This window comes from Paenarthrobacter sp. 4246 (genome assembly GCF_040546855.1).
Classification (GTDB): Bacteria; Actinomycetota; Actinomycetes; order Actinomycetales; family Micrococcaceae; genus Arthrobacter.
Map to the genome: position 1 here is coordinate 1 of NZ_JBEPOP010000005.1, position 57671 is coordinate 57671.

Here is a 57671-nt window from a genome sequence, read left to right on the forward strand (position 1 = left end):
CTCGGAGCAGACGGCTTCGGCTTCTCCGACACCCGCCAAGCCGCACGCCGCTACTTCAAAAACGACACCCACTCCATCGTCGCCAAAACCCTGCAACTCCTTGCCGCCAAGGGAGAAGTTGAAGAAGGTGCCTTGGAGAAGGCCATCGAGAAGTACCGGCTCCTGGATGTGAACGCCGGCACCACCGGCGGCGCAGGCGGCGACGCCTAACCACAGCGGGAAAAACCCTCGTACGCAGTTCGGTACCAAGGGTCACTCCAGCACCCAACGAAACGGCGGCTTCCACCGAAAGGTGGCGGCCGCCGTCGTGGTTTAACCGTGTGGGAAGAAGACTCCCGTGCATGTGAGCAGCAACAACGCAAGTTGTAGCCTTCTCACAAATGGAGCTTGCCCGGGATGGGCCGTATGCTCGTTCCATGGCAGAGCCGAGCAAAACCACCACCAAGCGCAAGGCAGCACCCCAGGCATTGTCGCCTGAAAAGGCCGAAACTCTGCGTCAACTCCGTGCCAACGTGGGCCAACTGTCCACCAGCACCATGCGCCAACTTGAGAAGTCGCTGCCCTGGTACAGCCGTTTGAGCTCCGATGAGCGCTCAGCACTGGGGCTCGTGGCACAGAACGGCATTGCGGCGTTCGTGACCTGGTACGAACGGCCCAGCTCGCCGTCATGGATCCTCACGGACGTGTTCGGCAACGCCCCCACAGAACTGACCCGATCCATCAGCCTGCAAAAGGCCCTCCAGCTGATCCGCATCGTCGTGGAGGTGGTGGAAGACCAGGTTCCGGTGATCGCGCCGGAATCGGACCAGCCCTCACTCCGCGAAGCCGTCCTCCGGTATTCGCGGGAAGTGGCTTTTGCGGCTGCAGACGTCTACGCCCGGGCCGCCGAGTCCCGCGGCTCCTGGGATACCCGCCTGGAAGCGCTGATTGTGGATGCCATCCTTCGCGGTGAAAACACCGATGCTTTGCGCTCAAGGATCGCAGCCCTCGGCTGGAAAGCCCAGGAGCGCTTCACGGTGATGGTGGGCAATTCGCCGTCGGAACCAAGCGCCAGCTACGTCAGCGAACTTCGCCGGACTGCCGGGCGTTTCGCCGAGGACGCCCTGGTGGGAATCCAGGGTGACCGGCTCATCCTGATCCTTGGTGGTGTCCAGGACCGTGACACCGCCTACCTCAAACTCAGCGAACTCTTTGCGCCGGGCGCTGTGGTTTATGGTCCCGAGGCCGGGTCTTTGTTGGAGGCCAGCAGCTCGGCGCAGGCAGCATTCGCTGGACTTACCGCCGCCCGCGCATGGCCCTCCGCCCCACGACCGGTTGCCGCCGACGACCTCCTTCCAGAGCGTGTTGTCTCCGGTGATGATGCCGCCCGCAGGTCCTTGATCAAGAACATTTACCGGCCGCTGCTGGCCGCCTCCAACGGCTTGGTGGAAACCCTGGGGACCTATCTCGAGCTAGGGCATTCCCTGGAGGCCACGGCACGCGAACTGTTCGTCCATGCCAACACAGTGCGCTACCGTTTGAAGCGTGTCTGCGACGTCACGGGCTGGGATCCGCTCCTCCCAAGGGAAGCTTTTGTCCTCCAAACCGCCCTGGTGGTAGGCCGGCTTTCAGCCCAACCGAAAGCCGCTCCTGAACGTCATACGTCGCGTTCACAGAACTGAACCGTTGTAGACTTCCTACAAACTGACCCAGTGAGCTTGGTGTACCAAAACACCAGTGGATCACGTGGCAATTTGGAAAGCTGGATACGTGCTTGCAATCGTCTGCCCTGGACAGGGCTCCCAGACCCCCGGATTTTTGGCCCCTTGGCTGGAACTCCCCTCCGTCGAAGGCCAGCTGGCCAACCTGAGCGAGATCGCAGGCATTGACCTCAAGGCCCACGGCACCACCTCGGATGAAGAAACCATCAAGGACACTGCGGTTGCCCAACCGCTGATTGTTGCGGCAGGGCTGGTAGCTGCTTCGTCGTTGTTCGACGTCGAACTCAGTACCCTCCCCGTGATCCTCGCCGGCCACTCCGTAGGCGAAATCACCGCCTCCGCCCTGGCCGGTGTCCTCACGGAAGCTGAAGCCATGACCTTCGTGCGGGAACGCGCCAACAGCATGGCCGCCGCAGCTGCTGTCACCCCTACCGGCATGAGTGCTGTGGTGGGCGGCGATCCCGCTGAGGTACTGGCAGCCATCGAAGCCTCCGGAGCAACGCCCGCGAACGTCAATGGCGCCGGACAGACGGTCGCAGCAGGCACCTTCGACCAGCTCAAGGCATTGGCAGAGAATCCCCCGGCGAAAGCTCGCGTGATCCCCCTCAAGGTTGCAGGAGCATTCCACACCTCCCATATGGCTCCGGCCGTCAGCGCGCTTGAGTCCCTCAAACCGTCGCTTTCACCGCAGAACCCGGCCGTTCCCTTGCTGTCCAACTACGACGGCAAGGAAGTTACTGCCGGACCTGCCGCCGTCGACAGCCTGATCGCGCAGGTTTCCCGTCCCGTCCGCTGGGACAAATGCATGGAAACGCTCGTCGGCCGCGGTGTCACCGGCGTGATCGAGCTGGCCCCTGCCGGCACCCTCGCGGGACTCGCCAAACGCGGCATGCCCGGCGTCAAGACTGTTGCTGTCAAAACCCCGGATGACCTGTCCGCGGCTCTCGCGCTCTTCGCAGAACTGGAGGGACAGGCATGAGCACTCCTGTGCTGAACAAGGCGGTTGTCAACGAGAATGCCCGTATCCTCGGCATCGGCGCCTACCGCCCCGATGTCATTGTCACCAACGACGACGTCTGCCAGTGGATCGATTCCTCTGACGAATGGATCCGCCAGCGCACCGGCATCATCACCCGCCACCGCGCTGCTGCTGACATCAGCGTCATCGACATGGCCGAAGGCGCCGCACGCGAAGCGTTGCAGCAAGCAGGCATCGAAGCGTCCCAACTGGGCGCCGTGATCGTGTCCACCGTGACGCACCCTTACGCTACGCCGTCGGCTGCCGCTGCGCTCACCGAACGTTTAGGCGCGACGCCGGCACCCGCCTTCGATATCTCGGCCGCCTGTGCCGGGTATTGCTACGGCGTAGCCCAGGCCGATGCCCTGGTTCGTTCCGGCGCCGCCCAATACGTCCTGGTCGTTGGCGCGGAGAAGCTTTCCGATGTCATCGACAACCACGAGCGGACCATCTCATTCCTCCTCGGCGACGGCGCAGGTGCTGTGGTGGTTGGCCCGTCCGACACTCCTGGCATCGGCCCCTCTGTCTGGGGCTCAGACGGCAGCAAGTGGGACGCCATCGGCATGACCCACTCCCTCGAGGACGTCAAGAAGCTGGGCGAGTCGGCCCGGCACTCCGATGAAATCGACGATCCCGCCATTCTTTCGGCAACCCAGGATGTTTGGCCGACCCTGCGGCAGGACGGTCAGACGGTGTTCCGCTGGGCTGTCTGGGAGATGGCCAAGGTTGCCCAGCAGGCTTTGGACGCCGCCGGCATTGAAGCAAGCGACCTCGCTGCCTTCGTTCCGCACCAGGCAAACATGCGGATCATCGACGAGATGGTCAAGAAGCTCAAGCTTCCCGAATCCGTTGTCATCGGCCGCGACATCGCCCAAGCGGGCAATACCTCCGCAGCGTCGATCCCGCTGGCAACGCACCGCCTGCTTCAGGAAAACCCTGAGCTGAGCGGCGGCCTGGCCCTGCAGATCGGGTTCGGCGCCGGCCTGGTCTTCGGCGCCCAGGTAGTGGTACTGCCGTAGATCGGGACTCGTCCCGGCTACCACCAGCCAACTGAATACGACTTACAAACCCAAACCGTAAACCGCGGTTTGCCCCCTTTCCGGCAGTAGCCGGTACAACAAGAAAAGGAGCCAACAATGGCTAGCAACGAAGAAATCCTGGCCGGCCTGGCTGAAATCGTCAACGAAGAGACGGGCCTCGCCACCGAAGCCGTAGAGCTCGACAAGTCCTTCACCGAGGACCTGGACATCGACTCCATCTCCATGATGACCATCGTTGTCAACGCTGAAGAGAAGTTCGGCGTTCGCATCCCGGACGAAGAGGTCAAGAACCTCAAGACCGTCGGCGACGCCGTCAGCTTCATCGCCAACGCACAGGCCTAGTCCTGACACCAGCTGTGCCGGGCCGGGACTAGCGTCCTTGCGCCCGGCACAGCCGCAATACCACCCAAAGATTTTCTTGCCTCCCCTTGCGAACGCTGCAGGAGGGATGGCTGATCCGACAGAGAGTGATCGCATGGCACGCAAAGTAGTCATAACCGGTCTGGGGGCCACCACTCCCATCGGCGGCGACGTACCCACAATGTGGCAGAACGCGCTGAAAGGGGTCTCCGGCGCCCGCACGCTCGAAGACGAGTGGGTGGCCAAATACGACCTCCCCGTTCACTTTGCTGCCCGGTGCTCGACGCCGGCACTTGAGGTTCTGAGCCGCGTCGAGGCCAAGCGCATGGACCCATCCACGCAGTTTGGTGTCATCGCCGCACGTGAAGCCTGGTCCGACTCCGGTATCGAGGAGATCGACCACGACCGTCTTGCAGTAGCCTTCGCCACCGGAATCGGCGGCGTCTGGACCCTCCTGGATGCTTGGGACACGCTCAGGGACAAGGGCCCCCGCCGGGTCCTGCCCATGACCGTTCCCATGCTCATGCCCAACGGCGTGGCCGCTGCGGTCAGCCTTGACCTCGGCGCCCGCGCCGGAGCGCACACTCCGGTTTCGGCGTGCGCGTCCGGCACCGAAGCCCTCCACCTGGGCCTGGACCTGATCCGCTCCGGCAAAGCAGACGTCGTAGTGTGCGGTGGAGCTGAAGCTGCCATCCACCCGATGCCGTTGGCCGCATTCTCCTCCATGCAGGCATTGTCCCGCCGCAACGACGAGCCGGAGCGCGCCTCCCGTCCATACGACACCGACCGCGACGGTTTCGTCATGGGTGAAGGCGCCGGCGCACTGGTCCTTGAGGCCGAGGAACACGCCATTGCCCGTGGCGCCCGCATCTATGCCGAACTGGCCGGAACGTCCGTCACGGCGGACGCTTACCACATCACCGCACCGGACCCCGAAGGCCTTGGTGCTACCCGCGCCCTGAAGGCGGCAATGTTCGATGGCCGCATCCAGGCCGAGGACGTAGTCCACGTCAACGCACATGCCACCTCGACCCCCGTCGGCGACAAGCCCGAGTACACGGCGCTGCGTGCTGCTCTGGGGACCCACGTAGACAACGTGGCGGTCTCCGCTACCAAGTCGCAGATGGGCCACCTCCTGGGCGCTTCAGGGGCCGTTGAGGCTGTATTGACCGTGCTGGCGGTCTACGAGCGTAAGGCCCCAGTGACCATCAACCTCGAAAACCAGGATCCCGAGATCCCCCTCGACGTTGTGACGTCCGTCCGCGATCTTCCCAGCGGCGACATCGTGGCACTGAGCAACTCCTTCGGCTTCGGCGGACACAACGCCGTCATCGCGGTCAGGAACGTCTGACCGGACTCGGAGCACGCTCCTTTATCGAAGTTTGGTTGAAACGTGAGAAGGGCCCCACCACCAGGTGGGGCCCTTCTCATTGCTATGGATGACGCTTCTTGTTGGACGCGGCCGGCGGACTTTGTGCGGTCAGCTTTCCTGGTGCTGCCCTGCTATCCGACTTGGTGCAGCCAGCGAACCGGAGCGCCCTCTGCTGCATGCCGGAAGGGTTCGAGTTCCTCGTCCCACGCCTCACCCAACGCCAGGGAGAGCTCGTGGTAGACAGCTGAAGGGTCGCCTGCGCCCGATTCATAGGCATAGCGGATGCGGTCCTCGGTGACCATGATGTTGCCATGGACGTCGGTGACGGCATGGAAAATGCCGAGCTCCGGGGTGTGGGACCAACGGGCGCCGTCCACTCCTTGGCTCGGTTCTTCGGTGACCTCATAACGCAGATGGGCCCACCCCCGAAGGGCCGACGCCAACTGCGCCCCCGTGCCGGGCGTACCCGTCCACGACAACTCCGCCCGGAACATTCCAGGCGCAGCAGGTTGAGGGGTCCACTCAAGATCGGTCCGCTTGTCCACGACCGATCCAATGGCCCACTCTACGTGCGGGCAAAGTGCCGTAGGGGCCGAGTGCACAAACAGGACACCGCGGGTTGTTGCAACAGACATTCCATCCTCCATAGCTGTAGGTACGTCTTCCCCAACGACCTCTGCCTGGATGTTTGCTGTTGCTGCCGGATGCCGTGAAATCTCTGTGGGCCCTGACAGGCTATTCAGTTATGTGAAGTGCTACTGACGATCTTGGCACAAAGAGAACCCTCAACTGTGAATTGAAGGTTTCCCCGTGGTGCTCTTATTTTGCCGTACGGCGCCGGTTTCCGCCAGTGCGGCTCATGAGCGGTCCTGCTCAGGCCCTGGGGTGCGCCTGCTGATAGCTTTTCCTCAGCCTGTCCACGGACACATGGGTATAAATCTGCGTGGTCGCCAGGCTGCTGTGTCCAAGAATTTCCTGGACAGCGCGCAGGTCCGCTCCCCCGTCCAAAAGGTGGGTTGCCGCGCTGTGCCTGAGCGCATGTGGTCCCGTGGCCGACGTATCGCCCAAGGCTTGCAGCAACTCGCTGACCACGGCCCGGATCTGGCGTGGATCAACCCGGTTGCCCCGCACGCCCAAAAAGAGGGCCGGCCCGCTGCTGGAGGTGACCACTGCAGGACGTCCCCGACGAAGCCAGTCATCGACAGCCACAGCTGCGGGGACCCCGTACGGCACAGTTCGCTCCTTGTTTCCCTTGCCCAGGACCCGGAGAGTCCGGCGGTCCGGGTCGAGGTCATCAATATCCAGGCCGGCAAGCTCTCCGACGCGAACTCCGGTGGCGTAGAGGAGCTCCACCATGGCCCGGTTGCGAACAGCCATGGGGCCTCCTTCTGCGGCCGCCGTATTCAGGTCGTCCACTATCCGGGTTACCTGCTGCTGCTGAAGGACTCCTGGCAGAGATTTGTCCCGTTTGGGTGCCTGAAGACGGATCGCCGGGTCTGCGGCAATGAGTTCCTCCCTCAGGGCCCAGGCAGTGAATGACCTGGCGGTCGCGGCCCGGCGGGCCAGGGTAGCCCTGGCCATGCCCGCTTCACTCTGCGCGCCAAGCCAGCGACGCAGGGAACCCAGCTCGAGCTGTCCGAGCTCTTCGATACCCTCCTGCACGGCAAAACCGAGGAGGCTCTCCACATCTGCAAGATATGCACGCACAGTGTGTGCCGACCTCGCCCGTTCACCCTCCAAGTAGCGGCGAAAACCAGCAAGAGCGCTGAGCATCGATGATGGCAGTGATTGTCCGTTCACACGTCCCACTGTGCCAGCATCCGGCACCAACAGGACGGATCAACATGTTTCCAATCCCGGTCAGGTGTTTTTTGCCCGTTTCCAAGCCCCTCGTTCCGAGCTGGCCAATCCCATGAGTCCCAGTCGTCCGAGGCCTGCGCGCACAGCATCCGGGCTCAGCCCTGCCACCACGGTCAGTTTCTCCACTGAACTGGTTGATCGGAGGGGCAGAGCATCCAGAAGAATGAGATCCTCCAGCGACAAGCCATCGTGTACTGACACGTCGGCGCTTTTTTCCTCACTGGTGGATTCTCCGATTGCTCCGGCCAGTTCGGCGATCTCGCCCACGTCAGTGACGCACACCGCTCCTCCGTCCCGCAGCAGGCGGTGGCAACCTGCCGAGTTGGCGCTGTGAATGGATCCAGGAACGGTCGCGACAACCCTGCCGGTCGATTCAGCATGATGAGCAGTATTGAGGGCACCGGAGCGCCAACGAGCCTCCACCACGACGGTGACGGACGCCAAGGCGGCGATGATTCTGTTGCGCTGCAGGAACCGGTAGCGGGTAGGAGCGGACCCAGGTGGCACCTCCGAGATGACAGCCCCTTGGGTGGCAACAGCCCGGAGCAGGTCCTCGTTGCCGGAGGGGTAGAAGCGATCCACCCCGCCAGCCATCACGGCAATGGTAGGCAACCCGGCTCCCCCACCGCTGAGCGCCCCACGGTGTGCATGGGCATCAATGCCATAGGCGCCTCCGGAGATCACAGTGTAGCCACGCTGCACCAAGCCGTACGCGAAGTCTCCCGTAACGGATGCCCCGTAGCTGGTGCTGTCTCTTGACCCCACCAGGGCAATGGTTCGATCCATGGGCGGCAGCGGCTGCTCCTGGCCCCGCCACCACAGACAGAGCGGTTCCTGGAGTCCAAGGTCCTCCAGTTGCTCCGGCCAAAACTCATCCCCGGGAATGATCAAGCGCCCTCCCAGCCGACGCATGGTGTCCAGGTCACGCTCCGGTGCAAGGTCGCTGACACGCGGCGCCCATCTCCGGAGAGTGGCCGGGAGTCCTACCCACGTGGACGGTCCCCCTGATTCCACCATCAAGGCGGAAATCTCCCGTTCCACAGTGGGGCCTGTGGCCAGTTCTCCAGTGGCCACGCCCAAGGCATCAACCGCGCCCAGGGCTCTTACCAGGGCGAGGCCAACGGAGTCCTGCGGCTCCATGAGCCGGGCAAGTGCTGCCCGCGCAATCCGTTCCTTGTCCTGTATCCCCGCTGCTGCCACTGGGTTGGTTCCCTTCGTCTTGATTTCTGTCATGTCACACCTGCCGCTTGTCTCAATCCGAGCGCTTGGCCGATGTGGTCAACGTCCGGTGTCCCGCTGTGTCCCAGATCTGCGAGCGTCCATGCCAGCCGAAGGACGCGATCGTAACCGCGGGCAGTCAACGTGCCACGTTCCAATGCCGTGTCCAGGATCCGGGTAGTCCCCGACGGCAGCCGCAACTCTCCTCGCAAGGTGCGTCCTGGCACCTGGGAGTTGGTTTCAAGCCCCAGTTTCCGCAACCGCTCCAACTGGATTTCCCTTGCCGCCAGTACCCGGGCCGCTACAGCCCCTGTGTCTTCTTCTCTTCCTGCCTGACCGAAATCCGCCAAGGACACCCGTTCAACCTGGAGCTGGATGTCCACCCGGTCCAGTAGTGGACCCGACATCCTCCCGAAGTAACGCCGACGCATCGTGGCAGTGCAGGTGCAATCCATGCCTTTGCCTGACGCCTTTCCGCATGGGCAAGGGTTGGCAGCAAGGATGAGTTGGAAACGAGCTGGGTACGCAGCGGTCCCTGCCGAGCGGTGAATCACCAATTCCCCGCTCTCCAGCGGCTGCCGCAGCGCATCGAGCACCCGGCGTTCATACTCCGGGGCTTCGTCCAGGAACAAGACGCCGCGATGGGCCCGGGAGGCAGCACCCGGGCGTGGAAGTCCGGATCCACCGCCAATGATGGCCGCAGCTGTGGCACTGTGATGCGGGTTCTCGAAAGGCGGCCTACGGATCAGCCGAACGGCCGACGATTGCACGGCGGCCAACGAATGGATGGCCGTCACCTCCATCGCAGCGTTATCTGCCAAATCCGGGAGCAGTCCCGGCAGACGCTCAGCCAACATTGTTTTTCCAGCGCCCGGCGGTCCGGTCAGCAGCATGTGGTGGCCGCCGGCGGCCGCGACTTCAAGGGCCTGACGCGCCTCGCCTTGCCCAGACACGTCACAGAGGTCTGGCGCCATGGCATGATCGCCGCCGTCGTCATCAGGGACGCACCCGTCCCCGGGGTCGTAGTCGAGGGCCAACTCCTTGGGGTCGGCACCGAAGTCGAACGCGAGCCTGGCGAGCGTCCTGTATCCGCGGACGTTCGCCCCCGGTACCAAGGAAGCCTCCACGGCGTTTGAGTCAGCCACCACGACGTCGGGATAGCCAGCCTGAACGGCCGCCATCACCGCCGGCAGGATGCCTCGGACCGGCCGCAACCGGCCGTCCAAACCCAGCTCCGCGATGAAGACCGTCCCACCGATGGAACGGACGTCGTTGGCGGCGCAAAGAACCGCCATGGTGATCGCCAGGTCAAAGCCGGAGCCCCGTTTTGGGAGCGACGCCGGTATCAGGTTGGCTGTGATCTTTCGCCGGCTGAGGGGGATCCCGGAGTTTTGGGCAGCCGACCGGATTCGTTCCTTGGCTTCATTCAGTGCAGCGTCCGGCAGGCCCAGAATGACAAAGTTCGGAAGCGTCTGGCCTATATCGGCTTCAACCTCCACGATGTAGCCGTTGAGGCCCACCAAGGCAACGCAATAGCTGCGCCCCACTCCCATTCAGCCCACACCCCGCAGGTGGTCAAGTTCAGGCTCGCCCACGCCGTCGTCGATGACCGACACGACGTCGACGCGCCTGCGGGGCGCCTTCAGTTCGTGTTCCCGGCACCACGATGAAGCCAAGCGGTGGAGCCGGGCCAACTTGGCAGCTCCCACCGCCTCAAAAGGATGCCCGTAGTCAAGGCTCCGGCGGGTTTTGACTTCAGCCACCACCAGGGTGTCTCCGTCGATCGCGACGATGTCGATTTCACCGTCTGCGCATCGCCAATTCCGATCGACGATCCGCATCCCCTGGTTTTCCAGAAAACCGGCCGCCAGTGTCTCGCCGGTCCGGCCCAGCAGGTCTTTTGCTCTCATGACCATCACCTCCGCTGACCAGCTTTCCGGCTGGGGGCGGTGGGTGGCAGGGGCTCACGAGGCTATGTGGGTAAACTCTCCTGGATCACTGCTGTGGAGGAAGAGTCAGAAGCTAGTTTCCGAGATCGCCTATGTCTCCAAGCCCGCCATCCTTGGGCAAGGACAGGTCTTCACTGCGGGGCAGTTCCTCGACATTGACGTCCTTGAACGTAATCACGCGGACGTTCTTCACGAAACGGGCTGAACGGTAAACATCCCATACCCAGGCATCCTGCAGGGTCAGGTCGAAGTAGACTTCACCGTCCGCGCTGCGTGCCTGTAGATCCACATGATTGGCCAGGTAGAACCGTCGTTCAGTTTCCACGACGTAGCTGAACAGACCGACAACATCCCTGTACTCGCGGTAGAGCTGCAGCTCCATGTCGGTTTCATAGTTCTCAAGGTCCTCGGCACTCATAGTTCCATCTTGCACTATCTGCCAGCCGGCATGCGCCACACGTAGCATGCCCCCGAGGCCACAGCAGAGCCGCAGGAGTGCGCGGTGTGCCGTCAGCCGGCTTCAGGCCCCGTGAGGTTCCAACTGGTCCGGTGGTAGGCGCTGGGCCCTTGGAGCCGGATCACGTCCCTGTGGGCGGACGTGGCATATCCCTTGTTTTCGTTCCACCCGTAGGCAGGGACCTCCGAATGGAGATCCACCATGATGCGGTCACGGGCCACTTTGGCCAGGACGCTGGCGGCGGCAACACTGAGGCAGCTCATGTCTGCTTTGACACGGGTATGCACGGGAGCATCGCACCAAGGTCCCGGAGCGGGCTCGTCAAAAAGGGAAGCCTGAACATCCGGAGAGAGCCAATTGTGGCTGCCATCCAGGAGGACGACGTCGGGCGTGACCCCGCCGGCCAAGATCTCCAGCCACGCACGCGTCCCTGCCAGCCGCAAGGCGGCAATGATGCCAATGTCATCAATTTCCTTGGACGAGGCGTGCCCAACGGCGGAGGCAACAGCCCACTCGCGGACCAAGGGCTCCAGTCTGTCACGGTCCTCGGGCTTGAGGAGTTTGCTGTCCCGTACGTCGGCCAACAAGCCATGATCCTCGAGGTTGACCACAGCAATCCCTACACTGACGGGTCCGGCCAGGGCGCCACGGCCGACCTCATCCACGCCGGCCAACAACCGTACGCCGGGCGACAGGAAGGACCGCTCAACATCAAGAGTGGGAAACCCCACAGGGATCTTGGCCTTGGTGGTGGGCTTGACCTTCTTCTTGGTCTTGGCCGGGACTTTGACCTGCGCCTTGCCCTTGTGGCCGGCAGCCGTTGTTTCCATTACTTTGCCGGGGTGCTTTCGGGGACATCGCGGAAGACGTCCGGAAAGTTGTCGAGGTAGGTCCAGCGATTGACGGGCCAGGCTATGACAGTAGCCCTACCCTCAATGTCTTCAATGTTGATGAAGCCCCCATTGCTCTCCTGGTGGGCCCGCGAGTCAGCGGAATGATTGCGGTTATCGCCCATCACCCACACCTTGCCCTCCGGAACAACGATGTCGAAGGCATTGGGCTGCGGTATCTCCGCCGGGTTGATGTACGTCTCATCCAACGGCACACCATTAATACTGACACGACCCTGGGCGTCGCAACAGGAAACCCGGTCCCCGGGAAGCCCGATGACACGCTTGACGAGGTGCTGCTCATTGTCGTCGGCAGCCAACCCCACAAACTCCAGCGCGTCCCCAACCCAGTCCATGGGCCCGGCCGGCTCCTTGGCCACCGGCGTCAGCCAGTTCTGGGAGTCCTTGAACACCACAACATCGCCACGTTGCAGGGCGAAAGGTTCAGGAACCAGGAGGTTGATGAAGATGCGGTCGTTGACGTCAAGGGTGCTTTCCATGGATTCCGACGGAATGTAGAACGCCCGGAAAAGGAAAGTCTTGAGCAGGAAGGACAGCACCAGCGCGATGGCCACCACGGTCACAATCTCTTTGACCCAGACCAGGACAGGATTCTTGCGGGGCTTCTCCACTGCGTGCGCGCCGCCCGTGGATCCACGAGCGGCTGGATTGCCGCTGTCGCCAGCAGAGGCAGCGTTGCCGGGAGCACTTGGCTCGTCGTCGGGTTGGCGGGAATCAGCCACCCCGGCGGCAGGTGCCGTTCCGTCCGAGACCCGGGCGTCGTCGTCGTACCGCTCGGGATTCTCTGGAGCTTTGTCCGGCATCTACTGTCCGTTCTTCGATGTTTCGGCCTGCGTAGAGCGAGGCATCTCTGCAAATCTATCAAGTGGCCAGATGATCTGGACCGGTCGTCCGATCACGCGTTCCACAGGAACCATGCCGCCGCCCGGTGCACCCAGCAGTCCCCGGGAGTCGGCAGAGCGTGAGCGGTGGTCGCCCATCAGCCACAGGCGGCCTTCGGGCACCACGACGTCGAATTTTTGCTTGCTGGGTTCATCCCCTGGATACACGTAGGGTTCCTCAACCGGCTGGCCGTTGACTGTGAGGTGGCCACTGGGATCGCAGCACTGGACGCGGTCCCCTGCGACGCCGATGACCCGCTTGACATAGGTGGTGTCGCTTCCGGTCAGTCCAAACCACTGGCTTGCAGCCGAGACGGCGTCAACAAAAGGGCCTTGTCCGCTGCTCAGCGGAGCGAACGAGCCACGGCCGTCGAAGACCACGATGTCACCGCGCCGGATCGGCTCGGAGGTAAAGGCTGTCCGTGACACCAGGATCCTGTCCCCTGCCCCGAGAAGGGGTTCCATGGATTCGGACGGGATGTAGTAAACGTCCAGCCACAAGGACCGGACCAGTCCGCTGATGGCTACGGCGAGGACCAGCGCCAGGAAAACAAAACGCCAGCCCTGTTTCCGGGGCTGGCGTTCTGATGTGTCCATGACTCGTATCCCTGTTGCGTTGCGGATTGCTCCGGAACAACCGGGCACGAATCCTGGACCCGTTACATAAGTCGCAGGACTTACTTGGCGAAGTCGCGCTTTTCCTTGATCTTCGCAGCCTTACCGCGCAGTGCGCGCATGTAGTAAAGCTTGGCGCGGCGGACGTCACCCTTGGTGACGACCTCGATCTTGTCGATGATCGGGGAGTGTACCGGGAAGGTACGCTCTACGCCGACACCGAAGGAAACCTTGCGCACGGTGAAGGTTTCGCGAACGCCGTCGCCCTGGCGGCCCAGGACGAAGCCCTGGAAGACCTGGACACGGGAGTTCTTGCCTTCGATGATGTTGACGTGAACCTTGAGGGTGTCACCCGCGCGGAACTCAGGAACATCGTTACGCAGCGAGGCTGCATCTACGCTATCGAGGATATGCATTAATCCACTCCTGGTGAACGCCACAGGTCATTCACTTTGGGTTACGGCGGACAAGCCCGGGGCACGAAAGGCCGCCGGAAATTTCCGCCGAAGTTTCTTAGTGTCCGGCTCCGCCACTGATTGGCGCGGCCGGGTTGTCCGACTGTTGGCTGAACTCCCCCTGTGGCAGGTGTCAGCCCAGTAGACACAAGGGTTAATTCTGCCATATGCGCTGCCATCGGGCCAACTGTCAGGACTGTTGAACGTTCGACGGCGGCAGCGGACCTCAGATTGCGGCGTCGCCACCGGGCCGGGAGCGAAGGCGCCCGTCGACGACGTCGTACCCAAGGTCAGCGAGGGCGTTGCGGTCCGCGCGGCTCAACGCACCGGCGTCGAACGTCTCCAAAAGGTCCGGACGGCGCTCTGCGGTCCGCCGGAACTGCTCGTGGCGTCGCCATTGGGCGATCTTTCCGTGGTTGCCGCTCAGTAGGACAGCAGGGACGTCATGGTCGCGCCACGCGGACGGCTTGGTGTAGACGGGGTACTCCAGGAGGCCGTCCGAATGGGACTCTTCCACCAGGGATTCAGGGTTTCCCACCACGCCGGGAAGGAGCCGGCCGATGGCCTCGACCATGGCCAGCACGGCAACTTCGCCGCCGTTGAGAACGTAATCACCGAGGCTGACGGGCCGGACAGTGAAGTGGTCCTGCGCCCAGTCGATGACGCGTTCGTCAATGCCTTCATACCGCCCACAGGCGAAGACAAGCTGCTCTTCCTCGGCGAGCTCATAGGCGAGGGCCTGGTTGAACCGCTCCCCTGCCGGCGACGGAACAATAAGTACCGGCTTGGAGCCTTCGCGGTCACCGGCCACCGACTCGAGGGCCTGCGCCCACGGTTCCGGCTTCATCACCATCCCGGCGCCACCACCATAGGGTGTATCGTCCACAGTTCTGTGCTTGTCCGTGGTGAACGCGCGCAAATCGTGGACGTTGAGTTCCAGCAGGCCGTCCTGGCGGGCTTTACCTATGAGTGAGAGCTCCAACGGTGCAAGGTACTCCGGGAAGATGCTGACAACGTCAATCCTCATTCAGGCTTCATCCCCCGCGCCGTCCTTGGGCTCCTCGGATGAGTCGTCGTTGACTTCAAAGAGGCCGGCGGGTGGTGTGATCAGGATGTACCCGTCCTCAACATTGACCTCGGGAACGATCTCCTCGACGAAGGGAACCAGGATTTCCTTGCCGTCGTCCATCTTGACCATCAGCAGGTCCTGGACGGGCATGGTGTTGAGGGCGGCCACCTTGCCAACTACCTGCGAACCAACACGGGCCTCGAGGCCAACCAGCTCGTGCTCGTACCAGCCTTCGTCGTCGTCTTCGTCGCCAAGCTCTTCGGTCTCGATGAAGAGCTTCGCACCGCGGATGACTTCCGCTTCGTTGCGGTCGGCGATCTCGTCGAAGCCCAGCAGCAGGATGTCCTTGTTCCACCGGGCACTGCGGATGGTCAACGGGCCAGCCGATGCCGGTTCCACAATGAACTCGGTTCCTGCGACGAATCGCTCGGAAGGAGCGTCGGTGAGCACCTGGACGGTCACCTCGCCGCGGATGCCATGGGGTTTGCCGATCCGGGCCACCTGGAGCTGCATGGGTTCCTCTGAATTCTTGTGTACCGCGCCGCCGGGCAGCCACGGTGATGAAATGGTGGATAAAGCAATCCGGCCCCTCCACCATATTCGGTGAAGGGGCCGGACCTAAGACAAGCAGTGCTGAGCGCGTTACCGGCGGCGGTCGGTATCGACGACGTCGACCCTGACCTGCTCGCCACCTGCCAAAGCTGCAACCACTGTGCGCAATGCGCGTGCGGTGCGTCCTTGACGGCCGATCACCCGTCCGAGGTCCTCCTGGTGAACGCGCACCTCAAGGGATTCCCCGCGGCGGTTGTTCTTGGCACTGACCTTGACATCCTCAGGGCTGTCAACGATCCCACGGACCAAGTGCTCGAGCGCTTCTGCCAGCAACTTACTCAGCCTCGGTGGTCTCTGCTTCAGCCTCGGCCGGAGCTTCAGCTTCGTCCTTCTTGGCCTTCTTGGTGATGGCTTCCGGAATGATGACGGAACCCTTCTCCGGTGCTACGAAGGCTTCCTTCGGAGCTTTGGTCTTCAGGGTGCCTTCCTGGCCCGGGAGGCCCTTGAACTTCTGCCAGTCACCGGTGATCTTGAGGATCGCAGCAACCTGCTCGGTCGGCTGGGCGCCAACGGAAAGCCAGTACTGGGCGCGCTCGGAAGCGACCTCGATGTACGACGGCTCTTCGGTGGGGTGGTACTTGCCGATTTCTTCAATGGCACGGCCATCGCGCTTGGCGCGGGCATCCATGACGACAATGCGGTAGTACGGTGCGCGCATCTTACCGAAGCGCTTAAGGCGAATCTTTACGGCCACTTTTGTGGTCACTCCTGTTTCTGAAACGAGGTGAACCCGACGTTCTGCACCCGTGGGGCGGGCCATACTGGACGGTTCGAAGGACAAGATACGAGCACGGAGAGAGGGGCCGCACCGATCGAGTACCTGTCTATTGTGCCAGATGCCCGAAGTAAATACGACTTACGCCACGTAGGCCCGTGTGTTGTTGGTCACCCGCGCGGCTGCAAGGTGCGCCCACAACCGGGCGGGGGTGCTATTCGGACCAGACGTAGAGTCCGGAGCGCTCCACCTTTTCAACGTCGGTTGCCAAGGCAGCCAACTGCTGGACGTACTGGCGGGATTGGGCGGCATCGAAGGGCATGTCGTCCTGCGCAGCCCAGGCGGCGGCAACGTCATCGAGGACGTTTGCCTCGCCTTCGCTCTCGTACGTCAACAGCTCGGCCAGTGCCCTCACCATGGCTTCGGGGACACCCAGGAGTGCATCACTGGTGACATCAACCAGGGCAAGTTCGTAGTCAGCACCGGCTGCGTGGACCGCCTGGCCGGCAAGGTCACCCAACTGCTCCACTTCGAAATCGGTGATGCCGTCAATCCTGACGGCGGGGCCGGTGACATCCGCGCCCTTGTCCAGGGCAGCCGCCCTCTTGAGTGCTTCATCGTGGGTGGCTACAAAAATTTCGGCAAAGCCCATGGAAAGTACTCTCATTCCTTCGTGCTGACGGGGCGGCGGCACAAAACCCGATTGGATCCGTGCCGTCACTGCCCAGCCTAGTGCAGGAGTGGGCGGCGCAGCAGGAGTGTGCCACCGCAGCAGGACTAGCGCTGCTTAGCGGACGGCGACCCGCAGTTTGTTCCGCCATGGATCCTCGAACTGTAGTTCGGCGCCAGTGTGGTGGTTCTGCACCCCTGCGATCGTCAAGCGATCCGCCAGCGCTGCCACGTCGTCGGCGTCGGGGACCTCAATGAGCACTTCTCCCAGCCCCAGCGTGTCCTTGCGGGGCCCGGCGCCACGGCTGTTCCACACGTTCATGGCCATGTGATGGTGGTAGCCGCCGGCGGAAACGAACAACGCCTGGCCATGCCAGCCCGCGGTCCGCTCGAAGCCCAGGGTTTCGACGTAGAAGTGGTGGGCAGTTGCGACGTCACCCACTTGCAGGTGGACGTGTCCGATTCCGGCCGCCGCCTCGCGCTGCCCGGTCACCGCAGCTTCGCTCAGGTGCTGCTGGAGGAATCGCTGCGGAGGCAAGGCAACATTGTCCATCACCACATTCTTGCCGTCCCATTGCCAGAGTTCACGCGGCTTGTCGTAGTAGAGCTCAATGCCATTGCCTTCGGGATCGGTAAAATAAAATGCTTCGCTGACCAGATGGTCAGCACTGCCCGCAAACGCGCGGGGCTCGTACTCGGCGGCGGTAGCAATGGTGGCAGCCAATGAAGGCTGGTCGTGGAACAGAATGGCCGTATGGAACAGGCCGGCCTCCCCGCGTCCTGGAATCTGGAGCCCGGAGGCCGGGGCAAGATGCACCACGGGCTTCCCGACCCGCCCCAGGTAAAGCCCGCCATCCTGCTCCGCCACGACGTCAAGGCCAAGGGCTCGCTGGTAGTAGTCGCTCATGACCGTCATGTCGCCAACCTTGAGCATGACGGTGCCCATGGTCAGTTCGGCAGGCAGAAGATCCTGGCTAAGTGGTGTGGTCATGTGAAGCTCCCGAGTTCGAGGTACCGCTCATCAGCACCTTTCTACTTTTCTAAATTACTTGAAGCTTCAATTTATTCCTAACGGACCACTGAACCGCGCAGAACGATGTGCTTGAGGTTGGAAACAGTCTCCAGTTGGATCCGGGGGTCCTCGGAACACAGCACGACGTCGGCACTCGCCCCTTCGCTGATGCCTTCGGCTCCCAGCCACTCCCGGGCACGCCACGCCGCGGCGTCCAGGACCGCGGCCGGCGGCAGGCCGGCGTCGTGCAGTTCCTTCATTTCATCGGCGATCCTGCCGTGCTTGATCACGCTGCCGGCGTCCGTGCCGGCATAAATGGCCACACCGGCCTCAAAGGCCTCCAGCACTCGCTCGCGCCGGCGCAGCCAAAGCCGCACCATGTGCTCCGCATAGTCAGGAAACTTTGGGGCAGCCTGGGCAGCAATGTCCGGGAAAGTAGCGATGTTGACCAAGGTGGGAACGATCGGCACGGACTGCTCCACCAAACGCGGAATGTGTCGTGGCAGCAGGCCCGTGGCATGTTCGATGCAGTCGATATTGGCATCCAGCATGTCGTCCACTGTGTCTTCGGCAAAGCAGTGGGCCGTCACCCGGGCACCTTCATCGTGGGCGGCAGAGATGGCGTCCTTGACGATTCTCGCGGGGAAAGAGGCAGCGAGGTCACCCACGCCACGGTCGATCCAATCTCCCACCAACTTGACCCACCCGTCTCCATCCCGGGCTTCCTTCCGGACGGTCTCAACAAGTTGCCCAGGTTCGATTCCATGCCCCAAACCGCGGAGGTACCGCCGGCTCCTGGCAATATGCCTTCCGGCCCGGATCAGCCGGGGCACGTCTGCGCGTTGCTGGACCCAACGTGTGTCGCTGGGTGATCCGGCGTCCCGGATCAGCAGAGTCCCGGCGTCGAGGTCAGCGTGCGCCTGCGCGAGAGTGGTCCGCGAGTCAACAGCGCCGCCCACACCCAAACCGATGTGGCAGTGGGCATCAACGAAACCCGGGAGGACCCAGCCATCAAGTACACGGTCCGGCGCCGTCGTGGGGCGCACAAAGGTCAAGGTGCCATCCACGGACCACATCCCATGGCGCTGGTCGTTCCGTGACGCGAGCACGGGTCCGGTGAATTCGATGATCTTGGCCATGGAAAAAGCCTAGTCTGCAGGTCCTGGGAAGTTCAGGGCGCGGCAACCCCGGACTCCATGTGACTGGGAGCCCCTGGGGAGCTGTGGTAGCTTCGTCTACGACCACACGGGGGCCCCTGCAGGGGCTGAGATCGGACTGATGCAGTCTGCGACCGTTGAACCTGTCCGGGTAATGCCGGCGAAGGAAGTGAGTAATCCTTTGAGCACCACCAAAACACAGCACAGCCCTGCCCAAAACGGGTCCGACTCCGGTGCAAAGACGCCGGAAACCGTGACCCAATCGCTGAAATCCCATTCACTGGCCTACCTCGAGGACCCTGACCACGGGATCCGGGTGCCCGTCACGGAGATCGCCTTGGAGCCGTCTCCCAACGGCAAGGCCAACCCGCCGTTCCAGGTGTACCGCACGGCGGGTCCCGGCAGCGATCCCGTTGTGGGGCTCGAGCCATTCCGCGCTCCATGGATCGACGCCCGCGGTGACACGGAGGCTTACCGCGGGCGGGAACGAAACCTGCTGGACGACGGCAAGTCAGCGGTTCGGCGCGGAGAAGCATCAGCGGAGTGGAAGGGCACTCAACCAGTGCCACGCCGCGCCGTCGAAGGTAAAACCGTCACACAGATGCACTATGCCAAGCGGGGCATGGTGACTCCCGAGATGCAGTTCGTCGCGTTGCGGGAGAACTGCGACGTTGAGCTGGTCCGCAGCGAAGTTGCGGCAGGACGGGCGATCATTCCGAACAACATCAACCACCCCGAGTCAGAGCCGATGATCATCGGCAAGGCCTTCCTGGTGAAGATCAACGCCAACATCGGCAACTCAGCCGTGACGAGCTCCATCGCGGAGGAGGTGGACAAACTGCAGTGGGCAACTCAATGGGGCGCCGATACCGTCATGGATCTCTCCACTGGGGACGACATCCACACCACCCGGGAGTGGATCATCCGCAACTCCCCGGTCCCCATCGGGACGGTCCCCATCTACCAGGCTCTGGAGAAAGTCAATGGCGAGGCCAACAAGCTGACGTGGGAAATCTTCCGGGACACCGTGATCGAGCAATGCGAGCAGGGCGTGGACTACATGACCATCCACGCCGGCGTGCTCCTGCGCTATGTGCCGTTGACTGCCAACCGGGTCACGGGAATCGTCTCCCGTGGCGGGTCGATCATGGCGGGCTGGTGCCTGGCGCACCACCAGGAGAACTTCCTCTACACGCACTTTGATGAGCTCTGCGAAATCTTCGCCCAGTATGACGTCGCGTTCTCCCTGGGCGACGGCCTGCGCCCGGGTGCAACCGCCGATGCCAACGACCCCGCCCAGTTCGCCGAATTGGATACCCTCGCCGAGCTGACACAGCGGGCATGGGAGTTCGATGTGCAGGTAATGGTGGAAGGACCTGGCCACGTGCCGTTCCATCTGGTCCGCGAAAATGTGGAGCGCCAGCAGGAACTGTGCAAGGGGGCCCCTTTCTATACCCTGGGACCTTTGGTCACCGATGTCGCTCCCGGCTATGACCACATCACCTCAGCCATCGGCGCAACCGAGATCGCCAGGTACGGCACCGCCATGCTCTGCTACGTGACCCCCAAGGAACATTTGGGCCTTCCCAATAAGGACGACGTCAAAACAGGTGTCATCACGTACAAGATCGCAGCACACGCCGCCGACCTCGCCAAGGGTCACCCCGGGGCCCACGAGCGGGACGACGCCTTGTCCAAGGCCAGGTTCGAGTTCCGTTGGCGGGACCAGTTTGCCCTCTCCTTGGACCCCGTCACGGCAGAAGCCTTCCACGACGAAACGCTGCCGGCAGAACCGGCCAAGACCGCCCATTTCTGTTCCATGTGCGGCCCCAAGTTCTGTTCGATGCGCATCAGCCAGGACATCCGTGACGAATACGGATCGGAAGAGGCGCAGACCGCCATCGCAGAAATGTACAGCGGCATGCGCGGAAAAAGCCAGGAATTCCTGGCATCGGGCGGAAAGGTCTATTTACCGGAACTTCAGGTACCCGGCAGCCCAAGCCCGCTTGAGGCCGGCTCAGGAAGCCTGAACTGACATGGCCCGTCCAACGTCGCCAACAAATGAGCGGATGATGTGATCGCCGTCCACTGAATCCTGGGGCCGGTGTCCTCCCGCAGCAACACGGCGGAGGGCTCCGGTTTCCTGGAGGTATCCGGCGATTTCCTCGTACAGGGGTTCCCACCCACCGGTGAGGACCAATGTGGGGACGCCGGGCACGATGTGTAGCGGAGCCTCCCATGGCGGGGCCTGGAGCCTGAGCCTGCGGGCGGAACGCCGCGCTTCGGGAGTATCCAATCCCCCCGTTTCGGCAGAAAACGCCCGGCGGTAGTACTCACGTTGATAGTCGGCGTCGTTGAGCTGGCTCCGTACATCGAACAGGGGTTCCATCAGGGCACGGTGGGAGGCTGTGGCTGGAAGCTCGGCTGTCAGGGATAAACAAGCCGGCTCAACCAGGCTCAGCGAGTGCACCAGGTCCGGACGTTCGATGGCAGCAAGCATGGCGGAGATGGCACCTTGCTCGTGCGCAACGACGTGGCCACCACCCGTATCCGCCAAGGCATTGAGGACGATGGCAACGTCCGCGGAAACGCTCGATCCCACGGGCTCGGCTGCGGCGTCAAAGCCATGCCGGCGCAGGAAGAGCGCGTCATAAGCGAGGGCCATGCCGTGCTGTTTCGGCCATGCAGCAGCACCGAAGCTGCCCAGGCCGTGAACGAAGACTACGCGCTGCTTATGCATTGGTTCAGCCTATTCCACGGCCCTGACATCCCAACTGCAACGCGGTTGGGATGTCAGCCACGGGCTACTTGCCGAGGAATTTGTCGAAGCCCTTGGGAAGGTTGAGCGATGAGGGATCGAAGTCTGCCGCTCCTTGGCCGAAAGCCGCACCCGACGGTGCAGCCGAGGCTGCGTTCGCCCGCTTGGCTTCGGCATCGCGCAGCTCCTGAGCCGCTTTGGCAGGGTTGCCTGAACGGGCCTTCTTCTTGGGCGCGTTCTTGCCGCCCTTGCGGCCTCCGCCGGGGCCACCAAGGCCAGGCATCCCGGGCATCCCCGGCATGCCGCCACCCTGGGCAAGTTTCTTCATCATCTTCTGGGCCTGGGCAAAGCGCTCCAGCAGGCCATTGACCTCGGACACGTGGACACCCGAACCCTTGGCGATACGGGCGCGCCGTGAGCCGTTGATGATCTTGGGAGCGACGCGTTCGTGCGGCGTCATGGACCGGACGATTGCTTCGACGCGGTCGATCTCCTTCTCATCGAAGTTCTCCAGCTGCTGACGGATGTTCTGAGCACCCGGCATCATCATGAGCATCTTCTTCATGGAGCCCATGTTGCGGATCTGCTGCATCTGGGCAAGGAAGTCGTCCAGGGTGAAGTCTTCCTGGTCGGCGAACTTCTTCGCCATCCGGGCAGCTTCGTCCTTGTCCCAGGCCTTCTCAGCCTGTTCGATCAGGGTAAGGACGTCACCCATGTCCAGGATGCGGGAAGCCATACGGTCCGGGTGGAAGAGTTCAAAGTCGTCCAGGCCTTCACCGGTGGAGGCGAACATCACCGGCTTGCCGGTCACTGACGCAACCGACAGGGCGGCACCACCGCGGGCGTCGCCGTCGAGCTTGGACAGCACGATGCCCGTGAAGTTGACGCCTTCATCAAAGGCCATTGCCGTGTTGACGGCGTCCTGGCCGATCATGGAATCGATCACGAAGAGGACTTCGTTGGGGATGATGGCCTGACGGATCCGGCGGGCCTGGTCCATCATCTCGGCGTCGACACCAAGACGGCCCGCGGTATCGACAATCACGACGTCGTGGAGCTTCTGGCGCGCTTCCTCGACGCCTGCCTTCGCTACGGCTACGGGGTCGCCTGCAGGGTGCTCGAGCTCGGAGGTGGCACCAGGGTGCGGAGCGAACACCGGGACGCCGGCGCGCTGGCCCACCACCTGGAGCTGCGTGACGGCGTTGGGGCGCTGAAGATCGCAAGCAACCAGCATGGGGCTGTGACCCTGAGCCTTAAGCCACTTGGACAACTTGCCGGCGAGGGTCGTCTTACCTGCACCCTGGAGACCGGCGAGCATGATGATGGTGGGGCCGGTCTTGGCCAGGCGGATCCGGCGTGTCTCGCCACCGAGGATCTCGACGAGTTCCTCGTTGACGATCTTGACGATCTGCTGGCTCGGGTTCAACGCACCCGAAACCTCGGCACCCAAGGCACGTTCGCGCACGCGGCCGGTGAACTCACGGACCACTGATACTGCAACATCCGCGTCCAGCAGGGCGCGGCGGATCTCCCGGACTGTGGCATCAACATCAGCCTCGGTGAGGCGGCCCTTGCCACGAAGGTTCTTGAAGGTTGCTGTCAACCGGTCAGAGAGTGAATTGAACACGCGCCGTGCACTTCTTTCGATGGTCTGCGAATGGCGGCCAATGCGGCACACCAGAGTCTTGACGATTGCCCCCAGCAAACATGTCTCAACCCAACAAATCTGAATCGACTAGGGGACTCGACTATCTAGGGTACCAAGTCGCACCTGCAAGATGGCATGCTGGCACAGTGACCAGTAAAACAACTGTAAAAACGTTGCTCATCCTCGGCGCGTCCGGGGACCTGACAGGAAGGCTCCTGCTGCCAGGACTTGCCGGACTGCTGGCCTCCGGCAGGGTTCCCGGATTACGGCTGGTAGGTGCGGGCTCGGACCCCTGGTCTCCGGAACAGTGGCGGGAGCGGGTTGCGGGCGCGTTCAGCACGGCCTCGGGCACGGCTGATGATGCCGGCCGCGCGGCACTGGCAACAGTCGCTGGCACCACCGAGTACCATCAGCTGGATGTCACAGCGGACGGTCCCCTGGCAGACCTCCTGGCCACATTGCAGGGACCCGTCGCCATCTATTTCGCTCTGCCTCCCCACGTCAGCCAGAAGGCCTGCGAGGTACTCCACAGCGATCAAGTCCCTGCGGGGACCCGCCTGGTGATGGAGAAGCCCTTCGGCTCAGGCACCGAATCCGCCCACGAGCTGAACAAGACGCTCGCAGCCCTGGTCCCCGAAGACCACATCCACCGCGTTGACCACTTCCTGGGCAAAGCCACGGTGTTGAACATCCTCGGTCTTCGATTCGCCAACCGGTTCCTGGAGCCCGTGTGGAACCGCGAACATATTGAAAAAGTGGAGATTGTCTTTGACGAGGATTTGGCCCTCGAAGGACGCGCCCGCTACTACGACACTGCCGGGGCGCTCCGGGACATGATCCAGAGCCACCTCCTGCACATCATGGCTTTCCTGGCGATCGATGCGCCGGCAACCATCGAGGAACGGGACCTGCGCGACGCCGTGGCAACCGTTCTGCGTGCCAGCAGCATCAAGGCGCCGTTCAAGGAATCCACACGGAGAGCACGGTACACCGCAGGAACCCTCGGGGAACGGACGGTACCGGACTACGCAGCGGAAGACGGGGTTGATCCTGCCCGCAATACCGAGACCCTTGCCGAGGTCCGGGTGGACATCGACAACTGGCGCTGGAAAGGGGTTCCGTTCATCCTGCGCTCCGGCAAGGCCATGGGACACCGGCGCAAGGAAGCCGTCATCACCTTCCGCCCGGTCCCCCACCTCCCCAAAGGTTTCTCCGGCGTGGACTCCCCCAACCAGTTGCGTATCGGCTTCGGTCCGGACGTGCTCCAGCTTGACGTCGATGTGAACGGCCCCGGCGACATCTTCACCCTGGACCGCGCCAGCCTGGTGACCCAGCTCAGCGCTGCCGGCATGCTGCCCTATGGAGAGGTGCTGGAAGGCATCATCAGCGGCGATCCCCTCCTGTCCGTCCGCGGCGATACGGCCGAGGACTGCTGGCGGATCATCGAGCCGGTGCTGCGCGCCTGGGAGAGCGGCGACGTCCCCTTGGAAGAGTACGACGCCGGCAGCGCGGGGCCGGCGGACTGGCCCACCGGCGTCGTGTACTCAAGACAGGCAGCGGACTAAAGACCACCCGCCTCGCGTCCTCAACGCGAAAGCGGGCCGGGTACCTTGACTGGTACCCGGCCCGCTTTTGGGTGAAGGACTCAGATTGCGGCCGAGCCGCGCTCTCCGGTCCTGACCCGGACTGCTTCGTAGACATCCACGGTCCACACCTTGCCGTCACCGGCGCGTCCGGTGTTGGAGCTGGCGATGAGGACATCCAAGATGTCGTCGGCCTGCTCATCCGTGGCGAGGACCTCAATGCGGATCTTCGGCAGCAAATCCACGTTGTACTCGGCTCCGCGATACACCTCGGTGTAGCCGCGCTGGCGGCCGTAGCCGCTGGCCGCGCTGACCGTCAGGCCCTGGACCCCGTATGATTCGAGGCCTTCCCGGACTGCTTCAAGCTTTTCGGGACGGACGATCGCTGTAATGAGCTTCATGCCTGGACACTCTCCTTGCCTTCTGCGGGGGTCTTGGCCGCGGCGGTTTCCGACTTTCCAGTCATGGCGTTGTGCAGTGGCTGGAAGCTGCCGCCGTGGCCGTTGACTCCGAATTCGTAGGCCGTCTCAGCGTGGAGGCTGAGGTCGACGCCAACGTTCTCCTGTTCCGTGGAAACCCTGAAGCCCATGGTCTTGTGGATGGCGAAGGCGATGATGGCCGTCATGATGGCCGAGAACGCGATGGCGATGCCGGCCGCTGCGAGCTGGGCCCACATCTGGGTCATGCCGCCGCCGTAGAAGAGGCCGCCACCCACGCCGTCGGTGGGAAGGGCGATGAAGCCCAGCGCCACGGTGCCGATGATGCCGGAGACAAGGTGGACGCCCACAACATCCAGGGAGTCATCGAAGCCCCAGCGGAACTTGAGGCCAACGGCCAGGGCGGAAGCCACACCGGCAACCACGCCAAGCCCAAGGGCCCCGACCGGGCTGACGTTGGCACAGGCCGGGGTGATGGCTACGAGGCCGGCGACCACACCGGATGCTGCGCCCAGCGACGTCGGGTGACCGTCACGGATTCGCTCGGTGATGAGCCAGCCGATCATGGCCGCTGCAGGAGCTGCCAGAGTATTGATCCAGATCAAGCCGCCCTGCTCTGCTGTTGTTGCTGCACCGCCGTTGAAGCCGAACCAGCCGAACCAGAGGATCGCTGCGCCGAGCATGACGAACGGGATGTTGTGCGGGCGGTGGTTCGGGTCCTTGCCGAAGCCACGGCGGTTGCCGATGATGAGGACCAGGACGAGTGCCGCCACACCGGCGTTGATGTGCACCACGGTGCCGCCGGCGAAGTCGATGGCCGGGCCGAGGGCCTTGCCGATGGCGCCTTCGGGACCGAACAGGCCGCCACCCCAGACCATGTAGGCCAGCGGGCAGTAGACCAGGGTCACCCATACCGGAACGAAGATGCTCCAGGCGCCGAACTTGGCGCGGTCAGCGATCGCGCCGCTGATCAGTGCAACGGTGATGATGGCGAAGGTGGCTGCGTAGCCTACCTTGATGAGCCCATCAGGGGTATCGATGCCTTCGAGGCCGAAGGTGGCAAACGGGTTGCCCACGATCTCCATGAAGCCATCGCCGGAGCTCATTGATGCGCCCCACAGCACCCAGACGACGCCCACGATGCCGATGGAGATGAAGCTCATCATCATCATGTTCAAGGCTGCCTTGGCACGTGTCATGCCGCCGTAGAAAAATGCCAGACCAGGTGTCATGAACAGCACAAGCGCCGCCGCCACCATGACCCATACGTGACCTGCGGTAAGTTCCATGGTGCACGTTCCTCTCTTGCTAGATCTGCGGTTCAACCGCTGTCCTGACGCCGTTTGCGTCCTGCTTAAGAGTTTTGTGCCGCCGTGTTTCACCTGCTCGGGTTTTATATTGCGCGCTGGTTACAACAACCTCCCCAACGTAAATGGTGCATATCTCCGGTGTTACGGATATGTTTCAGGCGTCGGACTTCTCTGGAAATCCCCAGTTTTTAACCATCCGGCCCCACATCACCTTGAAGGACCACCCCGTATGACCGAGTCGCCCAGATCCGTGAAAGCTCCAAGGATCCGGCAGGAGAAAGCCCCGTTGCCCCGCGATATTAAGGTGATGTTGGCTGCAGCCTTCCTGATCGCTTTGGGCTTTGGGCTGGTGGCGCCCGTATTGCCGCAATTTGCCACCACATTCGACGTTGGCGCCACGGCTGCCGCTGTGATCGTCAGCATCTTCGCCTTCATGCGGCTGGTGTTTGCTCCGGCAGGCGGTGCCCTGATTGGTCGCTTTGGAGAACGGAACGTCTACGTCTCGGGTCTGCTGATCGTGGCCGTGTCCACGGCGGCGTGCGCGTTTGCCCAGGATTACTGGCAACTGCTGATCTTCCGTGGCCTCGGAGGAGCCGGCTCCGTCATGTTTACCGTGGCCGCGATGGGACTGCTCATCCGCCTCGCACCCCCTGAACGGCGAGGGCGGGTCTCCGGTGCGTATGCCTCAGCCTTCCTGATCGGCAGCGTCCTGGGGCCCGTTGTAGGTGGTCTGCTGGCAGGTTTCGGACTCCGGGTACCATTCCTGGCGTACGCAGGAGCGCTCCTGGTGGCGGCGCTGGTGGTCCGGACCATGCTGAGCGGCGAGGGCAACGCCGCAGAAGATGCTGAGCCAGCCCCGGCCATGACCCTGAAGGAAGCCCTCTCCGACTCCGCTTACCGTGCCGCGGTGTTCTCGAGTTTCGGTAACGGCTGGGTCACGTTCGGCGTGCGCATGGCCACCATTCCACTGTTCGCGGTGGCTGTCCTGCAGTCCAAACCTGAGACGGCAGCCTGGGCTTTGGCCATCTTTGCCGTGGGCAATGCCTTGGCATTGACCTTTTCCGGGCGTTTGGCCGATGCCTGGGGACGGAAGCCCCTGCTGATCCCCGGACTGCTCATCACGGGCGCGGCCACCGGCGTTATCGGTCTCACCACGGACCTGACCGGATTCCTTATCGCTTCTGCGGTGGCTGGGTTCGGATCCGGCCTGTTGGGCCCGGCCCAACAAGCCGCCGTTGCTGATGTCATTGGCAGGGGCCGCTCCGGGGGCAAGGTGCTCGCGGTCTTCCAAATGGCTGCGGACACGGGTGCCATCATCGGACCGGTTGTGGCGGGCCTGCTGGCCGACCAGCTGGGCTATGGCTGGGCGTTTGGCATCACAGGTGGCGTTCTGATCCTCACGGCAGCAGGTTGGTTGCTGGCCCGCGAACCCCTTAAACCCAAAAACTGACTGGCAGCCACGGCGTGCCCTGAGTCCTCAGGGCGTTCCATGCTGCCAGCCAGTTGAGTGCGGAGGCTTTGGACCCGCGCTAGTTGAGCAGTGCGTCCACGAAGCTCTCGGCGTCGAACGGTGCGAGGTCGTCGGGGCCTTCGCCCAAGCCAATGAGCTTGACCGGCACGCCCAGCGATTTCTGGATGGCCACAACGATCCCGCCCTTTGCGGTTCCGTCCAGCTTGGTCAGCACGATGCCGGTGATATTGACCACCTCGGCGAAAACGCGGGCCTGGTTGAGGCCATTCTGCCCGGTGGTGGCGTCCAGTACCAGCAGGACCTCGTCCACTTCAGCCAGCTTCTCGATGACGCGCTTGACCTTGCCGAGTTCGTCCATCAGGCCGGTCTTGTTCTGCAGTCGTCCTGCGGTATCCACCATGACGACATCGACCTCTTGGTCGATGCCGGCTTTCACGGCCTCGTAAGCCACCGAGGCGGGGTCGGCGCCGTCGATGTCCGACCTGACCGTAGGGACGCCTACACGCTGTCCCCACGTGGCCAACTGCTCGGCGGCAGCTGCGCGGAAGGTATCAGCGGCACCCAGCAGGACGTCCTTGTCTTCGGCAACCAGGACGCGCGCCAGCTTGCCCACCGTGGTGGTCTTGCCGACGCCGTTAACACCAACAACAAGCACGACGGCGGGTCGGTCACCCTTGCGCTCGACGTTCAGGGTCCGGTCCATGGAGGGATCCACCAGCTTGATGAGTTCCTCGCGGAGCATCGCCTTGACGTCCTCGGGGCTGCGGGTGCCCAGTACCTTGACGCGCTCACGCAACGCATCAACCAACTGCAGGGTGGGTTCGGTGCCGAGGTCGGCCAGGAGGAGGGTTTCCTCCACCTCATCCCACACGTTTTCGTCGATCTTGTCGCCAGACAACAGAGCCAAGAGGCCCTTGCCCAGGATGCTGTTGGACTTGACCAAGCGGGCGCGCAGGCGGGTCAGGCGGCCTTCAACCGGCGCCGGGGTGTCGATGGCAATGGTTTCGAGCCCGGCGGCATCATCGGGCACATCCGCACCCTCAACAGTTCCGTCAAAGGTGGGAGCCGGGGCTTTCACCGCATCCGGGCGCCCTTCCACCAAGGTTCCGCCGCCCGCTGCCGGCGACTGCAGGGGGTCGTTCGCATCCCGGGTTCCGGGGTACTTCGCTCCGGACTTCCGGGCCTTCAGGAGTACCGGCACGAGTCCGCCGACCACCACGAGGGCAGCGAGAATGGACAGAATTATGGGTAGGAAATCGTTCACTCCCCTACCTTCTCATAAAGCTACGCCCCGGCACCGAGCCTCTGGCTGATGACGGTGGAGACGCCATCTCCCCTCATCGTCACCCCATACAGTGCGTCTGCCACTTCCATGGTCCGCTTCTGGTGGGTGATCACAATCAACTGGCTGGACTCCCGCAGTTCCTCAAAAATCGTGATGAGCCGGCCCAGGTTGGTGTCGTCCAATGCAGCTTCCACTTCGTCCATGACGTAGAACGGCGACGGGCGGGCTTTGAAAATCGCCACCAACAGTGCCACTGCCGTGAGGGACCGTTCACCGCCGGAGAGCAGGGACAGCCGCTTGATCTTCTTGCCCGCGGGCCGCGCCTCCACTTCGATTCCCGTGTTCAGCATGTCGTCGGGATCCGTGAGTACCAGCTTTCCCTCACCGCCGGGGAAAAGCCTGGCAAAGACGTGGTCGAACTGGGCGGAGGTGTCGGCAAAGGCCTCAGTGAAGACCTGCTGGACCCGGGCGTCCACCTCTTTGATGATGTCCAACAGGTCTTTGCGGCTGGATTTGAGGTCTTCGAGCTGCGAGCTGAGGAACTGATGGCGTTCTTCCAGTGCGGCAAACTCCTCCAGTGCCAGGGGGTTCACTTTGCCCAAGGCAGCCAGCTCCCGCTCAGCCTTTCTGAGTCTTTTCTCCTGCTCAGCCCTGACGAAAGGAATGCCTTCCACGACTGCTTCACCATGCTCATCAACTGGTGTCCGGAGCTCTGCCCACTTGTCGGTAGTGGTTCCGGCGGGCACTGGAACAGGCAGCCCGGGTCCGTAGTCTGCCACGAGTTGTTCGGCGGAGAGGCCGAGTTCCTCTATGGAACGTGTCTCCAAGGCCTCGATACGCAGGCGCTGCTGGGTTCGCGCCATCTCGTCCCGATGCACGGAGTCCGTCAGTTCGGCCAGCTCCTTAGCCAAGGCCTCGTTGCCGGTCCGGACGAGCGTCAGTTCCGTCTCCAGCCGTTCCCGCGTCTGCTCTGCGAGGTCGCGCTCCCAGCCGGCGGCCTCCACCGAGACATCGATGAACCTCAGGGCCTGTTCCACAGCTGAGGCCACTGCTGCCGCACGCTGCGCCTGGGCTCGGCGACGCTGGGCCCTACGGGCCGCCTCTTCACGGGCGCGCCGTTCCGTTGCGGCCGCCCGCTCAAGGGACGCGGCACGGTTGCTGATGGCCCCCAGTTGCTCTTCTGCCGTCCTGAGGGCCAGGCGGGCTTCTGTTTCGAAGGAACGGGCCATCCTGGCTTGCGCGGCGAGTTCGTCGCGCTGATCCGTGGACGGCTCCTCGTCCGGGGCCTCCTGTGCGGCGGCGAGCCGTTCCGCGGCGACTTCAAGATCCAGTTGGGCTTCAGCGATATTGGCTTCGGCCTTGGCCATGGAGGCGGCCAGCCTGTCGCTTTCGCCCACGGCACTGCGGAGAACGGAATTGAGGTGGCCCAGGCGCTCCGCCACTGCCGCCAGACGGGCATCGGACTCGTGCAGGCGTTCAAGGGCGGCGTCGGCCCTGTCTTGCGCTTCAGAGCGGCGGGACTGGGCGCCGGCCAGGGCAAAACGACCCCGCTCCAAACGGGATGTGACCTCCTGGAGGCGTGCATCGGCGTCGTCCACTGCTGCCTGGACTTCAAGCAGCGACGGCGCTGTGGCCGAACCGCCGGTGACGGTCAACGCCGTAAAAACATCGCCCTCGCGCGTGACCGCTCTAAGTTCCGGGTGTTCGTTGACGAACGCTGCCGCGGTCCGAAGGTCATCAACGACGGCGGTCCCCACCAGCAAGGCCAACGCCCCTTGGGCTGTGGGATCGGAAATCTTCACGACGTCCGCAGCCCAACGGCTGCCGGAGGGAAGCAGCACACCGGCGCCATCGTCAGCACCGCCGGCAGATCCGCCGGACAAGAGCAATGCTGCGCGGCCGGCGTCGTTGTCTTTCAAAGAGGCAATGGCTGCCAGTGCGGCATCAGCACCTGCCACCACCAAGGCGTCCGAGGCACTCCCCAGAGCCGCAGCAATGGCAGCCTCAAATCCCGGCTCGATGGCCACCAGCGCAGCCAGGGGCCCAAGAACGCCCCCGGCCGAAAGCAGGCTGCCGGAGCCGTCCTTGCGGTTGAGTCCCAGTTGAAGGGCATCCCGGCGCGCCGTCAAGGCATCCCTCTCGCGGACAGCCTCCCGTTCCGCAGCTTTGAGTTCCTCAATTTCGGCCAGGACGGCGTCCAGGACATCGTTCGCATTTTCGTAGTCGGCGTCCAAGCTCTCCTCGCCGTCCTCAACGCCTGCCACCTGGGATTCAAGGGCCGTGAACTCGCTCTGGGCCTTGCGGCGACGTTCATCGCCGGACGCGAGGGATTCCCTGAGCCGGCCACGTTCAGCTTCGGCGGCTTCGGCCCTGGACCTGGCGGCTGCCACTTGGCCTGCAAGCCTGGCGAGCCCTTCCCTGCGATCGGCAGCGGCGCGCAGCATGGCCGTGAGTCTCTTGTCTTCAGCGGCCGCCAGCGATTCAGCAGCGTCCTTGGCCACCGTGGCTTCAAGAAGTGCGGCTTGCTTCGCCAGGATGTCGTGCTCCAGGGCAGACTCTTCCTCGCGGACCCGGGCGGCTTGGCGTTCCAGCTGCTCCGGGTCCCGGCCCGTATCTGCCGCGGCCTCGGAGGACCCCAGAAGCCGGCGACGTTCAGAAGCAAGGGATCCAAGGGAACGCAACCTCTCCCGGCCGGCAGAGAGCTGGTACCAATGATCGCGCGCGGCGTTGAGCTTCGGGGTTGCTTCGGCAGCCTGCTGTTCCAAGGCAGCCTGGCGCCGACGTCCGGTCCCCAGTTCCGCCTCCACCACCTGGCGTCGTTCCTTCAACGCGGCTTCGTCAGCAACATCCTGTTCAAGACTTGAAGTGAGCTGCACCAGGTCATCGGCCAGGAGGCGGGCCCTGGCATCCCTGACATCGAACTGGACCGTCTGGGCACGGCGGGCGATTTCCGCCTGCTTGCCCAGGGGAGTCAATTGGCGCCGGATTTCCGCAGTGAGGTCGCCGAGCCGTGCCAGGTTGGCCTGCATGGCTTCGAGTTTGCGGACGGTCTTTTCCTTGCGGCGGCGATGCTTGAGGATTCCTGCGGCCTCTTCAATGAAACCCCGCCGGTCATCCGGCGTGGCGTGCAGGACCCTGTCCAGCTGGCCCTGTCCCACGATGACGTGCATTTCACGGCCCAGGCCGGAATCGGACAGGAGTTCCTGGATGTCCAGGAGCCTGCAGGGTGCTCCGTTGATGGCGTATTCGGAGCCGCCGGTCCGGAAAAGTGTCCGGGAGATGGTGACTTCGCTGTAGTCGATGGGGAGCGCGTTGTCCGCGTTGTCTATGGTGAGGGAGACATGCGCACGGCCCAGAGGCGGCCGGCCCGACGTGCCGGCGAAGATGACATCCTCCATCTTGCCGCCGCGCAGGGTTTTGGCACCCTGCTCCCCCATCACCCATGCCAAGGCATCAACCACATTGGATTTGCCCGACCCATTCGGACCGACGACAGCAGTGACGCCGGGCTCAAAGTCGAACGTCGTAGCCGACGCGAACGACTTGAATCCTCGGACAGTCAAACTTTTCAGGTGCAAGGCGCTTCGGTTCTCCTGGGTGGCCCGGGTGGTTGTATCCCCTAAATCTACTGCCGTTTGAGCGAAATCTACGGATCTGTTGCCGGAACGCCTTGTGGTGGGCAGGCCACACCCCTACACTCCTGCCAAGGGCAACTTGACCTGTTCGTTCCGGTGATCCGGCGGCAGCATGAACTTCGGTTCAGCCACTTCCGGATCCGGTCCCGATCTTCGGAACGTCGAGACAAGTGCATAATGCCCTCTGTTCCATAACTGAAGATCTTGGTTTGACCCTGGCTGGGGAGCGGCAAGCAGGGACCGTGCGCTGAACGGCGGTCCCGTCTACGCATTTTTGGCGCACCACCCCCCAGGAGTTCTGATGCCCGGTCCCTCTGCTACCCGACCCCAGCGAGTCCTCAAGGGCTTCCTCGTACCCCTGGTCATAGCCATGGTGGCCGCGCTTCTGCCCTTGGCAGCCCCCGCTGCGGTGGCGGCAGGTCCCTGTGATCCCGTGGTGAACGCCGTGGTGTGCGAGAACTCCAAGACCGGAAGTCCACCCTCCGAGTGGGATATTGATGGTGCCGGCGACGACACAATCCAGGGATTTTCCACGGAAATCAGTGTCAACGCCGGCCAACCCATCCGCTTCAAGGTGGATACCAACGCGTCCAACTACACCATCGCGATTTACCGGACAGGCTGGTATGCGGGCAACGGAGCCCGAAAGATCGCCGATGTCACGCCTTCAGTCCTCCGGCAAAACCAGCCAGCTTGCCGGACTGATGTCACCACCGGAATTTACGACTGCGGCACCTGGGCGGTATCTGCAACGTGGCAGGTACCCTCCACAGCCGTGTCAGGGGTCTACATAGCGCTCCTTCGACGTCCCGATACGGGCGGCATGAGCCACATCACGTTCGTCGTCCGCAACGATGGCAACCGTTCTGCCGTGGTCTTCCAGACCGCGGACCAGACCTGGCAGGCCTACAACTCCTACGGCGGGGCTGACTTTTACCAGGGCGTGAACGGCCGCGCCTACAAGGTCAGCTACAACCGTCCCGTGGCAACCAGGGGAGGTCCGGATGGCCGGGACTTCTATTTCGCCAACGAATACCCCATGGTGCGTTTCCTGGAACAGAACGGCTACGACGTCAGCTACATCAGCGGCCTCGATGCTGACCGCAACGGCGGAGAATTGCTGAACCACAAGGTATTCCTGTCAGTAGGACACGACGAATACTGGTCAGGTCCCCAACGTGCCAACGTCACGGCGGCGCGGGATGCAGGTGTGAATCTACAATTCCTTTCGGGCAACGAAATGTACTGGAGGACACGGTTTGAGCCATCGATCGTTGACGGTGCCGCCAACCGGACGTTGACCTGTTACAAGGAAACATGGGCAAATGAAAAGATTGATCCCACTGCCCAGTGGACGGGCACGTGGCGTGATCCCCGCTTCGCGGCCCAGGCCAACGGCGGCGGCCTGCCCGAGAATGGTCTGACAGGCACGCTGTATATGTCCAACTTCTCAGACCTGCCCGTGACGGTGTCCGCCGAAGAAGGTAAGACCCGGTTGTGGCGCAATACACCTTTGGCGGCGCTTCCCGCCGGTTCATCCGCAGCGCTGGCTCCCCATACTGTGGGATACGAATCAAACGAAGACCTGGATAATGGATTCCGTCCAGCAGGTTTGATCCGGTTGTCCACCACCGTGGGAAACGTTCCACAATATCTCCAGGACTTTGGAAACACCGTGGCTCCGGGGACCACCACGCATAATCTCACCCTGTATCGGGCAGCCAGTGGCGCGTTGGTCTTCTCGGCGGGCAGCGTCCAGTGGACCTGGGGCCTGGACCAGATGCACGACGGCAATGGTGCTCCAGCCGACACCCGCATGAGGCAGGCGCAGGTCAACATCCTCGCCGACATGGGCGCGCAGCCCGCTACGCGGGCGGCAGGACTGGTCGCTGCCGTCGCCAGCACCGATACCACCAAGCCCACCGCCGCCATCTCCACGCCTGCCAACGGCGCCACCGTGGCGCACGGCAGCAGCGTCACCGTAACCGGCACGGCCACAGATGTGGGCGGAGTGGTAGCCGGTGTCGAAGTTTCCACCGACGGCGGTGCCACCTGGCACCCCGCCAAGGGCAAGCAGAGTTGGACCTATACATATATCCAGAAGGGCCTCGCTACGGCCACTATCCAGGCGCGGGCCATCGACGACAGCGCCAACATCGGTGCCGCCGTCACCAGGAACCTGACCCTCAGCGGACCGTACAGCGTATTCGGCCAAACAGTTCCTGCGGTCAAAGACTCAGGTGACGGTGGAGCCTACGAAATGGGTCTGCGGTTTACCCCGTCAGTGGACGGCTTTATCACCGGCGTCCGCTTCTACAAGAGCACCGCCAATACCGGCACGCACACCGGCTCATTGTGGAGCGCAACCGGCGAGCGCCTGGCGACAGCCACGTTCACCAATGAAACGGCCTCCGGCTGGCAAACAGCCCTGTTCAGCCAGGCCGTGCCTGTTGCGGCCGGCCAGAAATATACGGCGTCCTATTGGGCACCCAATGGCCACTACGCCACCAAGGACTATCAATGGGCGAGTTTCGGTTCCACCGACGCGCCTTTGAAGGTTGCTGGTGGTTTCGGGGCTGAACCGGCGGGCGTCTACAGCACCTCGCCAGGATTCCCCACCACCAGCTTCAACGGTGGCAACTACTTCGCGGACGCGCTCTTCAGCACGGTAGACAGCTCCCCCATGACCGTCTCGGGCCACACGCCCATTCCGTCGTCGTCGAGCGTGTCCGTGAACACCAAAGTTAGTGCTGTCTTCTCCAAGCCCGTCACGGCAGCAAGCGTCCAGCTGACGTTGCAGTCACCGTCGGGACCTGTGGCCGGCACTACGGCGTACGACGCCGCGACGCGGCGGGCGACTTTCACGCCGTCGAACGCCCTGGCGTTCAGCACCCAATTCACAGCGACGTTGTCAGGCACCGATTCGATCGGCGGCCCGGTCACTGCCGGCGGGACGTGGTCCTTCACCACTGCAGCGACGTTGCCTGTTCCGGGTTCTTGCCCGTGCAGCCTCTTCGATGATTCCGTCACACCCGGGATCGCCGAACTGCGTGAAGGCGTGCCGTTGACGCTCGGTGTGAGATTCTCCAGCGTATCGGCTGGTGAAGTGCTGGGTATGCGCTTTTACAAGTCCGCGGGGAACACGGGTACCCACAACGGAGCCTTGTACACCGCGGCAGGCCAGCAGTTGGCCACGGTGGCATTTACCAACGAAAGTTCCTCCGGATGGCAGACGGCGATGTTCAGCCAGCCAATACAGATGGCTGCCAACACGGAATACATCGTTTCCTATAAATCGTTGACGGGTACCTACTCGGCTACCGCCAACGGCTTCGGGTCCGGGCTCAGTGTTGGACCATTGAGGGCAGCATCTGATGCCGGCGCCTATGCCTACAGCGGTGACTTTGCCGCTTCCCGATCGACCGCCAGCTACTTGGTGGACGTCGTAGTGACAGTGCCGAACCCACCGTTCACGGTCGGCTCTCATTCGCCGCTGCCGAACGCTTCAAGTGTTCCGCTGAACACCGCGGTCAGCGCAGTGCTGTCCGAGGCAGCAGTGGCATCCAGCGTCGGTTTGACGGTGAAAGTGACCGGAGGCACGGCTGTAGCCGGCACGACGGCCTACGACTCTGCTACCCGCAAAGTCACCTTCACCCCTACCGCTCCGCTGGCTGCAGGAACCTCCTACACGGCGACGGTAACGGCAACGTCAGTCTCCGGACAACCGATGTCCGCCGGCGGAACCTGGACGTTCACGACTGTTCCCCCACCGCGTACCCCCGGCGTTTGCCCCTGCACGCTCTACCAAGACACCGTGACGCCCACAACGCCCGACGCCGATGACGGTGTCGCGCTGTCGCTCGGCGTCCGGTTCGCCAGCGATACGGCGGGCCAGATCACCGGGGTGCGCTTCTACAAGGCGGCCGGCAACACGGGAACCCACACCGGTTCGCTCTTCACGGCAACGGGACAACTCCTCGCAACTGTTACTTTCACCAACGAGTCAAGCACTGGCTGGCAAACCGCAACGTTCAGCCAACCTGTCACCATCGAAGCCGACACTGAGTACGTCGCTGCGTACAAGACTCCCACCGGCAAGTACTCCTACACCGCCGGCGGATTTGGTGCAGGTTTGACGAGCGGACCTCTGCGCACTGCCAATGACTCAGGTGCCTTCAGCTACAACGGCGACTTTCCCGGAGCATCGTCCACGGCCAGCTATCTGGTGGACGTAGTGTTCGCTACGCCCGCCCAGCCCCTGACGGTAACCGAGCAGGTCCCTGCCCCTGGCGCCACGGGCATTCCTACGGACGTCAAACCATCCATCACCTTCTCGTCCGCCATCAACCCAGGAACATCGTTCACCCTGACAGCGAACGGCACTCCGGTAGCCGGTGCAGCTGCCCTGTCTGCGGACAGCCGGACCGTCACCTTCACCCCCACCGCGGCTCTGCCCAACAGCACGGTGATTTCGGCCAGCGTGAGTAACGTCGTCTCCCAGCAGGGGCAGTCGTATCCGACTACCATCTGGCAGTTCACTACTGCGGCACCCACCGTCCAGGTGTCCACGATCTTTGGATCGCTGACGCCCCAGGTAGTTTCCGCGTCCGACTTCATGCCTGTTGAACTCGGAACCGCCTTCAGTGTTTCGCAGGCAGGGAACGTCACGGGCATACGCTTCTACAAGGGGGCGGGCAATACCGGCACCCATGTTGGATCGCTGTGGAACTCGGCAGGTACGCGGCTGGCGCAGGTGACCTTCACCAACGAAACGGCCACGGGCTGGCAAACTGCCACCCTCTCCGCACCAGTCGCATTGGTGACAGGCCAAACCTACGTGGTGTCCTACAGGGCACCCAATGGCCGCTACTCCTACACCTCTGCGTTCTTCAACCAGACCTACACAAGCGGGGTGTTCACGGCCAGCGGCCCGAACAACGGCCGTTACCGGTATGGATCCGGGGGCGTCATGCCAACCAACTCCTGGAACGCAACCAACTACTTTGTGGATGTGGTGTATTCCACCACTGCACCGGCCCAGCAGCAGGCTGCACCCTCTCCGTCGCCCACAGCTACTCCGACGGCCACGCCCACACCGTCACCCACGGCAACGGCGACGGCTACCGCTTCCCCAAGCCCCTCGCCTAGTCCGACTCCCAGTCCAACGCAGACAGGTGGGTTGCTCTGCGGGTTGCTGGGTACCTGCTGAGGCCAGCAGTATGCCGCCACCGAATACTCACCTTTCTTGAGAGATCTTTTCGGCAGAACGAAGGAGGACGTGCGCGAGTGTAAGACCAACGACGCACCATACAAGAGCGGCCCAAGGAAATGGTTGCGCTCTACATAATCAAAAACATAGATAGTTGCACAGCTGCGCAAAGCCTCATCAGTCTCAATAGTTCTCCGATTGAATCCACCGATGCCAAGACCGACAAGGTAGAGGTCGGCCTTGGCATCACTTCGGCAACTTCAACATTCTTTTCGAAAGCAGTCATTGCTTTCTCCTTGTTCAGTTTTGCCCGCAGATAGCGTGACGTGACGCACGGTAACACCAAAGGCGATGTTTGACACTTCATTAGATTTGGAGGATCCCAGTTGTCTTAAAATCTGAGAAGTATGCATGTGACTTGCATAACTATTGAGTTTATGAATCACATCGCGCCTGCTGTGGGCTTGTAATTTAATAGCCCATCTAACGCATTTGATTTATGCCAAGCGGCAGGTGCCGGCGCGCAGGAGCAGATGTCCTGCTCGCGGTGAATGACCCGCGCCAAGCTGGCTCAGCGAACAACGCTTGGAGACCACGCGTGGGCGATGAACAGGCTCGGCTGTGAGCCCGGTGCGGTGCCCAACTGCCAAATGTTGCTGTCGCCTTCCACTGCATCATCTGCCAAGCCATAGAGCAGGTTCCGGTCGTCCAGCCATTCGATCTGGTCATCCACGCTGCGCTTCTCTGGAAGAACCGTTTCCTGACCGGACCCGAGGTCAAGGACGGCGACCTTCCAATGGGCGACCAGACCGCCGCCGTCGTTCTTCTTGTAAGCGATCCGGGTGCCGTCAGGCGAGATCGACGGGCACTCCACATGGTCATGGATAGCGGTGAGGGTCTTCGCGGACAAGCTCCCCCGGACCAGCCAGATACGGCCCGACGATGCCGCTGTGGCGTAGAAGACATCGCTCTGTCCAGGAGCAAACGTCACCCCCCAAATGTTCCTGTCCGTGGCTACCAGGCGCTCACCGTTGACCAACAATGCGAAGTCCTCAAGGTTTCCGGATGTGCCCCCGGGCAGGCTGATCTCAGTGGCTGTGGAAAATCCCGAAGTAGCGTAGGAGTGACCCGTGACAAAAACGGTAGTGGCAATCATGGAGCCGTCAGCGCTGACCCTGGTCCTGCTCGGAATGCCCGGGAGTGGCCATGTGCGTTGGATCTTCCAGTCGTGGTTCATGACTGCTGCTTCGAAGGCGGTCACCAGCCCGCGGTTGGTCTTCAGGCACACCACGGTATCGGCCGTTCCATAGACGCGGTCGCACTCTTGTTCACTCACCGCACGGGTACCGCCCGGAGCGGACAGGGGCACAGTTGCAACATTGCCATAGCCCTGGCCTGAGGCCGTGTTCCGGAAGAGGACAAAAGGAGCAGCCGGAAGTGGCTGGCCAGCAGTGACACCCACGGACGAAGCCGCAGTCCTGCTCTCTTCGAACCGCTGGTAAGCGCCCACGGCATAGATCCCGGCTGCTGCCAGTACCAGTGCTGTCACGGCGAGGAGAACGCCCCACCGCGCCTTGCTGTCGGTCAGTGTCCCACTCATGCCCCGCTGCCCACGTCCTGGTGTGCGGCTGGCCTGGCGCTCCGCAGGATCACGGTGACTGCCACCACTGCACAGGCCAGGAGTCCACTGGCCACCACCATGGCTGTCGGCGCACCCACGGCATACCAGAGCACGCCAAAGCCCGCAGAGGCGGTCATCCGGCTCAGCGCCACCACCGTTTGGGCTGAAGCAATTCCCGTAGCAAGCTTTCCCGCCGGTGTGAGTTGGCTGGCCAAGGCGGCCAGGACACCATCGGTTGCGGCGTAAAACGCTCCCAAGAGGATCAGGCAGCCCACAGTGCCCCACAATCCACCGAAAGGCGCCGCAGCGAGAAGGTATGTTGCCAGCAAGGCGATATGTCCGCCCACGAAAACCGGAATTTTGCCCACCCTGTCAGCCAGCCGTCCCAGGGGAATTGCGAGGGCAAGGAACACCACATTGGTCCCGACGAACAGCAACGGGAACCACTGGACGGCGAACGAATCCCTGGCCTGCAAAACCAGGTAAATGAAGCCGTCGCCGATGGTGACCACACCCAAAAGGCCTGCGGCGATCAACAGCTTGCCCAGCCCCGGTTCCTTCAAATGGCTCCACGAAAAGGCGAAGAGCCGTTTGCCCTCCCGGCCCTCAGTACTCTTCAGGCCATGGGCACGGATATCCGGCACGACCAGCGCCAGGACCGCGACCCCGATCACTGCGAAGGCAAGAGAGACCACGAAGACTGTGCTGAACCCATTGGGAATCATCAACAGGACAAAGAAAGCGATCAACGGCCCGGCAGCCGCCCCAATATTGTCCAGCATTCTGTGAACGCCAAAGGACCGCGCCAAATGTTCCTGTTGGGCGGACACCGAGATCAGTGCGTCCCGCGGTGCCGTCCGAATGCCCTTGCCGATCCTGTCGCCGGTCACGATTGCCGCAATCGCCCAGAAACCGCCGGCAAAGAGGAAACCTACTCTCGCGAGCATGGAAAGGCCGTAACCAGCCAGCGCTATCCGTTTGGGATGCCCGCTGCGATCCGCTGCCCACCCGGCCGCAATCCTGACGATGGCACTGGCCCCTTGGTTGATGCCGTCGATGAAGCCAAACGCGATAGTGGACAGCCCCAGAAATCCCGTCACATACAGGGGAAGGATTGCCGTGACCGATTCGGAAGAGACATCCGTAACCATGCTCACGATGCCCAACCACAGGATAACCGGGGACAAACGGAACGGCACCTCCGCTGCCAGTGCCGTTGCGTTGTTCCGTGGCTTGTCCCGTTTACCGCCGCTGCGGTCTGAGAGCGAAATGTACATCGGTTCCCCTACTCCGCCGTTGTGTGCAGGCTGCCCAGTAGCTGGAAGCGCGAGCTGCCGGTTCCTGTGGTGGACACTGAAACCGTGACCGTGTCAGCGCCCCGCACAAAGCGCGCCGCCACCGCGCCGTCCGCGGCCGGCGCCTCCTCGGTCCAAAAGCCGTGTGACACCAACGATTGGCGGAAGAAGTCCAGGACTTCAGCCCGCGGCTTGGCGATAATGCCGTCCGCTGTCAGCTGGAGGATGTCACCGGACGTGGAAACGGAGGTAGACCCAATTGTGGTCCCGGCTGGGAGCGAGAGGACGCCGTCGGGCCAGCCGTCCACCAGCTCACCCGACGCACTGCCGGGCTCAGGGAGTGCACCAGTGATCAGCGGCGCCGGCGCGGAAGGTTCAGGCAAACCTGTTGGCGTGGCCGTGACAGGAGGGAGGACTTCGAGGGGCTTGGCAGTAGACGGCCCGGCATTGTCCTCTGCGCCGCCGGTCCCGCTGCCGCTTCCCTCGGTTGCACTGCCCCCGGTTGCACTGTTCGCAGCGTCCGACGCCGTACTGCCGGACGTCGGCGCGGTCGTGCCGCTGGAACCGGCGCCGGCATCAGGGCGCGAACTGGACGACGGAGGAGCTTGCGCGGACGTGGCTCCGGGCCTGGCCAGCTGGTCGAACACTATGGCCACGGCGGCAATGAGCACAGCAAGGCAGATACCTGCTATGACCAGCCGCCGCGCCATCATGGCTTGCCTGGACCGGCTGGGCCGCGGTAGTGGACGTTGGATCCTGCATCAAGAACGGCCGCGGGTAGAAGTGACGCCACCCGGATTGAGGTGGCGTTGATCCTTGCGATGGCGATTCGAAGCGCCAAGCTGTTCATGGGGACAGTCTGCCATTGCGATCCGGATTCCGGAACAGTTTTGGCCCTACCATCGTCCGTTCCGTGGCCGGGGTTGGCATACCGGACACGTATAGGAGGAACGGTTCATGAACTGTTCCCTTTTCATGACACTGTGAAGGCCGATTGCCTCGCAGCGGCTGCACAATTCGCCGGCACGCCCGTACGCGTTGAGCGAGCGTGCAAAGTAGCCGGAGTCTCCGTTGACATTCACGTAAAGGGAGTCGAAGCTGGTTCCTCCAGCGGCCAATGCGGCGTTCATGACGTCCTTTACCGCTTCAACCAGCCTCTCAGCATCCGCCCGGCGCATGGTGTCCGTAGCCCTGGCGTAGTGGAGACGTGCGCGCCATAGGGCTTCGTCCGCGTAGATATTGCCGATGCCCGAGATGACTGACTGGTCCAGGAGCGCCCTCTTGATGCCCGTCTTCCGGTTCTTGATCTTTCGGTAGAAGGCGTCGAAGGAAAAATGCGGATCCAGCGGATCCCGGGCAATGTGGGCCGCTTCCTCTGCGATCTCCGGCAGGGGTGTTTCTCCCAAACCACCGGGGCCGCCGTCCGGCGTCGGTACCAAGGACGTCACGAACAGGCCGCCGAAAATCCTTTGGTCCACGAACCGCAATTCTTCCGGCATGCCTTCCACCGGGCTGAGCTTAATCCTGACCTTGAGGTGCTTTTCGTCCGAAACCTCCGGGTCCTGCATCAGCAGTTGGCCGCTCATTCCCAGATGGGCCATGAGAGCCACCGCAGGGGGGTCGTCAGCGGGGCCTGTTTCGGTGTCAGACAAACCAGGCATGGCAAGGGGCATCCAGAGGAATTTGCCTCTCCGCACCACATCCAGCACCGTGGCGTGTTCCAGGTTCCCGATGAAATCTTCCGTTCCGAGCGCATGCCGTCGGATGGACCGCGGATCAAGGACATCGACGCCGGTCACCGAACGGCCGCGGACCCAACGCGCCAAGCCGCGGCGTACTACCTCTACTTCGGGAAGTTCAGGCATCGGGGCTCAAGCGGAAGCAGGACCGGCAGCAGTCGGATCCAAGGCAGTCAGAGCACGCCAGGCATCAGCGGCGGCTTCCTGTTCCGCTTCCTTCTTGGAATGACCCGAGCCCCGCCCGTAGGGGGTTCCGCCGATGTTCAGTACGGCTTCAAAAGTACGGGCATGGTCCGGTCCGGAACCTTCCACGGCATAGTGGATGGCTCCCAGTTGCCTGCTGGCAGTCAGTTCCTGGATGCTCGTCTTCCAGTCAGTTCCGGCGCCAAGGGCTCCGGCGTCCTTGAGGAGCGGACCCACCAGCCGCATCACTAATTGGCGGGCGGTCTCCATGTCGTTGGACAGATAGGTGGCGCCAATCAAGGCTTCCATGGTGTCGGCCAGGATGGAGGCCTTGTTCTTACCGTCGGTCAGCTTCTCGCCTTGCCCTAGGTAGATGAACTCGCCAACGCCAATTTCCCGGCCGATCCCGGCCAAGGCGCGCGTACTGACGACGGCGGAGCGCCGCTTTGCGAGTTCGCCTTCAGGCAGCGTGGGGTTCTCACGGTACAGAGAGTCAGTAACGGAGAATCCCAGGATGGAGTCGCCGAGGAACTCGAGGCGCTCGTTGGTGGGAATCCCGCCGTTCTCATACGCATATGAGCGATGTGTTAGAGCAAGACGAAGCGTCTCGGTGTCAATGGAGACACCGAGACGCTTCAGAAGCTCTTCAGTTGAAGACATCCTTGGTCAGCCTGTACGGCAGATTAGGCGTCTGCGACCTTGCGGCCCTTGTATTCAAGGAACAGCGCGGTGCCGGCAGAGTCAGTAACGACCTTTGCCTGGTGCGGCAGGCTGTAGGTAACCTGACCGTTTTCGATGGTCTTGACCAAGTTGGGGGCAGTTGCCTTCCACTGGGCACGGCGGGCGCGTGTATTTGCGCGAGACATTTTCCGCTTGGGAACAGCCACGGCTATCTCATTTCTCTCTTAGACGAACACTTACTAATCGGTTTGCCGGTCAGTCTTAGCCAGATCAGCTAGGGCAGCCCAGCGAGGGTCAATGACCTCGTGGTGGTGCCCCGGCTCGTCTTCCAGGCGCGCTCCGCATTCGGAGCACAGACCCTGGCAGTCTTCCCGGCACACCGGCTGGAACGGCAGCATAGTAACAACTGCGTCCCGCAACACCGGCTCAAGATCGATTAGATCGTACTCGACTCGACGTTGCTCTTCATCGTCTTCTCCGCCCGAAAGCTCTACGCCTTCATAGAAGAAAAGTTCTTGCACATTGACTTCAAGGTCATACGCAAGGGGATCCAGGCATCGGCCACACTCGCCGGTTACATCGACGATTACGGTGCCGGATACCAGAATTCCTTCGTGTACGGCCTCAAGGCGAAGATCCAACTCGATGTCCGAGCCTTCCTTCACGCCAATGAGCGCCACACCAAGGTCACTTGGCGCAGGTACATGCTCGTTGAGTGTCCGCATGGTCCCTGGACTGCGTCCAAGGTCCTTGACTACCAGCGCCAAGGGCGAACTTGCATCTCGCTTAATGAGAACTCCTGTAGAACATATGACCGACGTACCATCTTAGCCTGATCACGCTTGAGGACTCAAACTGACTCCGGGCGCGCACAAATGCGCGATGGTTTCAGCTTGGGGCACTCCGCGTAAGGGCGCGAGGTACCCATCAAGACTACCCCTTGCGCGGGTGTTCCGTTGCAGGCTCGCCAGCGAGGAGACGTTTCAGCACAGACTTGGGAACGAAATCCGAGATGTCCCCTCCCAAAACGTTCACCTCTTTGATGAGCGTAGAAGACAAGTGAACATAGTGCGCTTCAGCAGGAAGGAACACAGTTTCCACACCGGCCAGCTGACGGTTCATGGTGGCCATGGGCAATTCGTAGTCGAAATCGGACGATGAGCGGAGGCCCTTAACGATGGCCGATATGCCCCGATGGCGGCAGTACTCAGCCAACAATCCCTCTCCCATGGGCTCCACGATGATTCCGCGAAGGGATGCCAGCGTTTCGCGGGCCATTTCCATGCGGTCTTCCAGGCTGAACCGGTACTTCTTGGCGTAGTTGGTGGACACAGCCACAATGACTTCGTCAAAGAGGCCGGCCGCCCGGGCAATGACTTCGAGATGTCCGTTGTGGATAGGGTCAAAGGATCCAGGGCATACCGCTCGTCTCATGAGACGAACCTACCCCATAGCTTTGCCGGGATACCATGGCAGACATGGCATCCGCAGGCAGCAGCCCCTTCCTCGACACGAGCGCCGGCACCACCCCGGGTACCAGAACAGCACCGTGGCAGCGGGCCGCAACCGGAGCCAATCTACTCTCACCCGAAGGAGGGCTGGGAGTGACCATCTTCGAGGAGATGACCACACTTGCCCTCTCCACCGGAGCCATCAACCTTGGCCAGGGGTTTCCTGACGAAGACGGGCCTGATGAGATCAAGGCAGCAGCCCAATCCGCCATAGCGTCCGGGGCCAACCAATACGCACCCGGCAAAGGCCTTCCCGTCCTAAGGGAAGCGATCACGGCACACCAGCAGCGCTTTTACGGCCTGGCCCCGGACCCTGACACCGAGGTCCTTGTCACCACCGGAGCAACGGAGGCGATCGCGGCAACACTGCTCGCCTTCACCCAGCCGGGTGACGAAGTCCTGACCTTCGAGCCCTTCTACGACTCCTACGGCGCCATCATTGGCATGGCAGGTGCCACGCACGTCACCGCTCCCCTGCTGGCACCGGACTTCCTCCCTGACCTCTCTGCCCTTGAAAGCGTCTTCAGTCAGCGGACCCGCATTGTCCTCCTCAATAATCCGCACAACCCGACGGGCGCCGTCTTTCCCCACCATGTCCTGGCGAAGATCGTGGAACTCGCTGCCAGACACGATGCCATCATCGTCAGCGACGAAGTCTACGAGCATTTGACCTTTGGCGTGGACCACATCCCCGTCACTTCCCTCCCTGGGGCATCGGACCGGACCATCACCATATCCTCGGCCGGCAAGACCTTTTCCTTCACCGGCTGGAAAATCGGCTGGCTCAGCGGTCCTGAACACTTGGTTTCTGCTGTGCGCACAGTGAAGCAGTTCCTGACCTACAGCTCGGGGACACCCTTCCAGGGAGCCATTGCAGTCGGCCTCGGCCTTCCCGACGGGTTCTATACCGGCATTGCCGGTACGCTCCAACACAAACGCGACATCCTGGCCGAAGGGCTGCGTGCGGCAGGGTTCGGCGTGTACATCCCCAGCGGCACCTACTTCATCAACGTGGACACCGCCCCCTTGGGGATCCGCGATTCCGTGGACCTTGCGCGGCGCCTGCCGGGAGTGGTGGGAGTTGCCGCAATTCCGGTTCCAGTCTTCTGCCATCCGGAGGGAGCCGAGCGCACCCGCAGCCTGCTGCGCTTCGCTTTCTGCAAAAGGACATCCGTCCTGGAAGAAGCCGCGGAACGCCTCGCCTCGCTCAAGGACCGGCTCTGAGTACCGCCGGCTCCGGACACCACGTCGCCTCGCGCTACCTCCGGACAACCGGGCAGCACGCCACCATTGACGCAGATACCCTCATTGAGGGCAGCTTCGTCCTCAGCATCGGCGGGGCCGAGCAATCACACGTCAACCTCGCGGATCCGCGGGAGATCTTTTATGAGTACCTGCGCAGGATCGGTCATGTGGTGGATTTGGCTGCGGCGCCCGGGGCACCCATCCGCGCACTGCATCTGGGCGCAGGGGCGTTGACCCTTGCCCGCTATATCCAGGCCACCCGCCCGGGTTCGGCACAGTATGCCGTTGAACTGGAACGCGAACTCCTGGACTTCGTGCTCCACAAACTGCCCATGCCCGACGGCACCACGTTGACTACCCACATTGGCGACGCGCGCGACGCGTTGGCGGAGCTTGACGCCGAGGTGACATTCGACGTCGTGATTCTTGATATCTTCTCCGGACCAGAGGCCCCGGCACACATCGCGTGCACAGAGTTCTACGAGGAAGCTGCCGCACGGCTGGGCCCTGACGGGGTCTTGATCGTCAACGTGGGAGACGAACCCGCCCTGACCTTGGTTCGGAGCCAGGTGACGGCCCTGCGTGAGGCCATGCAGGATGTTGCCGCCGTCGCGGAGACGGGCATGTTTGAGGGCCGATACCCCGGCAACATCATTCTTGTGGGCACACGCAGACGGTGGACGCCGGAATGGACGGTGGAGTTACTGGCCCGCGGACCGCATCCTGCCGCTGTCCTCACCGGGATGGACCTGGACCGGATCGCCGGCTAAGGTTCCGGTCCCGCCCCCCCTAGGCCAGCTCGACCCGCTAGGCCGGTTCGGCGAACCATAGCTTGGTTTCGCCGTATTTCTTGTCGGCGAAGCACTCCATGGTCTCAGGCCACTCCGGTTCCGGGCTCCGCGAACTCCGCTCGACAACCACCACGGCGCCATCATCCAAGTGCGGCGCGAGTTTTGCCAACACCTCGCTCAGGGCCGGTTCGTCCAGGGGGTACGGCGGATCGAGGAAGACCAAGTCCCACAACCCGCCCTCACGTGCCCGCTCCAGGAACGATTCCACCTTGGAACGGTGGACCGAGACCTTCTTGCTGCCCAGGAGCTGGTTCACCAAGTCCGCGTTGCGCTGGCAGACGTCGCTCGCCTTGGCGTCGAACTCCACCAAGTCCACGCTGCGCGCGCCCCGGCTGGCGCTCTCAATCCCCAGGGCTCCCGAGCCAGCGTAAAGGTCCAGGACACGGGCATCTGCGATGACCGCCAAGGATTCCAGGCGGGAAAAAAGAGCTTCCTTGACCCGGTCGGTCGTAGGCCGCGTGGCCGTTCCGGGGACGCTGGTCAGCGGGTTCCCACCGCCGACTCCTGCAATGATCCGGCTCACAGGATTGCTCCGGGAGCTAACGCACCTTGCTGGCCGCCATTCCCTGGGTTTCTATCCGCGTTCAAGGAACGCCTCCTTTTCAGGGTTCAAGTATTCGTCGATGGCTGCGGCAAGCCCCGGCTGGTGCTGGAGGGTGGGGTCATCTGCGACAAAGCCCTGAGCGTCCGTGCGTGCGCGGGCAATGATGTCCTCATGCTCCAGGACACGGAGCAGCTTCAGCGTGGAGCGCCCACCGGATTGCGAAGCCCCCAGGATGTCGCCTTCGCGGCGCAGCTTCAAGTCTTCCTGCGACAGTTCAAACCCGTCTGTGGTTGATGCCACCGCCTCAAGCCGCCGGCGACTCGGGTGCCCGGGTTCCAAGGTGGTCACCAGCAAGCAAGTGCCGGGCAAGCCGCCCCGCCCTACACGGCCGCGAAGCTGGTGAAGTTGGGAAATTCCGAAGCGGTCGGCGTCCAGGATCACCATCAGGGTGGCGTTGTGGACATCCACACCCACCTCAATGACGGTGGTGGAAACGAGCACTTTGACCTGGTTGTCGGCAAAGGATGCCATGGTCTCGGACTTCAGCTGCGGGTCCTGCCGGCCATGAAGCGGCGCCACTGGGACACCGGCCAGGGCTGGCTCCTGCAGAAGTCTCTCGACGACGGCTGTCACCGATGCGAGCTCCCGCGCCGATCCTTCCTCCGCGAGGTCGGCGTCGCTGGGTTCGGCCTCTCCCGGACTGAAATCGCCGTCGTCGTCCGTTCCAATCTTGGGGCACACCACGTACACCTGGTGGCCCGACTCAACCTCCTCACGCGACCGTTTCCAAATACGATCCACCCAGCCGGGGTTCTCCGCCAGTCCCACCACATGGGTGGAGATGGGGGCCCGACCAGCGGGAAGCTCATCCAGGATGGACGTCTCAAGGTCTCCGAAAACCGTCATAGCCACGGTGCGGGGAATAGGGGTTGCTGTCATGACCAGCAGGTGTGGCGGCCGTTGGGCCTTGGCCCGCAGGGCGTCACGTTGCTCAACGCCGAAACGGTGTTGCTCGTCCACCACAATCAAGCCGAGATCCTGGAAGCTGGTCTTGTCACTCAGCAAGGCGTGGGTGCCAATAACGATTCCGGCATTGCCCGAGGCAGCGTCCAACATGGCCTGCTTGCGCGCCGCGGTGGGCATGGAGCCCGTCAGCAGCGTCACGTGGACGGATTCCTGCGCCGGGTCCCCGCCGAGCATCCCGGCCCCGCCGAAGACATCGTCACGTGCCAACGATCCCAACGTCCGGCGAATCGAGTGGAAGTGCTGTGCCGCCAACACTTCCGTGGGTGCCAACAGCGCAGCTTGGCCGCCGGCATCCACCACCTGCAACATGGCCCTGAGGGCAACAACGGTTTTTCCGGAACCCACTTCACCCTGCAACAGCCGGTTCATCGGCGCATCCCGCGCCAATTCTTCAGCAAGCGTCTTTCCGACAGCGGACTGGCCGGCAGTCAGGGTAAAAGGCAGGTTCCGGTCAAAGCTGCTGAGCAATCCGTCGGTGCGGGGCCGGCGTGCGGTGGCTTCCTCGGCTGCAAGTTGGGCGCGCCGGCGCGCGAGGGCCGTCTGCAGGACCAATGCTTCCTGGTACCGGAACCGCTCCTGCGCCCGTTGCCAGTCCTTGGCGGTCTCCGGCGAATGGATCAGGCGATAGGCTTCAGCCACGCTGAACAACCCGTCCCTGCGAACGATGCTCGCTGGAAGTGGGTCTTCCACGTCGTCAAGGTCCATGGTCTGGAGCAAGGCCGTGATCACCTTGTGGATGGACCAGCTGGTCAGTTTGGCGGTTGCCGGATAGACAGGGATGGGCATCGCGGCAAGCTTTTCGGGATCCATGGAACCTTCAGCTTCCGGGTCCTCGTCCAGCAGCAGAAAGTCCGGGTTGGTAAGGCCAAGTGAGCCACCATAGCGGGTGACCTTGCCGGAGAACATGGCCCGCCGGCCTGTCTGAAGTTCCGCTTTGGCCCTGAAACCGTTGAAGAAGCTGACCTTCAACGTGCCCGGAGCGCCGCTTCCACCGGCTTCGTCCGTCACCACAACATCAGTGATGGAGCCGCGGCGGGCCCTCATCTGGCGAGTGCTGTTGGACAGGACCCGTGCAATCAGGGTGACTTCCTCATCCAACGGAAGATTGCTGATAGGGGTCAGCTCGCCACGGCTCAGATACCGGCGCGGGAAGTAGTTGAGCAAGGAACCCGTGGTTTTGAGGCCCAGGTGCTTTTCGATGACTGCCGCGGACCGCTTGCCGATTCTGCGCTCGAGGGGTAGTTCCAGCTCAGTCATCATGCCGTGGCTGGCCTGTGACGCTGGGTTCCTGTGACGTTGGTGCCGTTCCATCACCGCTGGGCAACGCCAATTGGCTGACAGCGATGTCGGTGGGCTCACCCAGTGACCGGATCAGGGCCACTGCCGGCTCGGGATCTGGAACGTGAACGTGGACCCTCCACCGATAGCTTGCTTCAACCGTGGATTCCTCGTCCTCGTCATTCTGGCTCCGGGCACCGCCAACCTGGCTCATGATGACCGAATCACCCATCTCATCCAAGCGCTGCCTCAGGATGGCTGCATTCAAGGGGGAAAGGTTGATGGTGCACATGACTTCCACGCCGTCGTCGGCCGGCATGCGCTCATGGATGTGGGGGTCCTGCAGCTTATAGCCGTGGAGCCCGTCCAGGAGTTCGTCCTGGAGTTCTTCGCCCAGGACTGCAGAACGCAGGCAGTCAAGGATCAGCAGCATGCCAACGCCCCCGGCGTCCACCACGTGGGCTTCCTGAAGTTGAGCGAGCTCGCCCTCCGTTCGGACAACTGCCTGGTAGGCAGCTTCCACGATGGCGTCAAGGGCGAGGCCCAGGGCGTGGTTGCTGTCGTCCGAGTTTTGGGAAGCATCCACGGCCTGCGCAGCGTCCGATGCAGCTTCCAGGACCGACAGCATGGTTCCGGCTACCGGCTCGCTTAACGCGGACCATGCCCGGATCTGGGCCCTGTTCAGCGCTGTGGCGAGCAACGGTGCACTCAGCCGCGATTTGCCGGCCAAGGGTTCAGCAGTGGCACACAGGAAGACAGCGAACAGCGTGCCCGAATTACCCCGTGCTTGCTCCATGGCAGCTTGGCCGGCACGCCACAAGACTGCGCCGACGTCGTTACCCGTTTCGGTACTGTCCGGGGCTGCGCCGTCAAGGGCGGACACCGCTGCGCGAACCGTGAGGTAAAGGTTGGTGCCGGTATCGCCGTCGGCTACGGGGAAGATGTTGATCGCGTTGAGGCGATCGCTGTGGTTGCCGAGGACCACCTCCGCCTTGCCGAGCCAACGCTTCATGGCGTGCGCATTCGCGGCGATCTTAGTCTGCAAAGTGATCCCATCCAACGGTGTCAGCAGCTTGCCCGGCGATCCGGACGCCGCTGCCTGGCGGCTCGACAACGGCTTGAACTGAGCCTATCGCAGTGAACCCCCGCGGCAGCTGAATTCCTGCTGGGAAGGTGGCAAGCAATCCATGGTCCTCTCCCCCGCCCAAGACCCAGGCCATCGCTTCGCGTCCCAGGAGTACTGCAGCCGGTTCCAGAGGCAGCGCATGGGTCTTCAAGGCCACGGGGTCGAAATCCAGGGCAACATTGCTGGCGGCAGCGAGCCTGCCCCCGTCCCGAAGCAGGCCGTCGGAGATGTCCATCATGGCGGTTGCACCTGCGCGGGCCGCCAAGGGTCCTGCTGCCAAAGGAGGCTGCGGACGGCATTGGCTCTCCACCAAGCCCCGCTGCTCTGTGTCCAGGCTGCCCATGGGAAACCCGCTTTCCAACAGTGCCCAACCAGCAGCGGCCCTGCCCAAGGTCCCTGCTACAGCCACGACGTCCCCGGGTTTGGCTCCCGACCGCAGCACAGGCGCCACACCGCCGAGGGTTCCGACGACGGCCACCGTCACCGCCAGCTCGCGGCCCCTTCCGAGATCTCCGCCGGCAACAGAACAATCAGGGGCGCCCAGGCCGATGATTGCGGCAGTGAGGCCATCGGCGAATGCCTCGACCCATTCGACGGGAGTGTCCGGCGGCATGGTCAGGCTGACGACAAGGGAGGTGGCGCTGCCGCCCATGGCATTGATGTCGCTCAGGTTTTGCGCCGCAGCCTTCCATCCGACGTCATATCCGGTGGTCCGGTATCCGTTGTTCCACTCCAACCTGAAGTCCTGGTCCTGGGTTTGAGTGTCTATGGAAATCAGGGCGCGGCCATCCGGTGCAGCGATCAGGGCAGCATCGTCTCCCGGACCCAGCAGGATGGCGGGGCTGAGGTTCAGGCGCGGAAAGATCCTGGCAAGGAGCTCGGATTCCGACAGGTCTTGGACGGTAATTTGTTCTGCGGGCACGGCTCTACGCTATCGCGATCCACTGACAGAATAGTGCCGTCCACTTGTCGCGAAGCACGCGCGTGAATGTGACCGGGGATACATGAATCTGCCGGGCAGCCAGCGCGGGATAGGCTGGATGGATGCACCAAAAGACCCTCCGCCGGACAGCCCTGGCCGTTTCCATGGCCGCTGTGTCCGTCCTCGCTTTGTCGGCTTGTTCCCCTGCCGTTGATGTCATGGCCGCCACCGACGCCGCCAATCCTGCCTGCGCCCCGATGATGGTTGCCCTCCCCGACCAGATCGGCGACGCCGCACTCCGCAAGACCAACAGCCAGGCCACGGCAGCATGGGGCGAGCCGTCGCAGGTCATCCTCCGGTGCGGAGTGAATGTTCCCGGGCCCACCACAGACCGCTGCGTGAGCGTCAATGACATCGATTGGGTCATCAAAGAAGGCGATCCCGTGTACACCCTGACCACGTTTGGCCGCGAACCGGCCACCGAGATCCTGATTGATCCGGTCAAGTTGGAAGCGGCGAACATCAGCTCCGCGACGGTGCTCACTGAACTCGCGGCCGCGGTGGGCAAGATCAAGGCAACCGGCAAGTGCGTGGGCCAGGAAGACCTGCAGAACCTGCCGGCCGGCAAGTAGTACCGGCCGGACACGGTCAGCAGGCCACTGGTCAGCGCAGGCCGGTCTTGCGGGTCAGCGCCAGATGAATCAGTTCGTCGATCAGCTCGCCGTAGGCCAGACCTGACGCCGCCCACATTTGCGGGTACATGCTCTTGGGTGTGAAACCCGGCATGGTGTTGATCTCATTGATGATCAGCTCACCGGCAGGGGTATAGAAAAAGTCCACGCGGCTGAGGCCTTCGGCTCCCACCGCATCAAAAGCCACAGCAGCCAGTTCACGCACACGGCTGATGGCTTCTTCCGGCATATCGGCCGGGCAGCTCAGTGCGGCCGCACCGTCTTCGACGTACTTGGCAGCGAAGTCATAGAACTGGTGCTCCCCCGCTGCCACCGCAATTTCACCGGGCATGGACGTTCGGGGCGCGTCGGTGCCCCGCCCCTGGAGGACGGCACATTCAATCTCGCGGCCCTCAATCCCGGCCTCGATCACCAGCTTAAGGTCATGGCGGCGGGCTTCTTCAATCGCGGCGTCCAGGCCCTCCAGGGAATCCACTTTCGAGATTCCCATGGACGAACCTGCGCGGGCAGGCTTAACGAACACGGGGAACCCGAGCTTGTCGACCCGCTTCCTGACAGCCTCGGCGTCGGTCAGCCATTGGCGGTCCGTCACTGCAATGTACGGTCCAACGCTCAGGCCGGCGGACTCGAACACCACCTTCATGAAGTGCTTGTCCATCCCCACTGCGGAGGCCAGAACTCCGGCGCCAACATAACGCGTGTCGGAGAGTTCCAGGAGGCCCTGGATGGTTCCGTCCTCACCCCACGGCCCATGAAGCAGCGGGAAGACCACGTCCACGGATCCGAGCTCCTGTGGCACGGCATTGGGCTGGGTCACGATCAACTGGTGCTCGCCGCCCACTTCGGCCAACGTCACGGTCTTTCCCGACGGCGCCACCTCAGGAAGCGCTGCGGAACTCAAGGACCACTGGCTGGTGTCGCCCGAGGCCAGGACCCACTGTCCTGATTTGGCGATGCCGATGGGAATGACCTCGTACTTGCTCTTATCGATGGCCCCCATCACGCCGGCGGCGGTGACGCAGCTGACGGCGTGTTCGCTGGAGCGTCCGCCAAAGAGAACCGCTACGCGGGGGCGGCCGGTTGCAGGGGTGGAGTGATCTGTCACCATCAGTAGTCGCCTTCGGACTTCAGTGCCCGGGCCAGCAAACGTGGCCCCAGGTCATCAACGGACATTCTGCCTTCCAGCACCGCTACCACGGCTGCCGTAATGGGCATTTCAACGTTCAACTTGCCGGCAAGCTCGTGCACGGCAGGGCCGGATTTGATGCCTTCGGCGGTCTGCGTCATCTGTTCTGCGACCTGTTCCAGGCTGAGCCCTTCTCCGAGCAAACGGCCGGCAGTGTGATTGCGCGACAACGCCGATGAACAGGTGGCCACAAGGTCGCCCAAGCCGGCCAGGCCGGCCATGGTGTGGGCTTCACCGCCGAGTGCCAGGGCAAGCCGGGAGGTCTCTGCGAGTCCCCGGGTGATCACCGAAGCTTTGGTGTTGTCGCCCATCTGCCTGCCTTCGCATATGCCCACGGCAAGGGCAATGACGTTCTTGACGATTCCGCCGATCTCAACACCAACAACGTCCGTACTGGTGTACGGCCGGAAGTACGGCGCGGTGCAGGACAACGCGATCGCGGCGGCGGTATCAGCGTCGCTGCAGGCAACCACGGATGCAGTTGGTTGCTCCCTGGCGATTTCCATCGCCAGGTTGGGACCGGAAACCACTGCTACACGGGACGCGGGAAGGCCCAGTTCCTGCGCAATGACCTCGCTCATCCGCGCGTCAGTCCCCAACTCCAGACCCTTCATCAGGGACACCACCACGGCATCGGGGGCCAGCAAGGGCTTCCACTCGCCCAGTTGCGGACGCAAGGATTGGGCCGGAACGGCGAGGATCACCAACGTGGCGTCCTTCAGCACCTCCGCTACGTCCGTGGACGCGGTGATGGTTGCGGGAAGCTCAATGTCTTTCAGGTACTGGGCATTGCGATGCAGCGAATTGATCTGCTCCACCACCTCGGGACGGCGGCCCCAGATCCGGATGCTGCGTTCAGCGCCGGCAGCCTCCGCGGCGTCGGCGAGGATTTTGGCAAACGTGGTGCCCCACGATCCGGCACCCAAAACCGCCACAATGTCCGGTACGTGGACGGGGCTCTGGAGAATGGTCACTTGCCGTCCTCCGGTTCCGGCGCCTCGGAGGGTCCGCGCTCAACGAAACGGCCGTGCTTTGACTGTTTGTGAACAGCCGGATCCCAGCGTTCAGCAGGAGCGGGCTCGTTGCGGAGTGTCGCCAGCAGCGCGGTGATGGCGTCCATGATGACCTCAGTTGCCTCGGTCAGCGTGGCGCGGTCCATCGGCCGGTCCGCGAAGGCACTGAGGTCCACCGGTTTCCCGACAAGCACCCGAACCGTTTTGCGCGGGAAAAGGTGGAACCGCTTGGCATACCGCGGGAAGACATCCTGCGCACCCCAGTGCGCCATAGGCACTACGGGCGCACCGGTCTGCAAGGCGAGCCGGGCAGCCCCTGTATGCCCTTTCATGGGCCAAAGGTCGGGATCGCGGGTCAGGGTGCCTTCGGGGTAGATAATGATGGCACCGCCGGCATCAACCACCTCCTTGGCGACCTGCAGCGAGCGGTTCGCACCCGCCGTCGATCGTTCAACGGGTATCTGTTTGGTGGCGTTCAGCAGGGCCCCAAGTACGGGCACCTTGAAGAGGCCCTTCTTCGCCAGGAAGTGCGGCGGACGCTTCTGGTTGTACACCATGTGCCCGATCACGATGGGGTCGATCTCGGTGCAGTGGTTTGGCGCCGCAATGAAACCGCCGGGCGGAAGGTTCTCAACACCTTCCCACTTTTTGGCCATCAGGAGGTTCATCAACGGGCGTGCGATGCCCGCCAGCAGCACGAACGTGGCACGGCTCTTGGCCGATTCCTTCAAGGGATCCCCCGCTACTTGGTGGTGGTGATATCGAAGTCGGCGCCCAGGCCGGCCAACTTCTCGGTAAAGCGCTCGTAACCGCGGTTGATGATGTCGATGCCTGTCACCCTGGAGGTACCAGTGGCTGCCAGCGCCGCGATGAGGTGGCTGAAGCCACCGCGAAGGTCCGGGATGTCGATGTCGGTACCCCGGAGCGGGGTTGGTCCTGAGATGACAGCGGAGTGAAGGAAGTTCCGCTGGCCGAACCGGCACGGGACACTGCCCAAGCACTCGCGATGCACCTGAATGTTCGCTCCCATCCGGGCCAACGCATCAGTAAACCCGAACCGGTTTTCGTAGACGGTCTCGTGGACGATCGACACGCCTTCTGCCTGTGTCAGGGCCACGACCAGGGGCTGCTGCCAGTCCGTCATGAAACCGGGGTGCACGTCCGTCTCCAGGACCAACGGGGAGAGCTTTCCGCCCTGGTGGTAGAAGCGGATGCCGTCGTCGCCGATGTCCATGCCGCCACCCACTTTGCGGTAGGTGTTCAGGAAGGTCATCATGTCCCGCTGCGACGCGCCTTCAACGAAGATGTCGCCCCTGGTCACCAACGCAGCGGACGCCCAGGACGCGGACTCGTTGCGGTCCGGGAGAGCACGGTGGTTGTACCCGCGGAGATCCTTGACTCCTTCAATCCTGATGGTGCGGTCAGTCTGGACGCTGATGATGGCGCCCATTTTCTGCAGGACAGCAATGAGGTCAATGATTTCGGGCTCAGTTGCGGCGCCGATGAGCTCAGTGATGCCCTCAGCTCGCGTTGCGCTCAGCAGCACCTGCTCCGTGGCACCTACCGATGGATACGGAAGGGAGATTTTGGCTCCATGGAGGCCATGCGGTGCGGAGATGTGGATTCCGCCCGGGCGCTTTTCCACGACTGCACCAAACTGGCGGAGCACGTTCAGGTGGTAATCGATGGGCCTGTCGCCAATTTTGCAGCCACCCAGGTCAGGGATGAAGGCCTCGCCAATGGCATGGATCAAGGGCCCGCACAGCAGGATGGGAATCCGGGAATCCCCGGCGTGGGCGTCAATGGCGGTACTGGACGCAGTCTTGGCATCCTTCGGGTCAAGGGTGAGGTCACCCGTTACCGGATCCTTCACCACTGTCACACCGTGCAACTGCAGCAGGCTGGTAACAACCTCTACATCCTTGATTTCCGGCACGTTCCTCAGCACCGATGGTTCGCTGCCCAGCAACGCCGCCACCATGGCCTTGGGCACCAGGTTCTTGGCACCGCGAACGGTCACTCGTCCTGTTAAGGGGACGCCACCGCGGATTGTCAGAACACTACTCATCTATACCGGTTTCCTCACGACTACTCGCCCCCCAAACTTACAAAGGCTCCAGCTAAGCATAGAAGCTCGCGTTACCGAACCGAAATGGACGCACCCGGCGCCGCGAGCTTCAGGCATCAGTTGAACGTTGACGAAAAAGGACCGGCGGGCACTCCCTCAGGGTGCCCGCCGGTCCATAATCTGCAGCTCTGCGGCCTCAGACGGCGGCGCTATCCAGCTTGAACCTTCGCAGGAAGCGTCTTGGGCTTGAAGGAAGGACGCGTGGCCTCGTAGGCGGTGATGTC

The 57671-nt window shown here is 62.8% G+C and carries 55 protein-coding genes and 1 riboswitch (1 of these 56 running past the window's edge); of the genes, 13 read left to right on the forward strand and 42 right to left on the reverse strand.

Annotated features, from left to right (window positions below; translation table 11 throughout):
* From ABIE35_RS10385 to ABIE35_RS10410, 6 genes are all read left to right on the forward strand, one after another.
* Positions 1–210 (forward strand): hypothetical protein (locus ABIE35_RS10385; RefSeq protein ID WP_210077024.1); only part of this gene is annotated, 210 nt, incomplete at its 5' end.
* A 206-nt stretch (positions 211–416) separates the two neighbouring features.
* On the forward strand, positions 417–1661 hold the full coding sequence (locus ABIE35_RS10390; protein ID WP_354514692.1) for a PucR family transcriptional regulator: 1245 nt from the start codon (positions 417–419) through the stop codon (positions 1659–1661).
* A gap of 88 nt (positions 1662–1749) precedes the next feature.
* On the forward strand, positions 1750–2679 hold the full coding sequence (locus ABIE35_RS10395; protein ID WP_354514694.1) for an ACP S-malonyltransferase: 930 nt from the start codon (positions 1750–1752) through the stop codon (positions 2677–2679).
* Positions 2676–3737: a beta-ketoacyl-ACP synthase III gene (locus ABIE35_RS10400; RefSeq protein WP_089595418.1), complete on the forward strand. Its 1062-nt coding sequence runs from the start codon at positions 2676–2678 to the stop codon at positions 3735–3737. Before ABIE35_RS10395 ends, ABIE35_RS10400 begins: the two co-directional genes overlap by 4 nt.
* Positions 3738–3854: 117 nt before the next feature.
* Positions 3855–4100: an acyl carrier protein gene (locus ABIE35_RS10405; protein ID WP_011692310.1), complete on the forward strand. Its 246-nt coding sequence runs from the start codon at positions 3855–3857 to the stop codon at positions 4098–4100.
* A gap of 133 nt (positions 4101–4233) precedes the next feature.
* Positions 4234–5469 (forward strand): beta-ketoacyl-[acyl-carrier-protein] synthase family protein, encoded by a 1236-nt coding sequence (locus ABIE35_RS10410; RefSeq protein ID WP_354514697.1) that lies wholly within the window; start codon positions 4234–4236, stop codon positions 5467–5469.
* Positions 5470–5621: 152 nt separating this feature from the next.
* Here ABIE35_RS10410 and ABIE35_RS10415 read toward each other — a convergent pair whose 3' ends face one another.
* From ABIE35_RS10415 to ABIE35_RS10495, 17 genes are all read right to left on the reverse strand, one after another.
* A complete protein-coding gene (locus tag ABIE35_RS10415) occupies positions 5622–6125 on the reverse strand; it encodes a DUF3145 domain-containing protein (protein WP_026005636.1) in 504 nt (167 codons plus the stop codon).
* A gap of 238 nt (positions 6126–6363) precedes the next feature.
* On the reverse strand, positions 6364–7263 hold the full coding sequence (locus tag ABIE35_RS10420; protein ID WP_354515206.1) for a tyrosine recombinase XerC: 900 nt from the start codon (positions 7261–7263) through the stop codon (positions 6364–6366).
* Between the two features lie 87 nt (positions 7264–7350).
* Positions 7351–8583, reverse strand: a complete 1233-nt coding sequence (dprA, locus tag ABIE35_RS10425) for a DNA-processing protein DprA (RefSeq protein WP_354514699.1) — start codon at positions 8581–8583, stop codon at positions 7351–7353.
* Positions 8580–10121 (reverse strand): YifB family Mg chelatase-like AAA ATPase, encoded by a 1542-nt coding sequence (locus ABIE35_RS10430; protein WP_354514701.1) that lies wholly within the window; start codon positions 10119–10121, stop codon positions 8580–8582. The genes dprA and ABIE35_RS10430 overlap by 4 nt, the downstream gene beginning before the upstream one ends.
* Positions 10122–10487: a YraN family protein gene (locus ABIE35_RS10435; protein WP_354514703.1), complete on the reverse strand. Its 366-nt coding sequence runs from the start codon at positions 10485–10487 to the stop codon at positions 10122–10124.
* A gap of 103 nt (positions 10488–10590) precedes the next feature.
* A complete protein-coding gene (locus ABIE35_RS10440; protein ID WP_354514705.1) occupies positions 10591–10935 on the reverse strand; it encodes a DUF2469 domain-containing protein in 345 nt (114 codons plus the stop codon).
* A gap of 92 nt (positions 10936–11027) precedes the next feature.
* Positions 11028–11804, reverse strand: coding sequence for a ribonuclease HII (rnhB, locus tag ABIE35_RS10445; protein WP_354514707.1), 777 nt, complete (start codon positions 11802–11804; stop codon positions 11028–11030).
* Entirely contained in the window at positions 11804–12688 is an 885-nt protein-coding gene (gene lepB, locus ABIE35_RS10450) for a signal peptidase I (RefSeq protein WP_354514709.1), read from the reverse strand. The genes rnhB and lepB (ABIE35_RS10450) overlap by 1 nt, the downstream gene beginning before the upstream one ends.
* A complete protein-coding gene (gene lepB / locus ABIE35_RS10455; protein WP_354514711.1) occupies positions 12689–13363 on the reverse strand; it encodes a signal peptidase I in 675 nt (224 codons plus the stop codon).
* Between the two features lie 80 nt (positions 13364–13443).
* On the reverse strand, positions 13444–13797 hold the full coding sequence (gene rplS, locus ABIE35_RS10460) for a 50S ribosomal protein L19 (RefSeq protein ID WP_014922079.1): 354 nt from the start codon (positions 13795–13797) through the stop codon (positions 13444–13446).
* Between the two features lie 265 nt (positions 13798–14062).
* A complete protein-coding gene (gene trmD / locus ABIE35_RS10465; protein ID WP_354514714.1) occupies positions 14063–14863 on the reverse strand; it encodes a tRNA (guanosine(37)-N1)-methyltransferase TrmD in 801 nt (266 codons plus the stop codon).
* Positions 14864–15418, reverse strand: a complete 555-nt coding sequence (gene rimM / locus ABIE35_RS10470; protein WP_354514716.1) for a ribosome maturation factor RimM — start codon at positions 15416–15418, stop codon at positions 14864–14866.
* 129 nt (positions 15419–15547) lie between these two features.
* Positions 15548–15790 (reverse strand): RNA-binding protein, encoded by a 243-nt coding sequence (locus tag ABIE35_RS10475; RefSeq protein ID WP_011775119.1) that lies wholly within the window; start codon positions 15788–15790, stop codon positions 15548–15550.
* A 1-nt stretch (position 15791) separates the two neighbouring features.
* Positions 15792–16211: a 30S ribosomal protein S16 gene (rpsP, locus tag ABIE35_RS10480; protein WP_017199647.1), complete on the reverse strand. Its 420-nt coding sequence runs from the start codon at positions 16209–16211 to the stop codon at positions 15792–15794.
* 235 nt (positions 16212–16446) lie between these two features.
* Positions 16447–16884, reverse strand: a complete 438-nt coding sequence (locus ABIE35_RS10485; protein ID WP_354514718.1) for a hypothetical protein — start codon at positions 16882–16884, stop codon at positions 16447–16449.
* A gap of 135 nt (positions 16885–17019) precedes the next feature.
* On the reverse strand, positions 17020–17892 hold the full coding sequence (locus ABIE35_RS10490; RefSeq protein WP_354514720.1) for a VOC family protein: 873 nt from the start codon (positions 17890–17892) through the stop codon (positions 17020–17022).
* A 77-nt stretch (positions 17893–17969) separates the two neighbouring features.
* The gene (locus ABIE35_RS10495) at positions 17970–19052 is read right to left on the reverse strand and encodes an amidohydrolase family protein (RefSeq protein WP_354514722.1); all 1083 of its coding nucleotides are present in this window, start codon (positions 19050–19052) and stop codon (positions 17970–17972) included.
* A gap of 96 nt (positions 19053–19148) precedes the next feature.
* Positions 19149–19256: riboswitch (TPP riboswitch) on the forward strand.
* On the opposite strand from ABIE35_RS10495, the gene thiC reads away from it, so the two are divergent.
* Positions 19252–21105, forward strand: a complete 1854-nt coding sequence (gene thiC, locus ABIE35_RS10500; RefSeq protein WP_354514724.1) for a phosphomethylpyrimidine synthase ThiC — start codon at positions 19252–19254, stop codon at positions 21103–21105. It overlaps the preceding riboswitch by 5 nt.
* Here thiC and ABIE35_RS10505 read toward each other — a convergent pair.
* Positions 21088–21810 (reverse strand): alpha/beta fold hydrolase, encoded by a 723-nt coding sequence (locus ABIE35_RS10505; protein ID WP_354514726.1) that lies wholly within the window; start codon positions 21808–21810, stop codon positions 21088–21090. The genes thiC and ABIE35_RS10505 overlap by 18 nt on opposite strands.
* 64 nt (positions 21811–21874) lie before the next feature.
* Positions 21875–23455, reverse strand: coding sequence for a signal recognition particle protein (ffh, locus tag ABIE35_RS10510; protein ID WP_354514728.1), 1581 nt, complete (start codon positions 23453–23455; stop codon positions 21875–21877).
* Between the two features lie 167 nt (positions 23456–23622).
* On the opposite strand from ffh, the gene ABIE35_RS10515 reads away from it, so the two are divergent.
* Positions 23623–25041 (forward strand): glucose-6-phosphate dehydrogenase, encoded by a 1419-nt coding sequence (locus ABIE35_RS10515; RefSeq protein WP_354514730.1) that lies wholly within the window; start codon positions 23623–23625, stop codon positions 25039–25041.
* Positions 25042–25121: 80 nt separating this feature from the next.
* Here the strand turns inward: ABIE35_RS10515 and ABIE35_RS10520 are convergent, their stop codons facing one another.
* Positions 25122–25460: a P-II family nitrogen regulator gene (locus tag ABIE35_RS10520; RefSeq protein WP_089595433.1), complete on the reverse strand. Its 339-nt coding sequence runs from the start codon at positions 25458–25460 to the stop codon at positions 25122–25124.
* The gene (locus tag ABIE35_RS10525; RefSeq protein ID WP_354514732.1) at positions 25457–26785 is read right to left on the reverse strand and encodes an ammonium transporter; all 1329 of its coding nucleotides are present in this window, start codon (positions 26783–26785) and stop codon (positions 25457–25459) included. The genes ABIE35_RS10520 and ABIE35_RS10525 overlap by 4 nt, the downstream gene beginning before the upstream one ends.
* A gap of 250 nt (positions 26786–27035) precedes the next feature.
* On the opposite strand from ABIE35_RS10525, the gene ABIE35_RS10530 reads away from it, so the two are divergent.
* On the forward strand, positions 27036–28256 hold the full coding sequence (locus ABIE35_RS10530) for an MFS transporter (protein WP_354514734.1): 1221 nt from the start codon (positions 27036–27038) through the stop codon (positions 28254–28256).
* Between the two features lie 79 nt (positions 28257–28335).
* On the opposite strand, the gene ftsY is transcribed toward ABIE35_RS10530, so the two are convergent.
* Positions 28336–29541 carry a signal recognition particle-docking protein FtsY gene (gene ftsY / locus ABIE35_RS10535; RefSeq protein WP_354514736.1) on the reverse strand — a complete coding sequence of 402 codons (1206 nt, stop codon included), beginning with the start codon at positions 29539–29541 and terminating at the stop codon, positions 28336–28338.
* Between the two features lie 20 nt (positions 29542–29561).
* Entirely contained in the window at positions 29562–33140 is a 3579-nt protein-coding gene (gene smc, locus ABIE35_RS10540; RefSeq protein ID WP_354514738.1) for a chromosome segregation protein SMC, read from the reverse strand.
* 358 nt (positions 33141–33498) lie between these two features.
* On the opposite strand from smc, the gene ABIE35_RS10545 reads away from it, so the two are divergent.
* Positions 33499–38406, forward strand: coding sequence for a DUF4082 domain-containing protein (locus ABIE35_RS10545; RefSeq protein ID WP_354514740.1), 4908 nt, complete (start codon positions 33499–33501; stop codon positions 38404–38406).
* Positions 38407–38536: 130 nt separating this feature from the next.
* Here the strand turns inward: ABIE35_RS10545 and ABIE35_RS10550 are convergent, their stop codons facing one another.
* The 10 genes from ABIE35_RS10550 to coaD form a co-directional block, all read right to left on the reverse strand.
* Positions 38537–38692: a hypothetical protein gene (locus ABIE35_RS10550; RefSeq protein WP_354514742.1), complete on the reverse strand. Its 156-nt coding sequence runs from the start codon at positions 38690–38692 to the stop codon at positions 38537–38539.
* A gap of 285 nt (positions 38693–38977) precedes the next feature.
* Entirely contained in the window at positions 38978–40006 is a 1029-nt protein-coding gene (locus ABIE35_RS10555) for a TolB family protein (protein WP_354514744.1), read from the reverse strand.
* Complete coding sequence (locus ABIE35_RS10560) at positions 40003–41226, reverse strand: MFS transporter (protein WP_354515208.1); 1224 nt, start codon at positions 41224–41226, stop codon at positions 40003–40005. The genes ABIE35_RS10555 and ABIE35_RS10560 overlap by 4 nt, the downstream gene beginning before the upstream one ends.
* A gap of 86 nt (positions 41227–41312) precedes the next feature.
* The gene (locus tag ABIE35_RS10565) at positions 41313–42035 is read right to left on the reverse strand and encodes a hypothetical protein (protein ID WP_354514746.1); all 723 of its coding nucleotides are present in this window, start codon (positions 42033–42035) and stop codon (positions 41313–41315) included.
* Entirely contained in the window at positions 42032–42172 is a 141-nt protein-coding gene (locus ABIE35_RS10570) for a hypothetical protein (protein ID WP_354514748.1), read from the reverse strand. Before ABIE35_RS10570 ends, ABIE35_RS10565 begins: the two co-directional genes overlap by 4 nt.
* A 46-nt stretch (positions 42173–42218) precedes the next feature.
* Positions 42219–43187, reverse strand: coding sequence for a bifunctional DNA-formamidopyrimidine glycosylase/DNA-(apurinic or apyrimidinic site) lyase (gene mutM, locus ABIE35_RS10575; protein ID WP_354514750.1), 969 nt, complete (start codon positions 43185–43187; stop codon positions 42219–42221).
* A 6-nt stretch (positions 43188–43193) separates the two neighbouring features.
* Entirely contained in the window at positions 43194–43904 is a 711-nt protein-coding gene (rnc, locus tag ABIE35_RS10580) for a ribonuclease III (protein WP_354514752.1), read from the reverse strand.
* A 23-nt stretch (positions 43905–43927) separates the two neighbouring features.
* Entirely contained in the window at positions 43928–44131 is a 204-nt protein-coding gene (rpmF, locus tag ABIE35_RS10585; protein ID WP_011775139.1) for a 50S ribosomal protein L32, read from the reverse strand.
* A gap of 33 nt (positions 44132–44164) precedes the next feature.
* On the reverse strand, positions 44165–44692 hold the full coding sequence (locus tag ABIE35_RS10590) for a YceD family protein (RefSeq protein WP_089595442.1): 528 nt from the start codon (positions 44690–44692) through the stop codon (positions 44165–44167).
* 166 nt (positions 44693–44858) lie between these two features.
* Entirely contained in the window at positions 44859–45359 is a 501-nt protein-coding gene (coaD, locus tag ABIE35_RS10595; RefSeq protein ID WP_159702284.1) for a pantetheine-phosphate adenylyltransferase, read from the reverse strand.
* 35 nt (positions 45360–45394) lie between these two features.
* Here coaD and ABIE35_RS10600 point away from each other — a divergent pair, with 35 nt between their 5' ends.
* Together ABIE35_RS10600 and ABIE35_RS10605 are read left to right on the forward strand one after the other, a co-directional pair.
* A complete protein-coding gene (locus ABIE35_RS10600) occupies positions 45395–46660 on the forward strand; it encodes an aminotransferase class I/II-fold pyridoxal phosphate-dependent enzyme (protein WP_354514755.1) in 1266 nt (421 codons plus the stop codon).
* Entirely contained in the window at positions 46657–47451 is a 795-nt protein-coding gene (locus tag ABIE35_RS10605) for a spermidine synthase (protein ID WP_354515210.1), read from the forward strand. Before ABIE35_RS10600 ends, ABIE35_RS10605 begins: the two co-directional genes overlap by 4 nt.
* A gap of 37 nt (positions 47452–47488) precedes the next feature.
* Here the strand turns inward: ABIE35_RS10605 and rsmD are convergent, their stop codons facing one another.
* The 4 genes from rsmD to ABIE35_RS10625 are packed head-to-tail and all read right to left on the reverse strand — an operon-like array spanning position 47489 to position 52428.
* Positions 47489–48055 (reverse strand): 16S rRNA (guanine(966)-N(2))-methyltransferase RsmD, encoded by a 567-nt coding sequence (rsmD, locus tag ABIE35_RS10610; RefSeq protein WP_354514757.1) that lies wholly within the window; start codon positions 48053–48055, stop codon positions 47489–47491.
* 51 nt (positions 48056–48106) lie between these two features.
* Positions 48107–50362 (reverse strand): ATP-dependent DNA helicase RecG, encoded by a 2256-nt coding sequence (locus ABIE35_RS10615; RefSeq protein WP_354514759.1) that lies wholly within the window; start codon positions 50360–50362, stop codon positions 48107–48109.
* Positions 50352–51392 carry a DAK2 domain-containing protein gene (locus ABIE35_RS10620; protein WP_354514761.1) on the reverse strand — a complete coding sequence of 347 codons (1041 nt, stop codon included), beginning with the start codon at positions 51390–51392 and terminating at the stop codon, positions 50352–50354. Before ABIE35_RS10620 ends, ABIE35_RS10615 begins: the two co-directional genes overlap by 11 nt.
* A gap of 22 nt (positions 51393–51414) precedes the next feature.
* A complete protein-coding gene (locus ABIE35_RS10625; protein WP_354514763.1) occupies positions 51415–52428 on the reverse strand; it encodes a thiamine-phosphate kinase in 1014 nt (337 codons plus the stop codon).
* Positions 52429–52550: 122 nt separating this feature from the next.
* On the opposite strand from ABIE35_RS10625, the gene ABIE35_RS10630 reads away from it, so the two are divergent.
* Positions 52551–53060, forward strand: a complete 510-nt coding sequence (locus tag ABIE35_RS10630) for a DUF3515 domain-containing protein (protein WP_354514764.1) — start codon at positions 52551–52553, stop codon at positions 53058–53060.
* Positions 53061–53091: 31 nt separating this feature from the next.
* Here the strand turns inward: ABIE35_RS10630 and ABIE35_RS10635 are convergent, their stop codons facing one another.
* The 5 genes from ABIE35_RS10635 to leuD form a co-directional block, all read right to left on the reverse strand.
* Positions 53092–54228: a D-alanine--D-alanine ligase family protein gene (locus ABIE35_RS10635; RefSeq protein WP_354514766.1), complete on the reverse strand. Its 1137-nt coding sequence runs from the start codon at positions 54226–54228 to the stop codon at positions 53092–53094.
* Positions 54228–55280 carry an NAD(P)H-dependent glycerol-3-phosphate dehydrogenase gene (locus ABIE35_RS10640; protein WP_354514768.1) on the reverse strand — a complete coding sequence of 351 codons (1053 nt, stop codon included), beginning with the start codon at positions 55278–55280 and terminating at the stop codon, positions 54228–54230. Before ABIE35_RS10640 ends, ABIE35_RS10635 begins: the two co-directional genes overlap by 1 nt.
* On the reverse strand, positions 55277–56050 hold the full coding sequence (locus ABIE35_RS10645) for a lysophospholipid acyltransferase family protein (RefSeq protein ID WP_354514769.1): 774 nt from the start codon (positions 56048–56050) through the stop codon (positions 55277–55279). The genes ABIE35_RS10640 and ABIE35_RS10645 overlap by 4 nt, the downstream gene beginning before the upstream one ends.
* Before the next feature lie 11 nt (positions 56051–56061).
* Positions 56062–57387 carry a UDP-N-acetylglucosamine 1-carboxyvinyltransferase gene (gene murA / locus ABIE35_RS10650; RefSeq protein ID WP_089595453.1) on the reverse strand — a complete coding sequence of 442 codons (1326 nt, stop codon included), beginning with the start codon at positions 57385–57387 and terminating at the stop codon, positions 56062–56064.
* Between the two features lie 209 nt (positions 57388–57596).
* Positions 57597–57671, reverse strand: the 3' end of a protein-coding gene (gene leuD / locus ABIE35_RS10655) for a 3-isopropylmalate dehydratase small subunit (protein ID WP_089595454.1). Its footprint extends 534 nt past the window's final position; the window shows 75 of its 609 coding nt (coding positions 535–609); its start codon lies beyond the right edge, outside the window; the stop codon is at positions 57597–57599.

Excerpts from the sequence above, each read along its gene's own strand:
- rnc (WP_354514752.1), bottom strand. The coding sequence starts at position 43,904 with ATGTCTTCAACTGAAGAGCTTCTGAAGCGTCTCGGTGTCTCCATTGAC.
- ABIE35_RS10415 (WP_026005636.1), bottom strand. The coding sequence starts at position 6,125 with ATGTCTGTTGCAACAACCCGCGGTGTCCTGTTTGTGCACTCGGCCCCT.
- ABIE35_RS10565 (WP_354514746.1), bottom strand. The coding sequence starts at position 42,035 with ATGATGGCGCGGCGGCTGGTCATAGCAGGTATCTGCCTTGCTGTGCTC.
- ABIE35_RS10520 (WP_089595433.1), bottom strand. The coding sequence starts at position 25,460 with ATGAAGCTCATTACAGCGATCGTCCGTCCCGAAAAGCTTGAAGCAGTC.
- ABIE35_RS10390 (WP_354514692.1), top strand. The coding sequence starts at position 417 with ATGGCAGAGCCGAGCAAAACCACCACCAAGCGCAAGGCAGCACCCCAG.
- murA (WP_089595453.1), bottom strand. The coding sequence starts at position 57,387 with ATGAGTAGTGTTCTGACAATCCGCGGTGGCGTCCCCTTAACAGGACGA.
- ABIE35_RS10555 (WP_354514744.1), bottom strand. The coding sequence starts at position 40,006 with ATGAGTGGGACACTGACCGACAGCAAGGCGCGGTGGGGCGTTCTCCTC.
- ABIE35_RS10600 (WP_354514755.1), top strand. The coding sequence starts at position 45,395 with ATGGCAGACATGGCATCCGCAGGCAGCAGCCCCTTCCTCGACACGAGC.
- lepB (WP_354514709.1), bottom strand. The coding sequence starts at position 12,688 with ATGCCGGACAAAGCTCCAGAGAATCCCGAGCGGTACGACGACGACGCC.
- ABIE35_RS10620 (WP_354514761.1), bottom strand. The coding sequence starts at position 51,392 with ATGAAGCGTTGGCTCGGCAAGGCGGAGGTGGTCCTCGGCAACCACAGC.
- ABIE35_RS10530 (WP_354514734.1), top strand. The coding sequence starts at position 27,036 with ATGACCGAGTCGCCCAGATCCGTGAAAGCTCCAAGGATCCGGCAGGAG.
- ABIE35_RS10405 (WP_011692310.1), top strand. The coding sequence starts at position 3,855 with ATGGCTAGCAACGAAGAAATCCTGGCCGGCCTGGCTGAAATCGTCAAC.
- ABIE35_RS10615 (WP_354514759.1), bottom strand. The coding sequence starts at position 50,362 with ATGATGACTGAGCTGGAACTACCCCTCGAGCGCAGAATCGGCAAGCGG.
- rplS (WP_014922079.1), bottom strand. The coding sequence starts at position 13,797 with ATGCATATCCTCGATAGCGTAGATGCAGCCTCGCTGCGTAACGATGTT.
- ABIE35_RS10505 (WP_354514726.1), bottom strand. The coding sequence starts at position 21,810 with ATGCATAAGCAGCGCGTAGTCTTCGTTCACGGCCTGGGCAGCTTCGGT.
- ABIE35_RS10410 (WP_354514697.1), top strand. The coding sequence starts at position 4,234 with ATGGCACGCAAAGTAGTCATAACCGGTCTGGGGGCCACCACTCCCATC.
- ABIE35_RS10400 (WP_089595418.1), top strand. The coding sequence starts at position 2,676 with ATGAGCACTCCTGTGCTGAACAAGGCGGTTGTCAACGAGAATGCCCGT.
- ABIE35_RS10635 (WP_354514766.1), bottom strand. The coding sequence starts at position 54,228 with ATGGTGACAGATCACTCCACCCCTGCAACCGGCCGCCCCCGCGTAGCG.
- rimM (WP_354514716.1), bottom strand. The coding sequence starts at position 15,418 with ATGCAGCTCCAGGTGGCCCGGATCGGCAAACCCCATGGCATCCGCGGC.
- dprA (WP_354514699.1), bottom strand. The coding sequence starts at position 8,583 with ATGACAGAAATCAAGACGAAGGGAACCAACCCAGTGGCAGCAGCGGGG.
- ABIE35_RS10525 (WP_354514732.1), bottom strand. The coding sequence starts at position 26,785 with ATGGAACTTACCGCAGGTCACGTATGGGTCATGGTGGCGGCGGCGCTT.
- coaD (WP_159702284.1), bottom strand. The coding sequence starts at position 45,359 with ATGAGACGAGCGGTATGCCCTGGATCCTTTGACCCTATCCACAACGGA.
- trmD (WP_354514714.1), bottom strand. The coding sequence starts at position 14,863 with ATGAGGATTGACGTTGTCAGCATCTTCCCGGAGTACCTTGCACCGTTG.
- rnhB (WP_354514707.1), bottom strand. The coding sequence starts at position 11,804 with ATGGAAACAACGGCTGCCGGCCACAAGGGCAAGGCGCAGGTCAAAGTC.
- ABIE35_RS10495 (WP_354514722.1), bottom strand. The coding sequence starts at position 19,052 with ATGGCCAAGATCATCGAATTCACCGGACCCGTGCTCGCGTCACGGAAC.
- ABIE35_RS10440 (WP_354514705.1), bottom strand. The coding sequence starts at position 10,935 with ATGAGTGCCGAGGACCTTGAGAACTATGAAACCGACATGGAGCTGCAG.
- mutM (WP_354514750.1), bottom strand. The coding sequence starts at position 43,187 with ATGCCTGAACTTCCCGAAGTAGAGGTAGTACGCCGCGGCTTGGCGCGT.
- ABIE35_RS10485 (WP_354514718.1), bottom strand. The coding sequence starts at position 16,884 with ATGGGCTTTGCCGAAATTTTTGTAGCCACCCACGATGAAGCACTCAAG.
- ABIE35_RS10545 (WP_354514740.1), top strand. The coding sequence starts at position 33,499 with ATGCCCGGTCCCTCTGCTACCCGACCCCAGCGAGTCCTCAAGGGCTTC.
- ABIE35_RS10430 (WP_354514701.1), bottom strand. The coding sequence starts at position 10,121 with ATGGGAGTGGGGCGCAGCTATTGCGTTGCCTTGGTGGGCCTCAACGGC.
- ABIE35_RS10490 (WP_354514720.1), bottom strand. The coding sequence starts at position 17,892 with ATGACCACACCACTTAGCCAGGATCTTCTGCCTGCCGAACTGACCATG.
- ABIE35_RS10420 (WP_354515206.1), bottom strand. The coding sequence starts at position 7,263 with ATGCTCAGCGCTCTTGCTGGTTTTCGCCGCTACTTGGAGGGTGAACGG.
- ABIE35_RS10550 (WP_354514742.1), bottom strand. The coding sequence starts at position 38,692 with ATGACTGCTTTCGAAAAGAATGTTGAAGTTGCCGAAGTGATGCCAAGG.
- ABIE35_RS10570 (WP_354514748.1), bottom strand. The coding sequence starts at position 42,172 with ATGAACAGCTTGGCGCTTCGAATCGCCATCGCAAGGATCAACGCCACC.
- lepB (WP_354514711.1), bottom strand. The coding sequence starts at position 13,363 with ATGGACACATCAGAACGCCAGCCCCGGAAACAGGGCTGGCGTTTTGTT.
- ABIE35_RS10630 (WP_354514764.1), top strand. The coding sequence starts at position 52,551 with ATGCACCAAAAGACCCTCCGCCGGACAGCCCTGGCCGTTTCCATGGCC.